41 protein-coding genes and 4 tRNA genes (1 of these 45 running past the window's edge) are annotated in these 47,023 nt (G+C 42.5%); 23 read left to right on the top strand and 22 right to left on the bottom strand.

The features are described 5' to 3' along the window. From ACSSVW_RS14635 to murB, 8 genes are all read right to left on the bottom strand, one after another. Nucleotides 1–95, bottom strand: a 95-nt coding sequence (locus ACSSVW_RS14635) for a GTP-binding protein (protein WP_021032652.1), incomplete at its 3' end; no start/stop codon positions are given. 136 nt (nucleotides 96–231) lie between these two features. Further along, nucleotides 232–307, bottom strand: a tRNA-Thr gene (locus tag ACSSVW_RS14630). 12 nt (nucleotides 308–319) lie between these two features. Continuing rightward, a tRNA-Gly gene (locus ACSSVW_RS14625) sits at nucleotides 320–394 on the bottom strand. A 44-nt stretch (nucleotides 395–438) separates the two neighbouring features. Continuing rightward, a tRNA-Tyr gene (locus ACSSVW_RS14620) sits at nucleotides 439–523 on the bottom strand. Nucleotides 524–563: 40 nt separating this feature from the next. Then, nucleotides 564–639 (bottom strand) — tRNA-Thr (locus ACSSVW_RS14615). Nucleotides 640–756: 117 nt separating this feature from the next. Beyond that, nucleotides 757–1,455: a type III pantothenate kinase gene (locus tag ACSSVW_RS14610; RefSeq protein WP_421419039.1), complete on the bottom strand. Its 699-nt coding sequence runs from the start codon at nucleotides 1,453–1,455 to the stop codon at nucleotides 757–759. Further along, nucleotides 1,452–2,444: a bifunctional biotin--[acetyl-CoA-carboxylase] ligase/biotin operon repressor BirA gene (birA, locus tag ACSSVW_RS14605; protein WP_036973486.1), complete on the bottom strand. Its 993-nt coding sequence runs from the start codon at nucleotides 2,442–2,444 to the stop codon at nucleotides 1,452–1,454. The genes ACSSVW_RS14610 and birA overlap by 4 nt, the downstream gene beginning before the upstream one ends. After that, nucleotides 2,441–3,451, bottom strand: coding sequence for a UDP-N-acetylmuramate dehydrogenase (gene murB, locus ACSSVW_RS14600; RefSeq protein WP_421419040.1), 1,011 nt, complete (start codon nucleotides 3,449–3,451; stop codon nucleotides 2,441–2,443). Before murB ends, birA begins: the two co-directional genes overlap by 4 nt. A 146-nt stretch (nucleotides 3,452–3,597) precedes the next feature. Between murB and ACSSVW_RS14595 the strand changes: the two genes are divergently transcribed. Then, entirely contained in the window at nucleotides 3,598–5,442 is a 1,845-nt protein-coding gene (locus ACSSVW_RS14595; RefSeq protein ID WP_421419041.1) for a M1 family metallopeptidase, read from the top strand. A gap of 56 nt (nucleotides 5,443–5,498) precedes the next feature. On the opposite strand, the gene ACSSVW_RS14590 is transcribed toward ACSSVW_RS14595, so the two are convergent. Next, complete coding sequence (locus ACSSVW_RS14590) at nucleotides 5,499–6,122, bottom strand: DUF2057 domain-containing protein (protein WP_421419042.1); 624 nt, start codon at nucleotides 6,120–6,122, stop codon at nucleotides 5,499–5,501. Nucleotides 6,123–6,225: 103 nt separating this feature from the next. On the opposite strand from ACSSVW_RS14590, the gene ACSSVW_RS14585 reads away from it, so the two are divergent. The 3 genes from ACSSVW_RS14585 to ACSSVW_RS14575 all read left to right on the top strand — a co-directional run bounded on the left by ACSSVW_RS14585 (nucleotide 6,226) and on the right by ACSSVW_RS14575 (nucleotide 9,750). Continuing rightward, nucleotides 6,226–6,597 (top strand): histidine triad nucleotide-binding protein, encoded by a 372-nt coding sequence (locus tag ACSSVW_RS14585; RefSeq protein ID WP_065979446.1) that lies wholly within the window; start codon nucleotides 6,226–6,228, stop codon nucleotides 6,595–6,597. 230 nt (nucleotides 6,598–6,827) lie between these two features. Next, the gene (locus ACSSVW_RS14580; RefSeq protein WP_036973496.1) at nucleotides 6,828–7,484 is read left to right on the top strand and encodes a helix-turn-helix transcriptional regulator; all 657 of its coding nucleotides are present in this window, start codon (nucleotides 6,828–6,830) and stop codon (nucleotides 7,482–7,484) included. A 109-nt stretch (nucleotides 7,485–7,593) separates the two neighbouring features. Beyond that, on the top strand, nucleotides 7,594–9,750 hold the full coding sequence (locus ACSSVW_RS14575; RefSeq protein ID WP_075594203.1) for an ATP-binding protein: 2,157 nt from the start codon (nucleotides 7,594–7,596) through the stop codon (nucleotides 9,748–9,750). 120 nt (nucleotides 9,751–9,870) lie between these two features. Here ACSSVW_RS14575 and ACSSVW_RS14570 read toward each other — a convergent pair whose 3' ends face one another. Genes ACSSVW_RS14570 through ACSSVW_RS14560 form a run of 3 tightly spaced genes read right to left on the bottom strand, consistent with a single transcriptional unit; the run spans nucleotide 9,871 to nucleotide 13,246 of the window. Beyond that, nucleotides 9,871–11,286 (bottom strand): mannose-1-phosphate guanylyltransferase/mannose-6-phosphate isomerase, encoded by a 1,416-nt coding sequence (locus ACSSVW_RS14570; RefSeq protein ID WP_454179564.1) that lies wholly within the window; start codon nucleotides 11,284–11,286, stop codon nucleotides 9,871–9,873. Nucleotides 11,287–11,342: 56 nt separating this feature from the next. Continuing rightward, the gene (locus ACSSVW_RS14565; RefSeq protein WP_454179563.1) at nucleotides 11,343–12,116 is read right to left on the bottom strand and encodes an amidohydrolase; all 774 of its coding nucleotides are present in this window, start codon (nucleotides 12,114–12,116) and stop codon (nucleotides 11,343–11,345) included. After that, the gene (locus ACSSVW_RS14560; RefSeq protein ID WP_454179562.1) at nucleotides 12,104–13,246 is read right to left on the bottom strand and encodes a methionine aminotransferase; all 1,143 of its coding nucleotides are present in this window, start codon (nucleotides 13,244–13,246) and stop codon (nucleotides 12,104–12,106) included. The genes ACSSVW_RS14565 and ACSSVW_RS14560 overlap by 13 nt, the downstream gene beginning before the upstream one ends. Before the next feature lie 99 nt (nucleotides 13,247–13,345). Between ACSSVW_RS14560 and ACSSVW_RS14555 the strand changes: the two genes are divergently transcribed. From ACSSVW_RS14555 to ACSSVW_RS14535, 5 genes are all read left to right on the top strand, one after another. After that, on the top strand, nucleotides 13,346–13,963 hold the full coding sequence (locus tag ACSSVW_RS14555) for a methylthioribulose 1-phosphate dehydratase (protein ID WP_036973502.1): 618 nt from the start codon (nucleotides 13,346–13,348) through the stop codon (nucleotides 13,961–13,963). Beyond that, on the top strand, nucleotides 13,960–14,646 hold the full coding sequence (mtnC, locus tag ACSSVW_RS14550) for an acireductone synthase (RefSeq protein WP_036973505.1): 687 nt from the start codon (nucleotides 13,960–13,962) through the stop codon (nucleotides 14,644–14,646). The genes ACSSVW_RS14555 and mtnC overlap by 4 nt, the downstream gene beginning before the upstream one ends. Continuing rightward, on the top strand, nucleotides 14,643–15,185 hold the full coding sequence (locus ACSSVW_RS14545; RefSeq protein ID WP_036973507.1) for a 1,2-dihydroxy-3-keto-5-methylthiopentene dioxygenase: 543 nt from the start codon (nucleotides 14,643–14,645) through the stop codon (nucleotides 15,183–15,185). The genes mtnC and ACSSVW_RS14545 overlap by 4 nt, the downstream gene beginning before the upstream one ends. A gap of 1 nt (nucleotide 15,186) precedes the next feature. Beyond that, entirely contained in the window at nucleotides 15,187–15,528 is a 342-nt protein-coding gene (locus ACSSVW_RS14540; protein ID WP_036973510.1) for a gamma-glutamylcyclotransferase family protein, read from the top strand. Nucleotides 15,529–15,626: 98 nt separating this feature from the next. After that, nucleotides 15,627–17,792, top strand: a complete 2,166-nt coding sequence (locus tag ACSSVW_RS14535) for a winged helix-turn-helix domain-containing protein (protein WP_454179561.1) — start codon at nucleotides 15,627–15,629, stop codon at nucleotides 17,790–17,792. On the opposite strand, the gene mtnA is transcribed toward ACSSVW_RS14535, so the two are convergent. Beyond that, complete coding sequence (gene mtnA / locus ACSSVW_RS14530) at nucleotides 17,793–18,818, bottom strand: S-methyl-5-thioribose-1-phosphate isomerase (protein WP_180311231.1); 1,026 nt, start codon at nucleotides 18,816–18,818, stop codon at nucleotides 17,793–17,795. Nucleotides 18,819–18,951: 133 nt separating this feature from the next. On the opposite strand from mtnA, the gene mtnK reads away from it, so the two are divergent. After that, nucleotides 18,952–20,169: an S-methyl-5-thioribose kinase gene (mtnK, locus tag ACSSVW_RS14525; RefSeq protein WP_454179560.1), complete on the top strand. Its 1,218-nt coding sequence runs from the start codon at nucleotides 18,952–18,954 to the stop codon at nucleotides 20,167–20,169. 54 nt (nucleotides 20,170–20,223) lie between these two features. On the opposite strand, the gene ACSSVW_RS14520 is transcribed toward mtnK, so the two are convergent. Together ACSSVW_RS14520 and ACSSVW_RS14515 are read right to left on the bottom strand one after the other, a co-directional pair. After that, nucleotides 20,224–21,708: an FMN-binding glutamate synthase family protein gene (locus ACSSVW_RS14520; RefSeq protein ID WP_036973527.1), complete on the bottom strand. Its 1,485-nt coding sequence runs from the start codon at nucleotides 21,706–21,708 to the stop codon at nucleotides 20,224–20,226. 114 nt (nucleotides 21,709–21,822) lie between these two features. Beyond that, nucleotides 21,823–23,598 (bottom strand): DUF885 domain-containing protein, encoded by a 1,776-nt coding sequence (locus ACSSVW_RS14515; RefSeq protein ID WP_421419053.1) that lies wholly within the window; start codon nucleotides 23,596–23,598, stop codon nucleotides 21,823–21,825. 518 nt (nucleotides 23,599–24,116) lie between these two features. On the opposite strand from ACSSVW_RS14515, the gene ACSSVW_RS14510 reads away from it, so the two are divergent. From ACSSVW_RS14510 to ACSSVW_RS14455, 12 genes are all read left to right on the top strand, one after another. After that, on the top strand, nucleotides 24,117–25,103 hold the full coding sequence (locus ACSSVW_RS14510) for a GGDEF domain-containing protein (RefSeq protein ID WP_036973756.1): 987 nt from the start codon (nucleotides 24,117–24,119) through the stop codon (nucleotides 25,101–25,103). A gap of 114 nt (nucleotides 25,104–25,217) precedes the next feature. Then, a complete protein-coding gene (gene ubiE / locus ACSSVW_RS14505) occupies nucleotides 25,218–25,973 on the top strand; it encodes a bifunctional demethylmenaquinone methyltransferase/2-methoxy-6-polyprenyl-1,4-benzoquinol methylase UbiE (protein ID WP_036973531.1) in 756 nt (251 codons plus the stop codon). Nucleotides 25,974–26,000: 27 nt separating this feature from the next. Beyond that, nucleotides 26,001–26,606, top strand: a complete 606-nt coding sequence (locus ACSSVW_RS14500; protein ID WP_454179559.1) for a ubiquinone biosynthesis accessory factor UbiJ — start codon at nucleotides 26,001–26,003, stop codon at nucleotides 26,604–26,606. A gap of 17 nt (nucleotides 26,607–26,623) precedes the next feature. After that, nucleotides 26,624–28,225 carry a ubiquinone biosynthesis regulatory protein kinase UbiB gene (ubiB, locus tag ACSSVW_RS14495; protein ID WP_421419055.1) on the top strand — a complete coding sequence of 534 codons (1,602 nt, stop codon included), beginning with the start codon at nucleotides 26,624–26,626 and terminating at the stop codon, nucleotides 28,223–28,225. A 78-nt stretch (nucleotides 28,226–28,303) separates the two neighbouring features. Beyond that, the gene (gene tatA, locus ACSSVW_RS14490) at nucleotides 28,304–28,540 is read left to right on the top strand and encodes a twin-arginine translocase TatA/TatE family subunit (protein WP_454179558.1); all 237 of its coding nucleotides are present in this window, start codon (nucleotides 28,304–28,306) and stop codon (nucleotides 28,538–28,540) included. A 5-nt stretch (nucleotides 28,541–28,545) separates the two neighbouring features. Further along, on the top strand, nucleotides 28,546–28,875 hold the full coding sequence (tatB, locus tag ACSSVW_RS14485) for a Sec-independent protein translocase protein TatB (RefSeq protein WP_036973537.1): 330 nt from the start codon (nucleotides 28,546–28,548) through the stop codon (nucleotides 28,873–28,875). 48 nt (nucleotides 28,876–28,923) lie between these two features. Beyond that, nucleotides 28,924–29,664 (top strand): twin-arginine translocase subunit TatC, encoded by a 741-nt coding sequence (gene tatC, locus ACSSVW_RS14480; protein ID WP_036973540.1) that lies wholly within the window; start codon nucleotides 28,924–28,926, stop codon nucleotides 29,662–29,664. Continuing rightward, nucleotides 29,665–30,192 carry a hypothetical protein gene (locus ACSSVW_RS14475; protein ID WP_421419056.1) on the top strand — a complete coding sequence of 176 codons (528 nt, stop codon included), beginning with the start codon at nucleotides 29,665–29,667 and terminating at the stop codon, nucleotides 30,190–30,192. Beyond that, nucleotides 30,192–30,974 carry a TatD family hydrolase gene (locus ACSSVW_RS14470; protein ID WP_421419058.1) on the top strand — a complete coding sequence of 261 codons (783 nt, stop codon included), beginning with the start codon at nucleotides 30,192–30,194 and terminating at the stop codon, nucleotides 30,972–30,974. The genes ACSSVW_RS14475 and ACSSVW_RS14470 overlap by 1 nt, the downstream gene beginning before the upstream one ends. A 1-nt stretch (nucleotide 30,975) precedes the next feature. Then, on the top strand, nucleotides 30,976–32,832 hold the full coding sequence (locus ACSSVW_RS14465; RefSeq protein WP_421419059.1) for a sensor domain-containing diguanylate cyclase: 1,857 nt from the start codon (nucleotides 30,976–30,978) through the stop codon (nucleotides 32,830–32,832). 12 nt (nucleotides 32,833–32,844) lie between these two features. Further along, complete coding sequence (gene hemB, locus ACSSVW_RS14460; protein WP_421419060.1) at nucleotides 32,845–33,855, top strand: porphobilinogen synthase; 1,011 nt, start codon at nucleotides 32,845–32,847, stop codon at nucleotides 33,853–33,855. 133 nt (nucleotides 33,856–33,988) lie between these two features. After that, on the top strand, nucleotides 33,989–36,745 hold the full coding sequence (locus tag ACSSVW_RS14455) for an ExeM/NucH family extracellular endonuclease (protein WP_454179557.1): 2,757 nt from the start codon (nucleotides 33,989–33,991) through the stop codon (nucleotides 36,743–36,745). 43 nt (nucleotides 36,746–36,788) lie between these two features. On the opposite strand, the gene ACSSVW_RS14450 is transcribed toward ACSSVW_RS14455, so the two are convergent. The 7 genes from ACSSVW_RS14450 to ACSSVW_RS14420 form a co-directional block, all read right to left on the bottom strand. Beyond that, nucleotides 36,789–37,208 carry a hypothetical protein gene (locus ACSSVW_RS14450; protein WP_036973553.1) on the bottom strand — a complete coding sequence of 140 codons (420 nt, stop codon included), beginning with the start codon at nucleotides 37,206–37,208 and terminating at the stop codon, nucleotides 36,789–36,791. Nucleotides 37,209–37,609: 401 nt separating this feature from the next. After that, a complete protein-coding gene (gene fusA, locus ACSSVW_RS14445; RefSeq protein ID WP_454179556.1) occupies nucleotides 37,610–39,697 on the bottom strand; it encodes an elongation factor G in 2,088 nt (695 codons plus the stop codon). Between the two features lie 226 nt (nucleotides 39,698–39,923). Beyond that, the gene (locus ACSSVW_RS14440; RefSeq protein WP_454179555.1) at nucleotides 39,924–40,583 is read right to left on the bottom strand and encodes a 3-oxoacid CoA-transferase subunit B; all 660 of its coding nucleotides are present in this window, start codon (nucleotides 40,581–40,583) and stop codon (nucleotides 39,924–39,926) included. An 11-nt stretch (nucleotides 40,584–40,594) separates the two neighbouring features. Next, complete coding sequence (locus tag ACSSVW_RS14435) at nucleotides 40,595–41,302, bottom strand: CoA transferase subunit A (RefSeq protein WP_075594213.1); 708 nt, start codon at nucleotides 41,300–41,302, stop codon at nucleotides 40,595–40,597. Between the two features lie 9 nt (nucleotides 41,303–41,311). After that, a complete protein-coding gene (locus tag ACSSVW_RS14430) occupies nucleotides 41,312–42,073 on the bottom strand; it encodes a 3-hydroxybutyrate dehydrogenase (RefSeq protein WP_036973558.1) in 762 nt (253 codons plus the stop codon). A gap of 4 nt (nucleotides 42,074–42,077) precedes the next feature. After that, nucleotides 42,078–43,268, bottom strand: coding sequence for an E22 family MetX-like putative esterase (locus ACSSVW_RS14425; protein ID WP_454179554.1), 1,191 nt, complete (start codon nucleotides 43,266–43,268; stop codon nucleotides 42,078–42,080). 9 nt (nucleotides 43,269–43,277) lie between these two features. Further along, nucleotides 43,278–44,579: a GntP family permease gene (locus ACSSVW_RS14420; RefSeq protein ID WP_036973562.1), complete on the bottom strand. Its 1,302-nt coding sequence runs from the start codon at nucleotides 44,577–44,579 to the stop codon at nucleotides 43,278–43,280. A 294-nt stretch (nucleotides 44,580–44,873) separates the two neighbouring features. Between ACSSVW_RS14420 and ACSSVW_RS14415 the strand changes: the two genes are divergently transcribed. Continuing rightward, on the top strand, nucleotides 44,874–47,023 hold the 5' portion of the coding sequence (locus ACSSVW_RS14415; RefSeq protein ID WP_036973565.1) for a TonB-dependent receptor. 142 nt of this gene lie beyond the right edge of the window; only the first 2,150 of its 2,292 coding nucleotides appear in the window; it begins with the start codon at nucleotides 44,874–44,876; the stop codon falls past the right edge of the window.

The following is a 47,023-nucleotide window of genomic DNA, read 5'->3' as shown; positions in this document are numbered from 1 at the left end:
ATTGCTGCAGTTAGGGTAGTTTTACCGTGGTCAACGTGGCCGATTGTACCAACGTTTACGTGCGGTTTTACGCGTTCAAACTTTTCTTTTGCCATGACGGAACCTATCAGTTTTGTGTATCTAGATTACATATGAAAATAATCCACCGAGGGTAGATTAATTTAATTTTTTCAAATTTCAAATAGTTTTTTCTGACAGATAAAGGGAGATAATAAGATAAGTTCTCGATACTGGTGCTGATAGGCAGATTTGAACTGCCGACCTCACCCTTACCAAGGGTGCGCTCTACCAACTGAGCTATATCAGCAACACCAGAGTCTGGAGCGGGCAGCGGGAATCGAACCCGCATCATCAGCTTGGAAGGCTGAGGTAATAGCCATTATACGATGCCCGCATAGGAAACTGTTCTTAAACTACCTCTAACCGTCAAGAATAAAGTGGTGGAGGGAGCTGGATTCGAACCAGCGAAGGCTGAGCCGTCAGATTTACAGTCTGATCCCTTTGGCCGCTCGGGAACCCCTCCACGAAAATTCTTTACTAAGTCACTTCCGGTAAAAGGAAAGTGGTGCCGACTATCCGAGTTGAACGGATGACCTACTGATTACAAGTCAGTTGCTCTACCAACTGAGCTAAGTCGGCACTGCTTTAGTACGGGGCGAGATTCTAAGATAAGGTTTATTGGGATGCAACAATAAAATTAAAAAAAGTGTGAATTTATGTGTTAAACGCTCACAATTCAGGCAAATCCACGGTTTTTTACTGTTTTATTGTTAATTCACGCCAATAATTTAGTCCTTTAAAAACCAAGACACTATCAAATTGACTGCCAGAAAATAGATCAGCAAGTAATTTTCCATAGCCACCAGCAAATAATAAACAACAATTTTGCTGATCAACATGCTGAATAGCTTGCTCTATTGCCCCCATTGTCGCAACGAGCGCGCCATTTTTTAAACCATTAGGTGTATTACACCCTAAATCGGTGGCAAAAGGGGTGTGCTCATCGTCAAAAACGCGCTGAGTATTTTGCGTCAATGAACGGGTCATTAAATCGAGTCCTGGCACAATCCAACCACCTAAGTGCTGACCCTCTTTATTCAATACATCAATTGTGGTCGCTGTCCCCGCATCAACAATAACACAATCTTTCTCTGGGTATTCAGTGTATGCAGCGATGACAGTAAGCCAGCGATCGATCCCCAAATTCTGATACTGCTTATAAGCACAGGTTAATGTTGCAAGCTCAGCGGTTACTTTAGCTTCGAAATAAGGAATTGCATGTTGTTGTGCCTGCGCAAATAGTGGCATAAGTCGCTCTGTGCTCCCCACACACGCATAAACCATGTCTGTAACATGCGACCATGGAATGGCATTGAGCTCACATGCTTGATAACACTCATTATCAAAAAGTACGGCCTTAATTGCCGTATTACCCACATCGACCAATAATCTCATAGTTCAGCCTTACGCAGTGATATTTCACCACCGTAATAACTTTTAACCTCACCATCTTGGCGAATGCGAACGCCGCCTTGGTGATCAATCCCCTCACATATACCGCGCCAACTTCGATGGCCTGTATTGAGCTCCACACATTGACCTGCAAATGCGTTTAACTGATTCCATTGTTTATACATGTCATTTAAACCTGTTTGACGGTATTGCGCCAAACGTTGCTCAAGGTAAAAGCACAGATACGCCACGAGTTTATTTTTCTCAAGGCCTTCTACATGTTGGCTCAAGTCTGTCCATGCTTGATCAATATGCTGGCTGACACTGTCTGGCATATGCACGTTTATACCTATGCCGATAACCAACTGACATGGTCCTTGAGGTTGACCATCAAGCTCAACCAACACACCCGCTAGTTTTTTTCCGTCTAAATAAATGTCGTTTGGCCACTTTAACTCCACATCCAGTTGATAAAGTGCCTTTAAGGTATCGTATACCGCAAGTCCAACAGCAATCGACACACCCATTGCAGCTTGTAAGCCATCGTCTAGACGCCAAAAGTAGCTAAAATATAAGTTTGCACCAAATGGCGATTGCCAAACCCGACCTCGTCTGCCTCGTCCTGCTTGCTGCATTTCTGCAACGAGTACAGTGCCAGAGTCTAATGGGGTGTCACTCTGAATACGGCGCATTAACTCGCTATTGGTCGAATCAATAATTGACTGCACTTCAACGCATGCGGTGTTTCCACCGAGCTCAGCATAATAGTCATTAATTTTACTTCTATGCAAAAGCCCCGCGCTATTATTCAGGCGGTAGCCTTTCCCTGTCACTTTAAAAATATCCAATCCCATTTCTTGTAACGAGTGAATATGTTTTCCAACTGCGGCCCTGCTAATTCCTAGCTGCTCACCTAATTGCTGACCCGAAATAAAACCACCTGAATTGAGCGCATTTAAAATTGCGAGTTTATTTCCATCTGGCGCCTTCATATTTGTGACTCCAAGTGAATATGACATTCGTGATCGGCATTCATTAAGCGCACTTCATGTTGCAAAGCAATGTGGTATTTTTGCCACACGTGTTGTTGCACATAATTCACCATGGCAATCAGGTCATCGCCGGTGCTGTTGCCATGATTAACTAACACCAAAGCTTGCTGCTGATGTACTTCAACGCCCGCAATACGGTGACCTTTTAAGCCAGCCTGTTCAATTAACCAACCTGCAGCTACTTTGTGGTGTTGTGCGTCGACAAAATAATGGGGCATATCTGGGTAGTTTTTTAATAAGTCAGCGAGTTGCTCATTGCTAATCACAGGGTTTTTAAAAAAGCTACCTGCATTAGCAAGTTCACTTGGGTTAGGTAACTTACTATTTCGAGTCGCAATAATCTGCTCAAACACCTGTTGCGCAGTCGGGTTATGTAGCTGTTGCAGTGGCCCATAATGTAATACTGGCTGCCATTGTTTGGGTAAGGTTAGCCCGACTTTCGTGATCACTGCTTTATTTTTAAGTGCATGTTTGAATATCGAATCACGGTAGCCAAACAGGCACTGTTCTTTGCTTAAACGGTTAATACTCGCAGAAGCAATATCGAAGTACTCTACATAGCTAATAAACTTTTCAAGCTCGACACCATAAGCACCAATATTTTGCACCGGGGCTGCACCTACCGTACCGGGGATCAGCGCTAAGTTTTCAAGCCCAGGCATATCGTTGGCAATCGTCATGCTCACTAATTGATGCCAATTTTCACCTGCAGCAACATGTAAAAGGAAATGATCGTTTCGCTCTTCAATTTCAATCCCTTTAGTGGCCATATAGATTACCGTCCCTTGGTAGTCGGTTAAAAATACCGTATTACTACCCTCGCCTAAAATACAAAACGGTGCAGAGAAATCGGTATTTACGAGTTGCTCTACGTCATCTATTTGATGGAAATACTGACAATGGCTTGGCAATGAAAAGGTATGAAAAGGTTGCAGGGACTGAGCCACAAAACGCCTCAAAGGTTACCGGTAACTAATCGCATTAGTGTAACCTATCATCGCAAAATACGCATCAGATTGTAAAAATCACTCAACCCACTGTATTAATCATGTTATAAAACGGGTTCTTTTTTCATTTGTGTTCCAAGGTTATTATGAAGTTTAAACCATTATTTTTAAGTCTTGCTATGGCAGGCGCATGCTCTCAAGCAACTGCTGACGCAATTAGCCAGCACACCTATGCAAACTTAGATGACGTAACAACCACTCACCTATTACTAGATTTAGATGTTGATTTTGATGACAAGCAACTAGAAGGGTTTGTTGAGCATACGCTAGATTGGCACAATGCTAGCAGCAAAACTCTGGTACTTGATACTCGCGATTTAGATATCGACAAAGTTATGTATCAAGATAAAAAAGGCGGCTGGCACAAAGCCGACTTCACGCTTGCGGCACGCGATGACGTAAAGGGCTCAAAATTAACAATTAAATTTAAAAGCCAAGCGGTTAAAGCACGTATTTACTACAATAGCCGCCCAGAAGCCTCAGGATTACAATGGTTAACGCCAGAGCAAACAGCCAGTAAATCACACCCATTCATGTACAGCCAATCACAAGCTATTCATGCGCGTAGTTGGATCCCTGTGCAAGACACACCAGCAATGCGTGTTACGTATTCTGCGCGTATTCATACACCTAAAGATATTCGCGCAGTCATGAGTGCAGACAATAAAGATGCGTTATACAAAGATGGTGATTACTTATTCGATATGCCACAACCTATTTCGCCATATTTAATCGCGATAGGGGCTGGTAACTTAGAATTTAAAGCCATGTCTAAGCAGACAGGTATTTTTGCTGAGCCAACAATTTTAGATGCGTCGGTTGCTGAGTTCAACGACACACAAGCAATGATCGACAAAACTAACGCCATGTACGGTGAATATGCTTGGGGGCGTTATGACTTATTAATGCTTCCACCTAGCTTCCCATTTGGCGGTATGGAGAACCCACGTTTATCGTTTATCACCCCCACCGTTGTTGCAGGCGATAAGAGCTTAGTTAACCTAATCGCTCACGAACTCGCACATTCATGGTCGGGTAACTTAGTGACGAACGCAACATGGGAAGATTTATGGTTAAACGAAGGCTTTACCTCTTATGTTGAAAACCGCATCATGGAAGAAGTTTTTGGTCGTGACCGCGCAATCATGGAGCAAGCTTTAGATGCAGCAGGTCTGCGTGCTTTACTTAAAACACTTCCTGCTCCAGACACGCGCCTAAATTTAAAGCTTAATGGTCGTGATCCTGACGATGCATTCAGCTCAGTGCCTTATACTAAAGGGCAGCTGTTTCTTATTTACCTAGAGAATAAATTTGGTCGCGATAAATTTGACCCATTTGTAAAAGGTTATTTCGACGAGTTCGCATTTAAGTCACTCACGACAGCCCAATTTGTTACTTACATAAAAGCAAACCTCATCGACAAGTATCCAGGCGTAGTGAGCATGGATAAAGTAAACGAGTGGATTTTTGAGCCAGGGTTACCAACTGATGCTCCTAACCCAACATCTGATGCATTTGATAAAGTCGATACAGTGACAAAAACATGGTTAAACAATGAGATCGATGCGGCAGAATTGCCGACTGCTGAATGGACAGTGCATGAGTGGTTACATTTCCTCAATAACCTCCCTCGCGATTTAAGCATTGAGAAAATGACTGAGCTTGATAAACAATTCAACTTAACTCAATCAACCAATGCTGAGCGTGCATTTGCATGGTTTATGCTGGCTGTAGGCAATGGCTATCAGCCTATTTACCCTGCTTTGGACAAGCACTTGTCTGGTATTGGCCGCCGTAAATTAATAGTGCCACTTTATAAAGCACTGATTAAAAACGGCAAAAAAGACTGGGCGCACGATGTGTACTTAAAAGCACGTCCGGGTTATCACCCGCTAGCACAAGGTACCGTTGACGACTTATTTTCAAAATAAGACGCTTCTAAATGTAAAAAGGCGCTGAATATCAGCGCCTTTTTTAATTCTCAATACTATTGACTTACTTTTTGTAAAAACGCTCGACGCTCTTCTGGGCTAGCTTGTTGCCACCAAAATTCCAACATGGCAGCTGCATTTGGCATTTTTTTCAATCCATCCTTACCACCAGACACGTTTGCAGGCAGGGTGACTGGTGCCGCGGTCGCCGGTTTGTTCTTTGCAGCAACAACGGGAGCCGTCGCAACCGCCTGCACAGGAGCCGAAACCGCTCGGTAATTCACAATCGATAAAGGCATAGCCAATTCACTGCCTTTGGCTTTTAGGCTCACTTGCGGTGACTCAGCAAACACTTCAGCAGCAACGGCATTACTCGCACGATTAAACACTAAATCATAGTTTTTACCTTGTTCAACCGTCACTTCAACCCAAAATGGTTCAGATTCAACGACTTGATGATCATCGTAGCCTTGTTCGTAAAGATCTGTGTACTTCAGTTTTAACTGATATGTTCCAGGAGCAAGCTCAACATCGTCAACACGACTAAAAAATGATTGTTCAATAAGACGGTCACCTACTTGCAAAGGGACAAATTCCTCAGGAAAGTGGATTGTCTCAGCTAAACTACTGATACTATTGAATAGCATTAACGCACTGCTTAGTAATACTAACTTACGCATGATCACTCCTTGGTTGTTCATTTGCGACAGTTTCAGTTTGACACTGCAAATAAAGTTTGTCATTAGTGAGCGGGTAATTAAGCCAATTTTAAAAGAGGTAAATATGAGCCAAGAGACTATTTTTACAAAAATTATTAATCGTGAGATCCCTGCGGATATCATCTATGAAGATGAGCAGTCACTTGCCTTTAAAGACATTAACCCACAAGCCCCCTTTCATGTTTTGATCATTCCTAAAACACCCATTGCGACCATAAATGATATCAGTGAAGAACATGCTCCTTTGGTAGGTCATCTTTATGTCGTAGCCGCAAAACTTGCAAAGCAGTTTGGTTTTAGTGACGACGGCTTTCGTGTGGTTATGAACTGTAATGATCATGGCGGTCAAACCGTGTACCATATACATCTACATATGTTAGCTGGTAAAGAAATGGGTTGGCCTCCTTATCAGGACAAGAAAAAACAAAATATCTAGCACTTTGCTATGTAAAAAATTGTAAAAAGTCGAACTAATATACTATTATTGATTATTATGAATATATATCAGTTAGTTAACATATTTAGTTACGTTAACTAACTGTATTTTTTGAAACAAAATAGACACAAACTGTACTTTTCCTGCATAAGACTCAGAAATTTCTAATACGAAAGGGGTGGATTGCATGGTAGGATGAATCAGTCAACTTTATTCAAGAGTGTATAAATATGAGTAGTTCAGCTTTTTTATTATTAGATCCAGAACCAATTAACACGATTGGTGTTAACGTATTGGAGCCGTTGTTAAAAACACAAGGTCTAACTGTTACATCTGGGACTGATATATCTGAAGTGCCAGAAGGTACACGCTTATTATTCATCGAAACATCGAGCACAGATGCCTGGGGTAAATTAAAAGAACAACTAGTTAACCTACGCATTAAGTGCGATATTGTACTATTCAATCTTGACGAAAACCCAGAGATTGCTAACCGCGCACTATTAAGTGGTATTCGTGGTGTTTTTTACACGACTGATAACGCTGATGTATTGATGAAAGGCATTCGTTTATTGCTTGAAGATCAATTGTGGTACCGCCGCGAAATAATGTGCAATGCTTTAAACCGCATGCTGCAATTTAATAAAGATGCCCTGCACAAACTAACTGACGGTAATATCGAGCCTGTTAAGCTAACTAAACGCGAAAAAGCCATCATCTCATTGATGAGCAAAGGTTCGAAAAATAAAGAGATTGCTGAAGATTTAAGTATCAGCCCACACACTGTTAAAACGCACCTTTATAGTGCATTCAGAAAAACGAAATGCCGAAATCGCATCGAGCTTTTATCGTGGGCACAACAAAATATCCCAGACGAAATACGCTAAACTCTCTTCTTTAAAAAAACAGACGCACAATGCGTCTGTTTTTGTTTCTAGTTGCTAAACACCCAAATAGACTTTATGCTCGAAGATGTTCGTAATCCTCGGAAAAGCCATGCTCGATTCAGTCACCTTATACTACACAAGTGCAGCCATGATGGCGGTAATGACACTCCTTAACTATTTGACATGGCGAGCAAATAAAAGCATTCCGGGCACCTTGCTCTATATTTTCTATCCTTTAGTGATGTTCACTTCAGTGCTGAGTTTTGCACTTCTCGGTCATATCAATGATATTGCAAGTATCACCATTGCAAACGCCTTATTATTCAGTGCTTCTATTATTCATGTACTCGCTATTTGTCAGTTCTTAAATGCCAAGTGTATAGGGTTTAGAGCATTTATAGGGATAACCGGGGTATTAGCACTGAGCATGATCTATTTAGCGACAGACAATGCTGAGCTTAGAAACCGGATTTTAGTATCTGATTTACAACACATTATTGAGGCCTTGTTTCTACTTGCCTTATTCATTCGCAATGGCCGCAAAAGTTACCCGAATGGCAGCATTGTTTATATCTTAATATTAACCATTATTCTTGCCATATTTACAGGCAGAACACTGATGATGGGCGATGTCAGCACCGCTAATTTACTTTCCGAAAATTGGTTTAGTATCACCCTATTCATTAATGGGGTGATTGCACCGATGTTTTATGCCACAGGCATGGCAATTTTGTGTAATGAACGCCGCGAGCAACACCTTAACCAGCTTACTGAAAAAGCACATAAAGATCTCGAAATTCGCGGCTTATTCTTATCAACCATTAGTCATGAAATTCGCACTCCCCTCAATGGCATACTGGGAAGCGCTCAACTGATCATGAATCAGTCGAGCGACCCGCGAGATAAACCATACTGTGAAGCCATTATTAATTCAGCAGAGTCACTGAACTTACTGGTCGACAAAGTGCTCGACTATGCAAGCCTAGATCAACGCGATGAAGCCCTCTACGAAGAAGATGTCGAATTTAAAACATGGTTAAACAACTTATGCTTATTACTCAGTCCGCTTGCAGAACAAAAGCACCTGAAATTTGAGCTGATTTACGATTTACCCGAACAGGCTTGTTACTATTGTGACCAGCAAAAGCTTAGACAAGTAATTATTAACCTTGTTGGCAATGCAATTAAATTCACTGATAAAGGCTCTGTAAAAATCCACGTCAAACTGCTCAATGAAGGGCAGCTAGACCATGTCGTTCGGATCAGTGTGATTGATTCAGGCCCAGGTATCGAAGATGAAGAAATCATTTACCTAACCGAACCTTATGTTCAAAGCAGTGCAGGAAAAGAAAAAGGTGGCACAGGCCTTGGCCTTGCTATTACAAGTCGCCTTCTCGAAAAGCTCGGCAGTAAGCTCAACATAAGTAGTGAGCTTAACAAAGGCAGTGTTTTTAGTTTTGATATCACACTCACAATTGGTGAGCTTAGTCTTGTTGAGCAACGTCATCAATCGAAAGATTATGTGACCGGTTTAGATGTTTTGTTAGTAGAAGATCTCGACTTAAATCAAAAAATTGCCATTGAATTTATGGCCGATGACGAGCATAAAATAAAACTCGCAAAAGACGGTAACAGCGCAATTGAGCTGATGCAAAAACATCATTTTGATGTGGTACTACTGGATATGAATTTACCCGACCTGACAGGTCAAGAAGTATTAAAAAAACTAAAAAATATCGACCATTTAAATCAACGCACGCCAGTACTTGCTTTCACTGCGAGTCTAAGCCCCGATGAAATAAAAGAATACTTAGCGTTGGGGATTAAAGATATTGTCGGTAAGCCAATTAAACAACAAAAACTGCGCCAAGCATTGAGCGACTCGCAAACAAATCAAGCTGCCAGCATTGCCGTCGAGCTGCGTGACACCTTATATGACGAAACAGCAGCTGCTGCACTCATTAGCTCATTTAATGAAGATGAAGTGTCTTCTATTTATAATGAGTTTGTTCTCTCGGCGCGGAATAAACTGATACGAAGCCAACAACTTGTTGAAGATGATAAAGATCAATGTATTAAACTACTGCATCGCCAAGCAAGTACCGCCTTACAGCTCGGCTTTAATCGTTACGGCTTAGAGCTGAAAAAGATCGAGCGTAAGTTACTCGATAATAAGCCCTTAAAAGAATCACTCACCGATGCCCTAGTACTTTGGCAAGAAAGCCTACAAGCGTACTTAAACCATGTAAGAAGTGAGCTAGGTTAGTGAGTTTAGATTAACAAAGTAAATCTGCCCTTACGGATGGCAATACTCTTTTTGTTTCATTACGCCGAGAATTAAATCATCCGCTCATTCGACTAACGACTGACCTCTGAGGCTTAACAATTACTCTCTCCCATATTCATCTTCAAACCGTTCGATATCACTTTCATCAAGTATCGCCCCGGTTTGTACTTCAATGACAATGAGGGGCTCATCATGACAATTGGCCAGGCTATGAATTTGCTGGGCGGCAATATAACAAGACTGATCGGCACCGAGTTCAAACTTATCATCTCCCACATGTACGCTGGCAATGCCCGAAACCACAACCCAATGCTCGGCACGGTGATGATGACGCTGAGTTGAGAGTTTCGCACCACAATTAACAATAATTTTCTTAACCTTAAACCCAACACTCTCAACCAAAGTACGGTAATTGCCCCAAGGTCTGAATACGGCTTGATGGTGCGTCAATTTATCGTTGTCTCGTTGCGCGAGTTGTTTAAGTAATTCAGGCAACTTATCAAGGGCTTTTTTATCTGCGACGAGGGTGGCATCGTGGGTATGTATAATCGCCTTATTGCTAATTCCCAAAGCTGCAATCGTGTGATCAGCTTCACTAATCAGCAAATTATTTTCACTATCAATACTCACTCCCTGCGAGCCCAAATAATTACCAAATTGATCTTTGTTAGCAATTTTTGAAAGGGCTGAGAAGCTGCCCACATCACTCCACGTTAAATCAACAGGAAGCATAGCGACATTTTCACTTCGCTCAAGAATAGCGTAATCAATTGAGTCACTTGGGCATGTTTTCAGTATGTCTGCGTTGGGTCTCAAAAAACCGAGATCTTCAGTAAAAGAGGCTGCTTGTGCGATACTACTCGCTATTTTTGGCGCAAACCGTTTTAACTCAGATAAGTACACATCAGCGAAAAATAAAAACATACCGCTATTCCAGCTAAACTCACCTCTGGCAATGTATTGCTCAGCAAGTTTAAGCACTGGCTTTTCCTTAAATTCAGCGACTTTGTAACAGCCATCACGGTGCAGTGGTAGGCCTTGGCGAATATAACCATACCCTGTATGCGGCTCCGTTGGGGTAATTGCAAACGTAACGAGTTGCTGAGCCTCTGCCAAGGCTACGGCATCATCTAATCGCGCGAGTAGCTTTTCAAAGTCACAGATATAATGATCTGCAGGCATTACCAATAACGGGCCTAGTAAACCATTTTTCTGCGCATATTCAGCCGCTAACGCAATAGCTGGCGCGGTATTTTTGCCCTCAGGTTCAAGTAAAAGAGTCACATTTTTAGATACGTCTAATGCCTGTGATTTGGCAATAAATCGATGCGCTTCATTACACACTAATATCGGTGCATTAAATTGCGAACCAGTTACCCGCTTTAAGGTGCTTTGCAGTAGCGATTCATCGCTTAGCAAAGGTAAAAATTGCTTAGGCATGGCCTTGCGTGATAACGGCCATAGGCGTGAACCTATGCCACCAGCAAGAATAACAGGGGTAATTTTGCGACTCATGATTGCTTGTAGTTAATAAACCAACCATGAGTTTAACAAATTTTTAGCGATGCGGCTTAGATCAACTGAAATTGATCCGCGTCTAAATGCGCAGGAAAAGCACGCCGAAAATCCTCTAATGCGGATATATCAAGGCGCTGAATTATGATACCCGATTGGTTATCATCGAGCGCTGCTAATGTATCCCCTTTAAAATCGTATACTGCAGTGCCGCCATTATGATCAACCTCATTGCCATCTGGCCCTATACGGTTGACACCGACCACATAACAGACATTTTCCATTGCGCGCGCTTTTAATAAGGTATCCCAAACATGGCGACGTGCCGCAGGCCAGTTTGCAACATTCACCATGAGGTCATAGTCATTGCAGTTACGTTGAAAAACAGGGAAGCGCAGGTCGTAACACACCTGCGGTAAAATGCGAAAGCCTTTGATATTGAAAATTTCACGCTGCTTACCCGCCTCAACATAGCGGCCTTCGTTCCCTAAACAGAATAAGTGACGCTTGTCGTAAAACTTTACCTCACCATTTGGCCACACCCAGTAAAAACGATTTGCTTTCTTATCACCGTGAGACACTAATACCGACCCAGCGATGACTGCATTTTTTTGTTTTGCAGTGGCTTTTAACCAGTTAAAAACGTCACCTTGCTCAGGCTCACTACAGTCAAGATTGATGGCAAACCCTGTCGCAAATGTTTCGGGTAACACGATTAAATCAGCCGGCTCAGTTAAACACTCAAGCAACTCAGAAAAATGCGCAAGATTTGCCTGTTTATCTAGCCAATAAAGTGAGGATTGTACAAGGGCAAGCGTTAAAGCTGACATAAAATCTCCGCGGCACGCAACAGCGTGTCATCATTTTTTGCAAAACATACTCGTATGACTTTATCATTACTTGGGCTGTTGTAAAATACACTAAGCGGTACTGCTGCAACGCCTGCTTGCTCTACCAACCAATGACAAAACTCCACATCATTTAGGTCTGACACATCACTGTAATCAAGCAATAAAAAATATGTGCCTTCACTGGGCAAAAGGGTAAAACGGCTATCTTGTAACGCGTTACTGAGTAAATCACGCTTATGTTGATAAAAATCCGCTAGCCCATCAACATGTTCAGGCTCCAGTTCTAACATATCTGCTAAAGCATGTTGTGCTGGGGTAAAACTTGAAAATGTCACGTATTGATGAATCTTACGAAACTCTATCATCAGCTCCGCGGGAGCAACACAGTAGCCCATTTTCCAGCCTGTGCTGTGGAACGTTTTCCCAAAGCTTGAAATAACAAAGCTGCGTTCAAATAATTCTGTATCCGTGAGTGCACTAACATGTGCAACACCATCAAAGGTGATGTGTTCATACACTTCATCGCTTATCACGTATAAGTCGTGTGCTTTAACTAAGGCTTTCAGTGCTGCAATGTCGTCAGCTTTAAGTATTTTGCCACTCGGGTTGTGTGGCGTATTGATAATAATAGCGCGCGTTTTTTCGCTCATGACCTCTGCAACCGCGTGCCAATCAATCCGATAATCAGGCGCATGTAAGGCAACATGTACACTGCGTCCCCCTGCTAATTCAATCGCGGGCTGGTACGAATCATAGGCAGGGTCGAACACCACCACTTCATCACCGTCTCTTACCAGCGCTTGAATTGCCACAAATAATGCTTCGGTTGCACCCGATGTCACCGTGACTTGCTGCTCATAATCTATATTGTTATGGTATTTTCTCGCAATCAGTGCTGCTATTTGCTGCTGTAAACGCACAATACCACTTGACGGAGCATATTGATTAACCCCTTCAAGTACATAATGATTTAACTGTTTTTTTAGTAAATCAGGGGCGTCAAATTCAGGAAAGCCCTGAGATAAATTAAGTGCTTGATGCTGATTCGCTAAAGCAGTCATTTGGCTAAAAATACTGGTGCCTAAATTCGGCAATTTACTTTCAAACACAGAGGTTCCTTAAAGATGGTTTTGCGCTCGAAGCGATGCTATCATTGCTTAAAACAGATGTATAGCCGTCTAAATAACTTTTAGAAAGTCGAGGAATGTATGCATAACAATACCGCTATTTCAGAACTAATAGAAGCAGGTAAATGGGTAAGCCAACGAGGTTGGGTCCCAGCAACCGGTGGTAATTTTTCAGCCCGCACAGAAACGGGTTATGTCGTCACCGCCAGTGGTTTCGATAAAGGCCAGCTCGGTACACATGCATTTATTGAGTTGGACCACGCAGGCAACCGCACTAAAGGGTCGGGAAAACCCTCGGCAGAAACAGAACTACACTTGAACATGTATAAGCTGATCCCTTCTGCAAAGTTTGTTTTACATACCCACTCGGTTGCTGCCACCGTTTTATCTCGCGTCATAAAAGGACATGCCATTAATTTACATGGCTACGAGATGCAAAAGTCACTCAGTGGTGTTACCTCACATTTAGATACGCTAAGCATTCCTATTTTCGACAACGATCAAGACATTGATCGCCTAAGTCTATTAGTAAGCGACCATCACCTGCATACGCCAATAGAGCACGCGGTGCTTATTCGCGGCCACGGCCTCTATGTTGTCGGCAGAGATATCAAAGAAGTATTGCGCCATTTAGAAGGGCTGGAGTTTTTATTTAGTTGCGAGCTTGAGCGCCTAAAACTGGAAGGTATCCACGCATGATCAAAGCCATTTTAACTGACATTGAAGGCACTATCACACGCATTTCATTTGTAAAAGATGTGCTATTCCCTTATGCCGCTGAAAAGCTTCCTGCGTTTATTAAAGCACACCAAGACGATCACGATGTCGCAGAACATATTGCGAGTGTAAAAGCACACATTGAACAGCCAGAAGCTGATCTAGAAACGGTGATTAGTACTTTACTTCATTGGATTGAAACGGATCAAAAAGTAACGCCATTAAAACAGTTACAAGGTTTAATTTGGCAAACAGGTTATGAAAATGGTGATTTTACCGGTCACCTTTATCCTGACGCATACGCTTTTTTAAACGCACAAAAACAAGCAGGAAGAAGCCTGTATGTTTACTCATCAGGCTCAGTAAAAGCACAGCACCTTATTTTTCAATATTCTGACTATGGTGATGTGAGACCTCTTTTTAGTGATTACTTCGATACCAAAGTGGGCGCAAAACAAGAGCAAAGCGCTTACAACACAATTATCGCTGCACTGCCATTTGACGCCTCTGAGGTGCTATTTTTAAGCGACGTTGCTGCTGAATTAGAGGCAGCTAAAGCGGCAGGTTTACGCACTTTGCACCTTATTCGCGATGGCCAAGACAGTACCAGCGAGCATCCTTATATTAATGATTTTAGTGAATTTAGTGCGGAGTATTTAGCATGAGCCAGTTAACAGTTTTTAATGATAACAATGCCGATGACATCCTTTTTCACAGCGACGACTCAAACGCCATAGCAACGAAACTAAATGCAGTGGGTGTACGCTTTGAACAGTGGCAGGCGAATGCACATATTGATGAAACAACCAGCCATGATGCTATTTTAAGTGCGTACGCTCACGACATTGAGCGCTTAAAGCGTGAAGGAGGTTATCAAACTGTTGATGTTATCTCGCTCGCAAAAGGCAACCCGAATGCCGCTGAGTTACGTGGTAAGTTTTTATTTGAACATACCCACAGCGAAGATGAAGTACGCTTTTTTGTAAAAGGCCAAGGGCTTTTTTGTCTGCATGTCGATAATAAAGTATACCAAGTGCTGTGCCAGCAAGGTGACTTAATTTCGGTGCCAGAATTAACCCCTCATTGGTTTGACATGGGCAGCAACCCTGAATTTACTGCTATTCGCTTATTTAATAATACCGAAGGCTGGGTGGCTAAAAGCACAGATTCAGCTATCGCGAATGACTTTCCATTGCTTGATTAATATGGAAAAGCTTTTCTCATACGGCACTTTGCAATATAAACAGGTGCAACTCGATACCTTCGGGCGTTTGCTCGAAGGTCAGCCTGCGACTTTAACAGGGTACATTGTCGGTGAAATTGAAATTACTGATCCTGCGGTGTTAAAAAGCAGTGGCCAGCGTTTTCATCCTGCGTTAATTAAAACAGGTGAAGACTGCGACATTGTGAATGGCACAATTTATTTAATCACCGAACAAGAGTTGGCCCAAGCCGATGACTATGAGGTAGATGACTATCAACGCATTGCAGAAAAATTCCAATGTAATACTTCTGCTTGGTTATATGTTGCAAAAAACGGCCTTTAATTTACAAATATAAAACAAAAAAACCCAATTCAAAAACAACTTCTGGTATCATCACCTCATCAATGCTCAGTACTTAATTATTAGCTAAAGGACTACACATGGGGTCGGTAATTTCACCCTTACGCGATAATATTATTTATGTTGGCGAATGGCAGCTAAACATATCATTGCAAACAATTAATGACGGCGTGCATGCTCGCGAACTAGAACCGCTGTTATTTAAGTTACTGTGCTATTTTATTGAACATAATGAACGTATTATTTCTCGCCAAGAGCTGGCGGACAACATTTGGCAGCAAAGCTACGTTGATGATAATGCCATCAATCGAGCGATATCGGAGCTTAGAAAAGCACTCAAATCAGAAAAGCAGCCTGGCCAAAGTATCAAAACACATTACCGTAAAGGGTATAGTTTATTTATTCCTGTCAGCTCAAATAAAACCGAGACAGTCACTACAGAACAGCAAAATCAACATGAATCTTCGAGTGAAGTCGCTGCCGCTGAATCATCTTCACACAGTCATCCCAAAAGAAATGTAAATTGGTCGTGGTCAATTCCCGCCATATTAATAGCAACGCTAATTTGTTTTTTCTGGTTTTTTTCAGATAAACCTGCGGCAAGTAGTGAAACCAGACAAACCATGCCTTTTCTAGCATTAGATGCTGACACTATTTCTTGGCATAAAGGCAGTTACTCTCACTTACTACTGCCCCCCGATAAAAGTAAGCTTGCTTATTTGCTCACACCTCCCAAGCAAAATGACATAATGAATATCTATGTAATGGACCTAAAAACCAAAAAAGAGTTTTTAGTTGACTCAGGTGACGCTTATATTCAGGGCTGGTCTGATGATGGTCTGCGCTTATTTTATGTCAAATGTAAACCCGGTGACTATAGTCAGTGCCAACAATGGCAGGCCAGTGACTTTTTTTCTGAAACAATCAAAAAATCCCCCCTGTCGTATCCTTATTCTTCAGGTGATAAGTTAACGCAATACACAGAAGTCGGGGATACCGCTATTTTTCGACGTAATCATTATCGTGGCTTAAGCCAATTATTTGCGCTTTACGCTTATGATAAAAAAACAGCAGAAGAAATCCGCATTACATCACCCAATATTACTGGCACAGGTGATTTTTTATTAACGACATTATCAAATCCTGAACGGATTATTTTTGAACGCCACAACACTGGCCAAGCAGAAATTTATATGGCAAACCTAGACGGTAGCTCCATGAAGCTGCTCACGACAAATAACTATAGATCATGGGCTGCCACGTATGATGAACCCAGTAATTCGCTCATTTGGTATAACCGTGCCAATTCGACTATTGAATCATTTTCGTTCGACTCAATGACCCGAGCCCACGCTATTAAAGCCCCCGTTAAAGACGCTAACTACGCTTACCCACTCAACAAAGAGTCTTTGTTAATAAGTACCGATCTGCATGATCTAGATGCCAGTGTTTTTGATTTAAAGACGCAAGAAATGAGCTACATAGCCACCGCTAATAAGCATGAAAATTCTGCTGTAGCGCTTGCAAATGGTGATATTTATTTTGCCGATACCTATTACGATAAGCGTGAACATTGGCTTAAAACCAATAACCAATATATCCCTATTTCTGATAGGGTTGGCACTGACAATATCATTGTTTCTGCCAATGAAAACAGCACGCGTTTATTGAGTTTCAATAAACACACGCATCAACTCTCACTATTAGATGCCACAGACTTTAAGACAATTAAGCAATGGCAAATACCAGGCCGAATTGTGCTCGCTAAAATACGTAAAAACCGCATTGCGATAATCTACGCCGATGCAACCACCTTACAAAATCAGTTAATGCTATTGAATACTGACAATACAGAAACAGTCATCAGCACGATTGATACGTCCCTTGCTATCGCTTGGCGTAATGATCATCAATTGATTGTGCATGCCAAACACACACAGTTTTTAGAACTTGATAGCCAAACTAATCGCTACCATGAATTACCTATGCCAGATAAGTTGACTGCAATAAAACCGTCAATAGTAACGATGGCGAGTAATGAGCAAACACTGTTTATCGCCACCTCTGCTGACATTTACAGTGCCGCTTTAGAGGAACTAACGGAAGTGAATACACTGATTAAAATGAAACCGTCTAACTATATTTTGCACCTCAACGCACAAAATGAAAAATTAGCGATTTCATTCGTAACCGCTAATAATCAAAACAGTATTGAGCTTTACACTGAGAAAAGACCCAGCAACTAGTTATTTTAATTGCGTTAATACACCTTGCTCGATATCAGCATACTCGTAAACACCGGTATCTAATACCCAGCCTGTAACCAACTTTGCAGGCGTGACATCAAAAGCAGGGTTATACACTGATGCATTCGTCGGTGCCCACTGTGCTTCACCAAAACTACCGCTCACACCACGTACTTCAGCGGGGCTTCGCTGTTCAATCTCAATATCATCACCACAGGCTGTTTGCGTATCAAGTGTTGTTAGCGGCGCAACCACGTAAAACGGAATATTATGAAAGTGAGCCAATACTGCCAAATTATACGTACCCACTTTATTAGCAAAGTCGCCGTTTGCAGCAATACGATCGGCACCTACAAAAATTTTATCGACCTTACCCGCAGCCATTAAGCTTGCTGCCATATTGTCGCAAATTAACGTGTAAGGTATTTGCCAGCGCTCAAGCTCAAATGCAGTTAATCGGCCCCCTTGCAATAATGGGCGTGTTTCATCAACCCAGACATGCAGATCTCCATGGCGCTGGTGAGCTTTATAAATCACACCTAACGCTGTGCCGACTCCCGCCGTAGCTAATGCTCCAGTATTACAATGAGTAAGAATATTATCGCCTTTAGCAACAAGCTCAGCACCACGCTGTGCCATGCTGTCACACAGCGCAATGTCTTCAAAAAATAACTGCTCAGCCGTGTCTACAACAGCCTCAACATATGCAGGTTGCATTAATGCCTCACGAAGCTGTGCCATACAGTGCATTAAATTCACAGCAGTCGGACGCGTTGCTTCTAATTCATCAATCGCTGAAGCAAGCTCTGCTTTACTCATACCTTGCTCTGCTAAATGAGCAACGAGTACGCTGGCACCTAAGCCAATTAAAGGGGCACCACGAATTTTTAAAGTCAAAATCAGTTCTTTCATCGTTTCAACATCATTGCATACATGCCAATGCTGTTGATGAGGCAATAAGTACTGATCAAGCACAGTTAAGGTATTTTGCTGATATTTAATACTACTCGCGATGAGATCTTGCATAGTGCATCCAGATTACTAATTTGATGAAAGGGTATTTTACATCAGTTTACACAACTAACAAGCTGGATGTATGGACATCTAAACGCTTACAGGTATAGAATGCCCAAAGTTAATAATATTTTGAGATAGAGCCATGGCTAATTACACTGCCTTCACTGCAGAGCATGCTGTTGATTACATTAAAAAACTTACCGAAAGTGAACTCAGTTCAGTGTTTACTCCTAACGCTGAGCTGTCAGCGTACGAGTTCGGCGACGGAAATCTAAACTTAGTTTTCCGGGTCACTGATCAACACAACAACAGTGTAATTTTAAAGCAAGCTTTACCCTATGCTCGCTGCGTGGGTGAGTCATGGCCGTTATCGTTAGACCGTGCGCGTATCGAGGCTGACGTCTTGATAAATCATGGTTCATTGTGCCCAGAGCACACCGTAGCCATTTTGCACCACAATGCTGAGCTTGCATTAACCGTGCTGGAAGACTTAGGTCACTTACAAATTTTACGTGGTGCACAAATAAATGCCGAGCAGTTCCCTAAATTAGCCAGTCATGTTGCCCAATATCTCAGTCGCACCGGTTTTTATAACTCCGACTTTTATCTTTCTGCCGACGATAAAAAAGCCAAAGTGAGCCAATTTATCAACCCAGATTTATGTAAGATCACTGAGGACCTCTTTTTCACTGACCCTTATATCGAGCACGAGCGCAATCACTTCCCGGCTGAACTCAATTCGTCAGTGCAACACATTCGTAATAACAACGCGCTAAAACTTGCCGCAGCGAAATTAAAAGCTAGGTTCTTATCGTGTCCGCAAACCTTGTTACACGGCGATATGCACAGCGGCAGTATTTTTGTTGATAACAACACAACCAAGATGATCGACCCAGAGTTTGGCTTTTTTGGCCCAGTTGGTTTCGATATCGGTTCATTTATGGGTAATTTATTACTTAATTACTGCGCGCAAAATGGCCGTATAGCTGAATTAGCAAAGCGTCGCCACTATCAAACGCATTTATTAACATGCTTACAAGACTGTTATAGCCAGTTTGAAGAGCAGTGGTTGAACTTAGCAAGTAATGAGACAACCGATGTAAGCTTTGCTAACCGCGCCTTTACAGAAGATTACTTAAAAAGCGTGTTGCATGATGCCATTGGTTATTGCGGTGCAGAACTTATTCGCCGTACGATTGGCCTTGCCCACGTTGCTGACATTGACGGCATTGAAAACGAGCAAGCACGCTTAGCTGTGCAGCAACAAACCTTAGTGTTAGGCGAACAATTGATGCTTAACGCAACAAGTTGCGAAAATAGAGATGAATTTTTTACCTTATTGATCAGCTTATTAAACTAGTTATTCAGCTACCCAATGAATAAGGCGCTTATCGCGCCTTATTGAATCTCATCATTATTTATTGTAATGCTCATACATTTTATCAAGCGGTTCTGACAACCCATTTTCTTGTACAACACGCACATGGTGGCGCGCAAGTTCTCGGGCGCTCGACACGCCACATGAATGAGCAATTAAGCCTGCACCGTAGTGAATAAACTTATTGTAATTTGCAACTCGCTGCGCTTTGTCTGTCACATCTAAGCCGCGTTGTAATCGCTCATTGTGCGTTGTAATACCGGTCGGGCAAGTATCTTTATTGCATTGTAATGCTTGAATACAGCCTAATGAAAACATATGCCCGCGCGCTGACACAATAAAATCAGCCCCCAAAGCCAATGCCCAAGCCACTTTCGACGGGACGATTAATTTACCCGATGCAATCACTTTTACCCGCTCTCTTAAACCATGTTTTTTCAACAAATCAACGACCAAAGGTAAGCTTTCTTTTAGAGGTAAACCAACAGAATCCATCAATGGCTGCGGGGCAGCCCCAGTGCCACCATCAGCACTATCAATGGTAATAAAGTCTGGTGCTGACTCAATACCGCGATTGTTAATTTCACTGAATAAGGTTTCAAGCCACGTATACTCACCGATTACTGCTTTAAATCCTGTGGGTTTTCCTGTCGTAGCTCTAACAGTTTCAATCATATCGAGTAAATCAGCAGGTTTTTTTATTTCTGGGTGCCCATTAGGGCTAATCGAATCATGTCCTTCTGGTATGCCACGGATTTTAGCGATTTCTGCGGTGACTTTTCGGCCCGGCAACATGCCACCTTTGCCCGGTTTTGCGCCTTGGCTCATTTTAATTTCGAACATTTTTACTTGCTCATGACCAGCAATCGCTTTGAGTTTTTCGAGGCTCAGTTTGCCCTGCTCATCTCTGACACCATATTTTGCCGTACCAATCTGAAATACAATATCGGCTCCTCCTTCCAGATGATAAGGACTCAACCCCCCTTCACCTGTATTCATCCAGCATCCCGCTAGTTTTGCGCCTCGAGATAAAGCGCGAACAGCCGGTTTTGAAAGTGCTCCAAAGCTCATGCCCGAAATATTAAATAATGCATTGGTAGAATAAGGTTTTTCACAATAGGGTCCCAAGGTGACATGACTAGGTTCGAGTGCCTCTTCATCGAGCGTCGGAAATGCACAGTTCATGAACATCACAGTGCCTGTGGCTTCTAAGCTTTGAGTGGAACCAAATGCCGTGGTACGGTCAACATTTTTTGCTGCTCGGTAGACCCAACTTCGATCGGCACGGTTAAACGGAAGCTCCTCTCTGTCCATCGCAAAAAAATACTGGCGAAAAAACTCACCTTGGCGTTCAAAAAAGTAACGAAAACGCCCTATCACAGGGTAATTACGACGAATAGCCTGTTTCGACTGCGTCACATCACTAATGTAAAAACAGATGATTACCAACAGCCCTATCCCTAACGCAAAGATAAACAAGCTGGCAAATACATCGATACTAAAAATTATAAAATCACTCATTCAAGACTCCTGTGTGATGATGACGTCCTTGCAAATCATATAAGCAGTTTAAAATACGCGCAACAAACAAAAAAGGCGTGTTTTAAACACGCCTTTTTTAATCAGCTCAATTGCTTAGGCTCGCTTTGCTAATTCAGCCTTAATATAAAGTTGAATTTGCTCTTCAAGCACCGACATCGGCACAGAACCATGACGTAATATTTGGTGATGGAATTCACGCACATCAAAATCTTGACCCAGTGCTTGTTCAGCTTCATGGCGCAAGCGTTTTATCGTTAATTCACCGATTTTGTAAGACAGCGCTTGTGCTGGCCATGAGATGTAGCGGTCGGTTTCTGTTTTTACATTATGCAGTGAAAGCGCCGTGTTTTCGCTCATGAACGTCATCGCACGCTCACGACTCCAACCATACATATGCATCCCCGTATCAACGACTAAACGTGCAGCTCGCCACATTTCGTAAGTTAATCGACCAAAATCACTGTATGGGTCTTGGTAAAAACCGGCTTCAATACCTAAAAATTCAGAATATAGCCCCCAACCTTCACCAAATGCCGACAAATACGCATTACGACGATAGCTTGGTAGCGATTCCAGCTCTGAATTTAATGAAATTTGTAAGTGATGTCCTGGCACAGCTTCGTGCAGAGTTAACGCTTCAAGTACATACAAAGGACGTTTATCAAGCGCATAAGTATTGACCCAGTAATAGCCCGCTTGGTCGTCACGACGTGATCCCGAATAACGCCCCGTGGTGTATTTAGGCGCAATGCTGGCTGGCACTGGTGCAACACCGTAAGGCATTCTTGGTAACGTATGGAATAGTTTAGGAAGCTGTGCGTCCATTTTTTTAGCAATGTAAGACGCTTCTTTTAATAATTCTTCGGGCGTTTTGGCATAAAACTGCGGATCTGTACGCAAAAAATGCACAAAGTCGGCAAAGCTGCCTTCAAAACCAACCTCTTTAATGATTTTATCCATTTCTGCACGGATACGCGCGACCTCTTGCAAACCCAATTCATGGATTTCTTTTGGCGTCATATCTGTTGTTGTGTAGTACTTCGCTCGGTTTTCATAAAATGCTTTGCCGTTAGGCGTACTCGAAATACCAATCTCTTTACGAGCACCCGGTTGGTATTCGTTATTAAAGAAAGTCAGGTAGCCTTGGTATGCAGGAATCACCTGTTCTTTTATAATCTTTTGTGCCTGTTGTTGACGCTGTAAAAATTCGCTCTCACTGAGCCCTGAAGTATTTTTTAAAAAGGGTTTATAAAACTCAGATTGTGTCGCATCATCAACTATATATGCTGTAATCGAATCTTGATAACCCTCTAAAACGGCTTGCGGTTGCGTTAATCCAACTTCAAGGCCCTTACGCATCCAGCCAATGTTTTGCTGAAAAAAGCGGGGAATTTGCTGCAGTTTGGCAAGATAAACGTCGTAATCTTTCGCTTTCGTGTAATCGGAGCTTGAGATCATAAATGAGAGGCTCGAATGAAAGCCATATTCAGACGTTAACGGCATGTAGTGGGTATTAAACACATATTCATCAACACTATTTTGTACTTGGCCACGTAAAATCGTTAAATTTATACGATTTTCTTCCGACAATTTATCGCGGTCGATGGCATCTAGCTCTGCAAGGAGTTCGGTATTTTTTTGGTATTTTTGTTCTAAAAACTCAGCAGATAAATTTGCTAATAAATAACCATTAACGCCGTTTTCTTTACCATAAGGGCTAATACTTTCACGGTAATTGACCACATTTTCTGCAACCTGATTAAACTGCTGATCTGCATCAACAGTGGTTACCTGGCACGCACTTAAAGTACACGCTAAAGCAATGGCTATTAAAGAACGGTTTAACGTTCGCGATAATGTTTGTTTCATAGGATTCTTATTCGTTTTAAACAATAGAGATAAAGTAGCGTAGCTCACACTAAAACCCAAGCAAATGCGACCAAGCAGCGGTTTAATACGCTCAAATTAACATCACTATAAATGCATGAATGAGCAGGCTTTAAGCAATTTTTAATTACACTTGTTAAAGTTGCTGAGAAAATCAGCTATTAGACCCAAACGAAACAAATTTAAGTTCCAAAATTAGCGATTTTGCTTTTAAATAGACAGATTACAGATTACTGTAATACCCATTCGCTTAATTAAGTGATCCATTTTGAGGTACGGCAAACGTTTCGTTAATGAGTTCAACTCAGCAACTTTTCTGCTTTGATACAGCCGTAAAACAGACGTTTTTAACACAATTAGCGTCAAGTTTTATCTCTCGTGATTACGTGTTATGCGGATTTATATAAGGTGCTTGGATGCAATTAAACCTTACGGAAGAGATGATTAATTGGTTGTTATGCGTATTTAGTGGTATTGAAAAAATGATGTTCCATGATTCCATGGCTATTGCTCAAGAAAAAATGACAAAGGTATGTATCTTTTTAGAACATCATGCATTACCGCCGTCACCACTTAATTACCAGGTTGTATATACATATGTCAGCCAGTCTAATCTAAAACTTAATGCCGCACTGGATCGCGCCATCGCGCAAAAAAAGCCGATCGACAGTATCTTTATAGAGCAACTGTATTTTGATTTTATGGAGCAAGGCCATAAAATGAAAACAGCGATTGTACGTAATGTTGATTCTGTTCTGGGCACACTAACGCGCAATGCAAACAATAATGAACAAAATATTGTTCGCTTTACTGAACAAATTAGTGATTGTGTACACGCCATTGACGAAAACAACTTAGAACAAACACGTCATGCGCTAAAAATGCTCAGTAAACAATCAGAACATTTACTGGCTCAACATCGCCAATTTAAACAAGAAATCGCAAAAGCCAAAGCACTACAAGACAAGACCCAAAAACAACTCACCCAACTTCGTAAACAGCACATCACCGATCAGCAAACTGGTTTGTATAAACGTCATTATTTAAATCAACAAACACAATTGTGGCTTGGTCAAAGAAAAGCGGTGTGCGCCATTGCGATTCAAATAGAAAACCTTGAGCACTTCATCAATAATTACGGTGATGTCATTGGCGAGGTGATCTTGAATAAGGTCGCCAAACAAGTGCAAAAATATGTCCTTGAAAGTGGTTTACCAGGGCGTACTGGCAAAGATGAATTTACTATTTTACTGGCTGATATTGAGCCTGAGACGGCTAATTTAATTGCTGAAAAAGTGCGTAATGGTGTTGAAAAGCTGCGCTTTATTAGTTCAAAGAATGGCACAAAACTACCCGCTATTCATCTTGCTTTAGGGATTGCTAAACATCAAGATGAAGACGACTTCAACAGCTTAGTCCGCAAAGCTTCGCTTGCTGCTGCGAAAGCAAAGTCACTAGGCCAAAGCAGTTTTATTGCCGGCCAATAAACCTGCGCTAAATCATAAAAGCCAATGCTAATCTGATGATTTAGTTATAATCAAATTGCACCCCACAGCTACAATCAAGTACACTAGTCTTTATTGCCACGATAGAGACAAATCATGAACGAGAATCAACAAAAGACCACGCATTTTGGCTATAAAACTGTTGCTGAAAACGACAAAGCATCTATGGTTGCAGATGTATTCCACTCAGTCGCTGCAAAATATGACGTTATGAATGATCTTATGTCGTTCGGTATTCATCGTTTATGGAAGCGTCAAACAATTGCCAGCTCTGGTGTTCGCAAAGGCCACTACGTATTAGACCTTGCAGGCGGTACTGGCGATTTAACGTCGAAGTTTAGCCAACTCGTCGGTGAAACAGGTCAAGTAATCTTGGGTGATATCAACTCTTCAATGCTAAAAGTCGGCCGTGAAAAGTTACGTAACCTAGGCCGAGTAGGCAATATTGAATACGTACAAATGAATGCTGAAGCGCTGCCGTTCCCTGATAACAGCTTTGATTTAATCACCATCGCATTTGGTCTTCGTAACGTAACTGACAAAGACAAAGCGCTGCGCTCAATGTACCGTATCCTTAAACCAGGTGGTCGTTTACTCGTTCTTGAATTTTCTAAACCAGAACATGAAGCGCTCAGCAAAGCGTACGATTTTTATTCATTCAATATTTTGCCAAAAATGGGGCAACTAGTTGCAAATGATAGCGAATCTTACCAGTACCTAGCCGAATCGATTCGTATGCACCCAGACCAAGAAACGCTGAAAAGCATGATGGAAGATGCTGGCTTCGAACACACTAGCTATCAAAACCTCACCGGCGGTATTGTCGCCTTACACCGTGGTTTTAAATACTAAAATTAAACAGATTAAGTAGGTAACGCGATGTTAGCAAATGCTCTGTTATCACTGGTAGAACGAATCATTAATCATGTTTTGCAGCTAGACTCGTCTCTAAAGGACAACCTAGCGGCTATTTCAGACAAGCAATTACTGATTGAGATCCGTGATTGGCAACAGCGCATTTTATGCGTTTACAGTGATGAGCAAATACACTTATATAGCACTGAAGAACATCACTTCGACTGCATGATCAGTGCTGATATTGACACTCTGCTCACGCTGAAAAATCCAGCAATGCTAACCCAGTTAATCCGCCAAGATAAATTAGATTTACAAGGCGATTTACACATAGCTCAAGGCTTTAGTAATGCCTTTGCTGCACTTAATATTGATTGGCCAGAGCATTTTTCACGTTATATTGGCGACGCACCAACACAGCAGCTATGGCTGTCTTTGCAAGCAATGAAACGTCACGGTGTGAACGTAAAAAATAAACTCGAAAATACACTGACCACCTTATGTCAAGACGAGCTTGCAGTGACAATTCACCCACTTGAACTGGCTGAGTTTAAGCAACAGAACCGCCAATTAAAGAACCAAGTGTCTCAACTCGAGATGCGAATAAACGCCTTATTAAAGTCATGCTAGTGCGCTAAGGATATTGTGTGTCAACTGCTCGTCTGTATTACATCACAAAAACATTACTGAGCTTCGGCTTAGACGAACTGATCCCACGTAAAAAAATACCTTGGTTTGCCACATTAGCGCGAGGCAGTTTATTTTGGTTACGCAATCAACATAAAGATAAACCTGCGGGGATGCGTTTACGCTTAGCCTTACAAGAGTTAGGGCCTGTGTGGATTAAGTTTGGGCAAATGCTCTCTACACGCCGCGATTTATTACCGCATGATATCGCGCTTGAACTGGCTTTGTTACAAGACCAAGTTGAGCCCTTCGAAGGAGAGCTTGCTCAGCAACTGATTGAAAAAGCGCTTGGTATAAATGACATTAGTGAGCTTTTTAATGACTTTTCGCAAACCCCTCTCGCGTCAGCATCCATTGCACAAGTGCATACGGCAACCTTGCTAGATGAGCATGGTGAAGAGCAAAATGTCGTTATTAAAGTTATTCGCCCTAATATTAAAGAGCAGATAGACGCCGACTTAATGCTGATGCAAAAGGTCGCTAAGCTCGTTGCAAAACTTTTAAAAGAAGCCAAACGTTTGCGCCCTATTGAGGTGGTAAATGAGTACAAGAAAACCTTACTAGATGAGCTCGACTTAATGCGCGAAGGCGCGAATGCCATTCAATTACGTCGCAACTTCGAGGGCTCAGATTCTCTCTATATTCCCTTTGTTTACAGCGATTATAGCCGCAGTAATGTCTTAGTTATGGAGCGTATTTATGGTATCCCTGTCTCTGATACCGAAGCGCTCCTTGCACAAAACACCAATATGCAATTACTCGCTGAACGCGGTGTCGAGGTCTTCTTTACACAAGTCTTCCGCGACAGCTTTTTCCATGCAGATATGCATCCGGGCAATATTTTTGTTTCTCGCGAGACGCCCCATAACCCTCAATATATTGGCATTGATTGCGGCATTGTCGGCACCTTAAATAGAGAAGATAAACGTTACCTTGCAGAAAACTTTATTGCCTTTTTTAATCGTGATTACCGCCAAGTAGCGCAGCTGCATGTTGATTCGGGGTGGGTCCCCGCAGATACCAGTATTGAAGAATTCGAGTTTGCGATTCGCACAGTATGTGAGCCCATTTTCAATAAACCACTGGCTGAGATTTCATTTGGTCACGTACTGGTTAATTTATTTAATACCGCACGTCGCTTTAATATGCAGGTTCAACCGCAATTGGTGTTATTACAGAAGACACTGTTATATGTTGAAGGCCTTGGCAGGCAACTTTATCCGCAGCTTGATCTGTGGAAAACCGCTAAGCCATTTTTAGAAGAGTGGGTTAAAGAACAAGTGGGTCCGCTTGCAGTAATGAAAAAAATGTACGCGAACTTACCATTCTGGGCTGAAAAAATGCCTGAATTACCCGATTTAATCTATCAAAACTTAAAGCGTCATCAACAATCTGTACAATTGCCGCAGCAGCCGTCGTCAAAACCTCTGCTCCTGAGCATTTTTGCGGGCAGTTGCTTTATTGTGTCGGGACTGTGTTATTTACAGGATGACCTAATTGCAGCAGGCATCACAACAGGACTTGCTGTGGTTGGTTTTATTGCAGCTTGGCGCAGCGCATAAACTAAGTGCTATTTATGTTTTGGTGAGTATAATCAAAACAAGTACATTCAATCAATTTGATAAAATATGGAGTAACCCATGCTTAGTGGTATCAGTATTTGGCAATTAGTCATTATCTTAGCAATTATTGTATTGTTATTTGGCACTAAAAAATTACGTGGCATTGGTGGCGACTTGGGCAGTGCAGTAAAAGGCTTTAAAAAAGCCGTGTCTGAAGACGATAAAACCAGCAGCAACAACGAGCAGATCGAGCAAGCGTCTAATACGCAAAGCAAAGAGACCGCAGAAAAAAGCAAAGACGACCATAAGGCTTAATCAATATGGGGATGTGGGAACTTGTTGTCGTACTGATTGTAGGCCTAATTGTCTTAGGGCCTGAGCGCTTGCCTGTCGCAATACGCACCGTTAGTCGCTGGATGAAAACGCTTAAGTCAGTTGCCAACTCAGTGAAAGCTGAAGTAAACGAAGAACTCCGTATCCATGAGCTTCATGAAAACTTAAAAAAAGCAGAGCAGCAAAACTTAAAAGAGTTATCACCTGAACTGCAAGACTCTGTGAACGAACTGCAAAAAGCAGCACAGTCTGTCACCCACAGCTACAAAAAAGACAACCAAGAAGAAACGAAAGTTGAAAACAGTGAAAAAAAATGAAATTAATTTTTCTTTTAGTTGTCCATTTTAGAGAGTATTTATAACACTATGACTGAGCAAGCTCATTCAGGCTTTGTGGGCCATTTAATTGAGTTACGAAATCGACTCATGAAAGCGCTCCTAAGCACTTTGCTGGTATTTATCGTCTTGATATTTTTTATGTACGATATTTATGATTTTATATCTGCACCCTTAGTATCAAACTTACCCAGTAACACAAGCATGATTGCTACAGATGTTACTTCTGTTGTTATAGTTCCGATTAAACTTACTCTGTTTTTAGCTTTTTTAATTGCCATACCCATGATATTGCACCAAGTTTGGGGGTTTATCGCACCCGGCTTGTATCAAAATGAGAAAAAAATGTTAGTACCCATTTTGATTTCAAGTGTGTTTTTATTTTATGGTGGGGTCAGCTTTTGTTATTTCGTCGTGCTGCCAATGATACTGGCTTTTTTCACTGCAGCAGGTCCCGAGATGATGACCTTAGCCCCTGACATAGGCAGCTATCTAAGCTTTGTTATTAAGCTTTTCTATGCATTTGGCATTGCTTTTGAAATACCGGTTGCCATTATGCTGTTATGCTGGAGCGGTGCGACAACCACTAAAAGCTTAAAAGAGAAACGCCCATATATCGTGGTCGGTGTGTTCGTGGTAGCCATGTTCTTAACCCCCCCCGATGTATTGTCACAAACATTATTAGCATTACCCATGCTGTTGTTATTTGAGTTAGGCTTAATTTTGGCTGCATTTTATACCGCCAAACCCCAACAGGAATCAGAGGAATAAATGAAAAAACAACTAATTCCCTTTATTGCACTACTTACAGTTGCAGGCACAACGCACGCTAACGAAATTAATATTCAAGCATTGCAAGCCTGTACTTTTGTTGAAAACGACTTTAATCGCTTGCTTTGTTACGACAACATTATGGCAGGTAAATCACTGACTAAACCTGCAGCAAACAAACAAATTGAAAAGCCTGTAACAAACGCCGCCGCAGTTGCGGCACCTGCTGTAGTTGCTTCATCAAACCAAGTTGTTAAGACAAAAAATGAAGATTTTGGTCTAGAGCACAAAGAAGCAGCAAAAGACAATGATGATGAGATTAGTGCCGTCGTTAAAAGCGTTGAAAAAGCCGCGTATGGCGAGCTCATCATCGAACTGAAAAATGGTCAACAATGGCGTCAAATTGGCTCAGATAGTTTACGTCTAAAAGCCAATGACACAGTCGTGATTGAGCGCGGTATTTTTAATTCATTTTTATTGAAAGTTGAAGGTCAAAACCGCTCAATTCGTGTTAAGCGCACAAACTAATGAGCACACGGCTTGTTGATGCTGGCGTCAACTTAAGCAATCATCAATTTGATGATCGTCACGCCGCTGTCATACAGCGAGCTGAGGCTGCGGGTGTAACGCAAATGCTATTGATTGGCTGTGATTTACAAAGCAGCCATGACTCATTACAGCTTGCAAAGCAATTTAATCTGCTGTGTACCGCCGGAGTTCATCCCCACGATGCGAAAACAGCCACTGAGGCACTTGAGAGTGAGCTAAGCGCACTTGTTAACCATGCACAGGTGGTTGCTATTGGTGAATGTGGGCTCGATTACAATCGCGATTTTTCTCCACGTGATGTACAACGAAGCGTTTTAAGAAGACAGCTGGCACTTGCTGAAACACTTAACATACCTGTTTATCTTCATGAGCGAGATGCCAGCGAAGATATGTTACAGATTCTAGCCGATTACAACGTACGTGGTGTATTACATTGCTTTACAGGTGATGCATCAGCATTACAAAATTACCTGGCGCTTGGGCTTTATATTGGCGTTACGGGCTGGGTGTGTGATGAACGCCGTGGTGAGCAACTACAGGCGCTTGTGCCCGACATTCCATTAGAACGTTTGCTTATTGAAACAGATGCCCCTTTTTTATTGCCAAGAACCATTAAGCCTAAACCTAAGTCTCGCCGGAACGAGCCACAGTATCTTACCTATGTATGCCAGCAAATTGCTGACTTAAAAGGCTGTGAATTTACTGAAGTGGCAAAACAAACTACACTAAACTTTCAGACATTATTTACCACAAAGGGTTAAAATGAAGCGCCTATGGTCACTATGTGGCGTACTCTTCGTTGTTTTATTCAGTCCTTATTTAAAGGCTAACCCTATCGCCGTTAGCTCGCACTTTAAGTCTCAACAAATCATAAATGTTGAGTACACGCTCGAGCCTATCACTCAGCAACAAGCATTTATCAGTAAAGATATCGACTGGCAAAAAAATCAAGCTGACACTCTTAACTTGGGCTTAAACCTGACACCTTTATGGCTAAAGGTATCGATAAAAAATACCTCCTTGAATGATCTCACCCTGATTCTCTCGGTCGATAACCCGCTTCTTGATGAAGTCAGTGTTTTTCATGTGCAAGGTAGGCACATTCTGTCAAAGACCAAAATTGGCGACGCACTGCCGCTTGCAAATCGGCAAATAAAGAATGAGTCCTTACTTGTTCCACTCATTTTGCCTAAAGCAAGTCATACGGAAGTATTTTTAAGAGTTGAGAATGAGGGCGGATTACGTGTCCCACTTAGTCTATGGGAGCCGTCTGAATACCTTAAATATAAAAGTAAATTTAACTTACTCTATGGATTATTAGTTGGTTTTATTCTTTCTTTGGCGATCACTAACCTCGTCCTGTACGGTTTTTCAAGACGCCGTTACTTTGCCTACACAGGTATTTTACTAACCTCATTATGGTTAACACTTGCTTATATATATGGTTTTGGGTATCGCTACTTACAACCGAGTGGTTTGACATTCCAGCAGTTGGCAATCCCGAGTCTATTTTTTATAAGTGGTGCGCTATTTGTTCCTATACAACGGTGTATTTTTAGCACTGATAATAAAACCCTGAGTCGCACCCAATATTGGTTAGCCTGGGCCATGATACTGATGACAGTATTAATGTGGTTTCTCCCTAAACATTTTGCACTCTCACTGTGTTTAATCAGCTTGCCTGTATTACTACTGGTGTTTTTCATCATTGCCATGAAGCAATTTAACCAGGCGTACAAGCAACCAAGCATTGCTTTCCTTATTGGCTTATCTGCATTTTTCTCTGCGATTATTTACAGTGGTTTAGGTGTCTTTAACCCATTTAATTTAAATATTGGTATGCTTTCTCTTACGTTTGTTTGCTTCTTAATTTGTAGTCTGAGCTTATGTTATGCCGTTATTAAATTATTCTTGATGCAACGTGATGCCGAAGTCGTGTCACAACAAAACGCATTAGCAGAGAGTAAAGCGCAAGACACCTTAATGCAGGAGCGCTTAGCCCTTCAAGAACAAGCTCGGCAAGATTTAGAGGCTAACATTGAAGAGCGAACATTTGAGCTGCAAGTTACCCTACGTGAGCTTGAAGACAAAAATCGTGAGCTTGAGCAGCTCAATATGGAAGATGCATTAACGAAAACGAAAAATCGCCGTTATTTCGATAAAAAATTAATAATGGATATTCGCCGCTCTCGCCGGGAACAAACCCCGCTTAGCGTCATTATGCTCGATATCGACCATTTTAAAGCGATTAATGACAATTTTGGCCACTTAACCGGTGACCAAACCATTCAAACGACTGCAAATATTATTAAAGAACACTTAAAGCGCCCTCTCGATGAAGTCGCCCGGTATGGTGGGGAAGAGTTTGTTGTACTCTTGCCTAACACCCCCCTTGAAGGTGCCCTAATAATTGCTGAACAAATACGCAAAGCCGCTGCTAACACTGATATAATAGTTGCCGGAACAACGATTAAATTTACACTCAGTGCCGGTGTTTTCAGCGCCGTTGCAGAAGACGTTAATAAACCAAGTTTATTCACAGACTATGCCGACAAAGCCCTTTATCACGCAAAGCAAACAGGCCGTAATCGCGTAGTAAGTTATCCTCTACCAGACTAGGAGTATAAAAGCATGGCCCAATCAGGACTCGATCTTTTCCCATATACACGTATGCGCCGTATGCGCCGTGATAGTTTCTCTCGACGCCTTATGGCTGAAAACCAACTAACCGTGAATGATCTTATTTTCCCTGTTTTTGTGTTAGAAGGTAAAAACCGCCGTGAAGCCATTGAATCAATGCCGGGGATTGAGCGCCTTTCTATCGATTTATTGCTAGAAGAAGCCAAAGAGCTTGTTGAATTAGGTGTACCCGCTGTCGCGATTTTTCCTGTTACACCGAGTGATAAAAAATCACTGCTCGCTGAAGAAGCTTACAACCCTGATGCACTTGCACAACGCACTGTGCGTGCACTAAAAGAAGCATTTCCAGAGCTGGGTGTAATCACTGATGTTGCACTCGATCCATTCACTGTGCATGGCCAAGACGGCATTATTGATGACGAAGGCTATGTGATTAACGATGTGACAACTGAAATACTCGTAAAACAAGCACTTTCACATGCCGAAGCCGGTGCTGATGTCGTCGCCCCATCTGACATGATGGATGGACGTATTGGCGCAATTCGAGAAGCATTAGAAGCGCAAGGCCATATCCATACTCGCATCATGGCGTATTCTGCTAAATACGCTTCAAGCTATTATGGACCATTCCGTGATGCGGTAGGCTCAGCAGGTAATTTAAAAGGTGCCGACAAAAAAACCTATCAAATGGATCCAGCAAATTCAGATGAAGCCTTGCGTGAAGTAGCGTTAGACCTACAAGAAGGTGCAGATATGGTGATGGTTAAACCTGGCATGCCATATTTAGATGTTGTACGTCGCGTGAAAGACGAGTTTGGCGTACCAACATTTGCGTATCAAGTGAGCGGTGAATATGCCATGCATAAAGCAGCCATTGATAATGGTTGGCTTGCAGAAGAGGCAATAATCATGGAATCTTTACTGGCCTTTAAACGTGCAGGTGCCGATGGCATCCTCACTTATTTTGCTAAACAAGCAGCAACGTGGTTAAAAAATAACTAACCTAAAGTAAATAGTCTAAAAAACAGTGATTATTTCACTTTTATTAACATTTTGTATTCAATTTGTCATAGATTTTCCTTAAAGTATTGTGTCCCAATTTGGGACTCTAATCATAAATACACGGGAAAATATAATGATAAATACTAAATTAACGCCGCTCGCGCTTGTCATTGCAAGCCTGAGCGCGCCTGCCTCAGCCAACTTAATCATCTCAGAATACGTTGAAGGAAGCGCCAACAACAAAGCTGTTGAGCTTTACAACACGTCAAGCACTGAGTTATCACTCGATGGTTACACTATCTCATTGTATTCAAATGGAAATGGTGACTTAGCCTCTCCTAATAACAGCCTCACCTTAAGCGGTACCCTTGCTGCAAATGGCACATATGTGATTGCTAATGCAGGCGCTAGTGCAGAATTAATAGCAAAAGCAGATACAGATTCAACCATTACCTACTTTAATGGTGATGATGCGTTGGTATTAAGCAAAGACGGAGCAATTGTTGATAGCTTTGGTCAACTCGGTGTTGATCCAGGTTCAGCGTGGTCTGAGGGGGGAGTAACAACAGTCAATAAAACACTCCGTCGTAAAACGACTGTAACCACTGGCCGTACCGATGCAACGGCAGTCTTTAACCCAAGCGAAGAGTGGGAACAATTCGATCAAGACGATTTCAGCAACTTAGGCCTATATGGTGACAGCAGTGAACCAACACCTGAGCCAGAACCAGTAACACCACTTGTGTGTGGCGCAGAAAAAACCTTAATCAGCGCCATTCAAGGTGAAGGGGGTGATAGCCCACTTATTAACACTGAAGTAGAAGTTGAAGGCGTAGTCACTGCTGACTTCCAAGGTGATGATCAACTTAAAGGTTTCTTCATCAGCTCACTTGCGGCTGATATCGATGCAAACCCACTTACCTCTGAAGGCGTATTCGTTTATTTCGCTGATACTGATGTGACTGTTGGTGACCACGTACGTGTTAAAGGCAGCGTGGCTGAATACTACAGCGCAACACAACTGGGTGATGTTAGCCAAGTAGAAATTTGTGCGACAGGTTTAACTACCGACGCTACGGCTATCACCTTGCCAGTTGCTGACGTTGCAGACCTTGAAGCTTACGAAGGTATGCTCGTTACCCTCTCTCAACCACTTGTCGTTAATAACAACTATGGCCTTGGCCGCTACGGCGAAGTTGACTTAGGTACTGAGCGTTTATACCAAGGCACGCAAGTTGCGCTCCCAGGTGATGCTGCGAATGCAATTGAAGCTGAAAACCTGAAGAAGCAAATCTTAATTGATGATGGTTCAACCAAACAAAACCGTGATCCAATTGCTTATCCTGGCACGGGCCTCGATGCTTATAATACTCTGCGTTTAGGCGATACAGTAAATTCTATCACCGGTGTAATGGGTTACAGCTTTGACCGTTACCGTATTCACCCGACTGTGCAACCTAGTTTTACAGCAACAAATCCACGTGCAGACGCTCCTGAGCTGGCCGAAGGCGCAGATTTACGTGTTGCTAGTTTCAATGTACTGAACTACTTCAATGGTGATGGCCAAGGTGCAGGTTTCCCTACTAGCCGCGGTGCAGACAGTGAAGAAGAGTTTATTCGTCAACAAGCGAAAATCGTCAGTGCAATCACTGCAATTCAGGCAGATGTGATTGGCTTAATGGAAATCGAAAACGATGGCTTTGGTGAAAATAGCGCTATCGCCAGCCTAGTCGCAGCACTCAATGATGAAGACATAAACAACAGTTATGCTTTTGTTGACTTTAACGTCCCACAAGTAGGCACTGACGCGATTACAACGGCAATTATCTATCGTGCAAATAAAGTAACCGAGGTTGGCACAGCCGCGCATACTACGGTTGCACCATTTGATTACAGTAATCGTCCGCCAATTGCACAAAGTTTTAAATCGCTAGAAACAGAAGAGGTTTTCACTGTTGCTGTTGCGCATTTAAAATCAAAAGGTGGCTGTGGCAGTGCCGAAGGCAATAATGCAGATTTAGGCGATGGCCAAGCATGTTGGAATGAAATTCGAGTTGCGGGTGCCAATGCCTATGCAGATTGGTTAGCCACTCATCCTACGGGTGTCGCAGATGACGATGTCATTTTGGTTGGCGATATGAACGCTTATGCCATGGAAGACCCTATCCGTGCATTTGCAGACAAAGGCCTTAAGAGTGCTGTTGCAGAGTTAGATGGTAACACATTAGGTTATTCTTATAGCTTCTCTGGTCGTATTGGTAGCCTTGATCATGCATTAGTATCTGAATCACTGCTTGGTAAAGTAGTTGCAGCGACAGATTGGCATATCAATGCCGATGAGCCAATTAGCTTAGACTATAATCTTGAATACAAGTCATCAACTCAACAAGCAAGCCTCTATGCAGACAATGCTTATCGAGCATCGGATCATGACCCAGTCATCATTGATATTAAATCAGAGCCAGCACCAGAGCCTATTCCTGAGCCACAAGCCCCAGTAATAAGCCCAGAGCAAGCTTTTGAAGTACTTGAAAATAGCGCGATTGGTACTGTCATTGGCCAACTTGAATTCAGCGATGCTGATGCTGAGTATACGCCTGTTGTAAAATTCATTGTTTCTGGTGAAAACGCAGATGCGATATCAATCGACGCACTCGGTCAAATCAGCCTTACGAAAGAACTTGATTATGAGTTCGAAAATAAACTAACACTTATGATCCGCGCTGAAGATAGCGCAGGTAACTTATCGGAAGCGCAACTACTTTACATCAATGTGAAAAATGATGAAGCTGACGATGAAGATGAAGATAAAGACGATTCTGGCTCATTTGGCTGGCTGAGTTTACTTGCTTTACCTTTCGTGGCTGTACGCCGCCGCTTTAAAGCATAAACATTAAAAAGGCCGCAATTGCGGCCTTTATTCATCCTGCGATTTAAGCCTTACACTCTACATGTGCCTTAAATGTACTAGAGCCTTTGTTTACTTTATACAACTTCGTAATTGCTAATTGCTGCTCTTCATTAATTTGCCAATTACTAAAATGGTATTTTTCACCATTCTCAAGGCTAATCTTAAACACCGTAAGAAAGGCCACTTTCTTAAACTCAATGGCTTTAATCTCTTCAGCATTTATATAACGCTTACCAAAACCACGAGAATAGCAAATGCCTGCTTTGTAGCAGTGTAAAAAACGGATCTGCAAAAAGTTTAATACCGTGATAAACAGTAAAACTGGCAAAATAAACATCAGTAATGACGTACCAATAATGTTAACACTAAATGCAACAAGACTAGCCAGCACTAACTTGCTTCCCTGTACGGTCCAATTTGGACTTAACTTAATCGTTTTCATGAGAATATATCTTTAATTTTTAATAAAAATAAGCAGGACTTTTAATACAAAATGATTAACTAATCATTCGCAAGGCAATTCTACACCGTTCAAAAAAGGTACACAAGGTACAAAATAAGACTTTTAGACTAGAACAAAATGATTAATTCACAACTTACTAAAAAGCATAGCTTTTTAGATTAAAAATAAATTTGTACAAAAATCATGCACATCAAACCACTTAGTACTTATTTGGTAATTATGAAAATAAAACCAATACTAAAAACCGTGATCATATTGGGAACATTAATAAAGAAGTACTGAATAGAAGATTAATTTAGATGTGTTATTTGTAATCGAGCTTGGCGGGCAATAAAAAACCCGCAACAAGTGCGGGTTTTTTTAAGAAGTTAAAAGGCTAATTACTTAGCAGCTTTTTTCTCTTTTTCTGCAGCGATTACAGTTTCAGCTACGTTTTGTGGACATGGTGCGTAGTGTGAGAACTCCATAGAGAACTGACCACGACCAGACGTAATAGTACGTAAGTGACCGATGTAACCGAACATTTCAGAAAGTGGTACTTCACCCTTGATGCGAACGCCCATTGCGCCTGCTTCTTGGTCTTTGATCATACCACGACGACGGTTAAGGTCACCGATTACGTCACCTACGTTGTCTTCTGGTGTGAACACGTCAACTTTCATGATTGGCTCAAGAAGTTGTGCACCCGCTTTAGGGATAGACTGACGGAAAGCGCCTTTAGCAGCGATTTCGAACGCGATTGCTGATGAGTCAACTGCGTGGAAAGCACCGTCGAAAAGTTCTACTTCAACGTCTAATACTGGGAAGCCAGCTAGAACACCTTCATCCATCATAGACTTAAAGCCTTTCTCAACTGCAGGCCAGAATTCCTTAGGAACGTTACCACCAACAACTGAAGACGTGAATGTGAAACCTGAGTTAGCTTCACCTGGCTTGATGCGGTAATCAATTTTACCGAATTGACCAGAACCACCAGATTGTTTCTTGTGCGTGTAGCTATCTTCGATTTCTTTCGTGATAGTTTCACGGTAAGCAACCTGAGGTTGACCAACAACTAGGTCTACGCCGTAAGTACGCTTAAGGATATCTACTTTGATATCTAAGTGAAGCTCACCCATACCTTTAAGGATTGTTTCGCCTGAATCTTCGTCAGTTTCAACTTGGAATGAAGGATCTTCTGCAACCATCTTACCGATCGCGATACCCATCTTCTCGTTACCGCCTTTGTCTTTAGGCGCAACAGCGATTGAGATAACTGGATCAGGGAAGATCATCGCTTCAAGTGTACATTCGTGCTTAGGATCACAAAGCGTGTGACCAGTTTGAACGTTCTTCATACCAACAACAGCGATGATGTCACCCGCTTGCGCTTCAGAGATCTCGTTACGGTCGTTAGCTTGCATCTCAACCATACGGCCGATACGCTCAGTTTTACCTGTTGCTGAGTTAAGTACTGTGTCACCTTTTTTCATACGACCTGAGTAGATACGGATGAATGTAAGTGCACCGAAACGGTCGTCCATGATTTTGAACGCTAGCGCTTTAAGTGGCTCATCAGCAGAAACTGTTGCTACTTCACCTGTCGCTTCACCTGTTTCTGGATCAGTTAGAGGCTGTGGATCAACTTCTGTAGGCGCAGGTAGGTAATCTACAACCGCGTCTAGTACTAATTGCATACCTTTGTTTTTGAATGCAGAACCACAGAACGTTGGGAAGAACGCAAGATCACGAGTACCTTTACGGATACAACGCTTGATTTCTTCTAATGAAGGCATTTCACCTTCCATGTACGCTTCCATTAGCTCATCGTCTTGCTCAACAGCAGACTCGATTAGCATCTCATGGTATTCATCAACTTTGTCTACCATGTCAGCTGGAACGTCTTGTACTTCGTAGTTTTCAGGAAGACCTGTCTCGTCCCAAACGTATGCTTTTTTCTCAAGTACGTCTACAACACCACAGAATTGGTCTTCGATACCGATTGGTAAAGTCATAACTAGTGGGTTAGCACCAAGTACTTTTTCTACTTGACCAACTACGCGGTAGAAGTCAGCACCCATACGGTCTAGTTTGTTTACGAAGATTACACGTGCAACTTCTGATTCGTTCGCATAACGCCAGTTAGTTTCTGACTGTGGCTCAACACCACCAGAACCACAGAATACACCGATACCACCGTCTAGTACTTTAAGTGAACGGTATACTTCTACTGTGAAGTCAACGTGTCCCGGAGTATCGATAACGTTTAAGCGGTGGCCTTTCCACTCACAAGTTACAGCTGCTGATTGGATTGTAATACCGCGCTCAGCTTCTTGTTCCATGAAGTCAGTAGTAGACTCACCGTCGTGTACCTCACCAGTCTTATGAATTTTACCCGTAAGCTTAAGGATACGCTCAGTGGTGGTAGTTTTACCCGCGTCAACGTGGGCGAAAATACCAATATTTCTGTACTTCGATAAATCTGCCATTATTTTACTCTTAATAAAGTCGAAAAATTATTCGGCGGGAGTATAGCATTACTTAAAGCGAACATCACCATAGAAGTCGCTTAAAATGCAATCAATTTTATAAAATTTTTATATGCAAAGGATAAGCGGCACTTTTTAAAGTGCCGTTAAAGTGATGTTAAGGTGCCAAGGAGTCATTTTATGTCTCCAAAAATAAAAAGAGATTCGAAATAATGCGAAAAAACGCCTAATCAAATGCCATCTCAGGAATGTCACCCGAGACAATAAGTTTGCCTTGTGTCTTTGCAATAATCTCATCAACCGAAACACCTGGGGCACGCTCTAATAAATGAAATGCACCGTCTTTAATTTCTAATAACGCTAAATCGGTGATCACTTTATTAATACAACCAACACCAGTGAGCGGTAAACTACACTCTGTTAGTAGCTTTGATTCACCGTGTTTATTGGCGTGCGTCATGGTGCAAATAATGTTTTTCGCTCCTGCCACTAAATCCATTGCGCCTCCCATGCCTTTAACTAACTTTTTCGGGATCATCCAACTGGCAATGTTACCGTTTTGGTCAACTTCAAAGGCACCCAGTACCGTTAAATCGACATGTCCACCGCGGATCATGGCAAAGCTTTCTGCAGAGTTAAAAATAGCCGCCCCCGTTGCTGCGGTGACCGTTTCTTTACCGGCGTTGATCATATCGGCATCGACTTGATCTGCACTTGGGTAGGGCCCCATGCCGAGTAAGCCATTTTCTGATTGCAGCATCACTTCGATGCCATCAGGGACATAATTCGCGACTAAGGTTGGAATTCCAATGCCTAAATTAACGTAGTAACCGTCTTGTAATTCCATCGCCACGCGTTTAGCGATTTGTTCTCGTGATAATGCCATCTGCGTGCTCCTTATTGACTCTCTTGCTTAGTGGTAACTTTCTCGATGCGTTTTTCAAATTCACCTTTAATCACGCGGTCAATATAGATACCCGGTGTGTGAATTTGACTTGGCTCAAGCTCCCCTGGCTCAACGATTTCTTCAACTTCAAGAACCGTAATTTTGCCCGCGGTTGCCGCCATCGGGTTAAAATTCATTGCCGTATGTCGATAAATACAATTGCCGTAACGGTCTGCTTTCCACGCTTTTACTATCGCAAAGTCACCCGTAATACTTGGCTCTAATAAATAATCGCGACCATTAATATTGCGGGTTTCTTTACCCTCAGCGACCGGTGTACCCACACCCGTCGCGGTATAAAATGCAGGAATACCCGCACCACCAGCACGCATTTTTTCAGCTAAGGTGCCTTGCGGTGTGAGCTCAACCTCAAGCTCACCGTTTAATAATTGCTGCTCAAATAACGCGTTTTCGCCGACATACGACGCCACCATTTTGCGGATCTGCTTGTCTTCGAGCAACACACCTAAGCCAAAACCATCTACGCCGCAGTTATTCGACACGACGGTTAAATCACGCGTGCCTTGACGTTTAATTTCAGCAATTAGACCTTCGGGAATGCCACATAAGCCAAAGCCGCCAGCGATGACAGTCATGCCATCTTCAAGGCCTGCCATTGCATCACTATACGTTGTTACTACTTTATCAAAACCAGCCATGGGCTCCTCCTATTGTGCTGTCCAACCGCCATCAATGGCGATTGCTTGCGCAGTAATATTTCTTGCTGCATCCGCCATTAAAAAGCTCACGGTATGCAGTATTTCATCTAAGCCGATAAATGCCTTTTTCGGCATAGGTGCAAGCATAATGGTGTCGATCACTTGCTGCTCAGAAATGCCATGTTCTTTCGCTTGAGACGCTATTTGCTGCTCCACCAGCGGGGTTTTCACATACGCCGGACACACCGTATTAATCGTGATGTTGGCATCACCCGTTTCGAGTGCCATGGTTTTTGCAAAGCCAATTAAGCCATGTTTTGCTGCGATATAAGCCGACTTATACTTAGAGGCGACCATGGCATGAATTGAGCCAATGTTAATGATGCGACCAAAATCTTGCTTACGCATACGCGGCAATACCGCTTTGGTCATCATTGCCGGACCAACAAGCATTACCTGTTGTAAAAACTGCCATTTATCTGCCGGAAAGTCTTCAAGCTTGGCAACATGCTGAATACCCGCATTATTAATAAGAACATCAATCGGCTGATTTAGCTCAGTAAAAAATTGCTCTATCGCAGTGCTATCTGCCACATTCAGTGCATAGCCTTCAGCGCTGCCGCCTTGCTCTACAATTCCTGCTGCTGCTTGCTGCGCCGCATGTTGATTTAAATCAGTGACAATAATGGTATGCCCTTGCATCGCAAGTTGCTGGGCAATATACAGGCCAATACCACTGGCAGCACCGGTAATTAAAACTGTTTTGCTCATCGGGTTACTCCTCTAAAAACTCACTGATAAGCTGCGCCTTAGGCGCAATTGAGAACAGGCCATCAAGGTGCCCCCAACCGCCTTCGATTTCAGAAAGCGTGACATCTTTACCTTGCGCTTTCATGGTTTCATACACAGCGCGCATGTTTTCAGGGCGTAGCAATAAGTCGTTACTTGCAGGAAGCAGTAAGGTTTTTGCAGATACGTTTTTAAGTGCACTGGTTAAATCACTTTGCATACCCGCCGTAAATAATTGTGATGCCCGGACCAAATACAATACATGGTTCGCATCTTGAGTTTGCGCACGCGCCATTGCACGCTGTGCAAGCACTTGGTTTAATTTAGGCAAAGTGCGAATGTCTTTTAACGCCCCGTCATCTAGAACGTTAAAATCTGGGAAACTGGCATTGTAAATAATCGGGTGCATTGCATCTTGAGTGATATTGAGCATGGTTGCAGCAAGCCCCTCTAACGGGCGCTCTTTGCCATAGTAATTACCTTGTTGCCAATTTTTATCAAGGCGAATTGGTAAAGCCCATTTTTCAAGTGCTGCGACAGTCCATGCGTCCATCGTTGCCGCACCAATGACATGAATTAAACGCTCTACTTTATCAGGGTAACGTGTTGCCCATTCAAGCGCTTGAAACGAGCCCATAGATGCGCCCATTATTGCATGTAATTTATTAATGCCTAGGCTGTCTAATAAACGCTTTTGCACATTAACAAAGTCAGTGATCGTCACAACAGGAAAATCCAAACCATAGGGTTTACCCGTTTTTGGGTTAATCGATGCAGGACCTGTGGTGATCACATTAGAATCGTGCCAATTCGCATTCACTAAGGTGTCTGAACTGATCACAAAATATTTATTAGTATCAATCGCCTTACCTGGGCCGATGATCGCATCCCAATACCCTGGTAATGCATCATCTGCTTTATATTTACCCGCAGCATGTGAGGTACCCGAAAAATAATGGGTAATTAAAATCACATTATCTTTGTTGGCATTTAATTTACCGTAACTTTCCCAACCAATATCGACTTTAGGTAAAGTCACGCCAGAGACAGTGGTAAAGTCCTTTGTCGTAAAATGCTGTTTTTCTACCAGCATTGTCTGAGGTGGTGTGTTATCAGCAGCAAACGCTGTGCAACTAAATACAACCAACCATAGCAACATTATTAATTTAGTTTTCATTGCTGTTCCTTAAAATAAAATAAAGAGTCCAAGTGCCAATGCCACACCTATGAGCGGAATAACCGCTGTTAGCGCTGCCATTGACCAATAAGCGCGTTGATGCGTTTCTTTACAGATAGCGCGTATTGTCGTTACCACATAGCCATTATGCGGCAAGGTGTCGAGTGCGCCCGAGCTAATTGCCACCACACGGTGTAGTTGCTCTGGGTTCACACCCATATCTAAATACCCAGGTGCGACAAGGGGTAATGCAATGGCTTGCCCGCCAGAAGCCGAACCAGTTAAACCCGCAATGACACTCACGGCAACCGCAGCCCCTACAAGTTCATTGCCAGGCATATGCGTCATTACATCCACAGCAGCAGTAAACGCAGGTGACACCTTAGCCACCGCACCAAAACCAACAACTGCTGCGGTATTACCAATAGCGACCAATGCCCCGGTTGTGCCCACATTAATGGCATTCCCCATATCGTGAAAATGCTTAAAGTTAATAATCACAATACTTAACACCCCTCCCAGCAACGCAACGATCAGTGCTGTTTGCTGTAACACATCGTGTAAAGTAAATGATAAAAGCAGTACCACAATCAAAGGGATCACCCCCGTAATTGGGTGCGGGCGACGACGTTCAATTATTACCGGGTCGTCATCACGCGCTTCAAAAGTTTCGCCATTAGCCACCGCTTTTTTGATCATTTTGTTTAACCAAAAATAGCCTGCTATAGCCATGAAAATAGCCACCACTAAACTCACTTCCCATGCAGCATAAGGCGAGGTACCTAAGTGCTTCACGGGGATCCAGTTTTGGATTTCAGGTGAACCAGCCGAGGTCATGGTAAAGGTCACTGAGCCAAATGCGAGGGTCGCTGGAATAAAACGGCGCGGTAAATTGGCATCTTTAAACAAACTAAGTGCCATTGGGTAGACTGAAAACGCTACGATAAACACGCTAACGCCACCATACGTTAATACAGCACACGCAATCACCACAGCAAGCACCGCGTGCTTCATGCCTAGTTTACCCACAATATAACTTGCCACACTGTCTGCCGCACCCGTGTCTTCCATAAACTTGCCGAATAAAGATCCCAGCAAGAACATAAAGAACCACGCACTTAAGAAACCAGCAAAGCCGTCCATGTAGGCATTAATAAAGTTTGAGTCAGCCGACACAGGAAAAATAGCCATGCCACTACTGAGTGCGACAAGTAGCGCACAGATTGGCGCGGCAATAAATAAATTTACCCCACGCAACGTTAAAATGATCAGCAGTATTAAACCGCCTAACAGTCCTATCATGCTCAGCATAGACATTCCTATAATTATTGTTATTAAACAGATGAGGTGACATCGGAATAATGCATTCAGTCTTACCTTAAGCGCCAAAAAAAGACATAACACTAAGGTACTATCTGCTTTAAAAATAGCTTAAAAGCTTGATAAATAAAGGCCTATAGCGGGTATAGCACTATGGTACTAATTCATTTTTCGCAACTATCTTCTACATTAACTGACAGGTGACACGGGCAAATATTATGAGTCTTAGGCAACATCATCGTGAGTGGCCACAAGACAAATGACAACAATAACAAGGAATACAACATGATAAAGCTTAACCCAAAAGTCGCGCCACTTACTCTGGCAGTCTCCCTTGCTTTAGCAGGTGTGAATGCGCAAGCAGCTGATCAAGCAGAACCTGCAGCCAAGAAAGGTGAACTTGAACGCATTCAGGTAACAGCGCGTAAAACCGTTGAAAACCTACAAGAAGTACCTGTTGCAGTGACATCAATTGGTGCTGAAGAGCTGGCTGAAAATGGCATATCAGTGATGACCGAAGTTCAGCAGTTTTCACCTAACACCACACTACAAGCAAGCCGTGGTACTAACTCAACCATTACTGCATTTATTCGTGGCGTAGGTCAGCAAGATCCACTGTGGGGCTATGAGCCTGGTGTCGGTATCTATATTGACGACGTCTATTTAGCGCGTCCACAAGGTGCGGTACTCGACCTACTAGACGTACAACAAATCGAAGTACTTCGTGGTCCACAAGGGACGCTGTATGGTAAAAATACCATTGGTGGCGCAATTAAGTATGTCACCAAAGAAATGAGCGGCGATGCCATGTTAAATGTGCAGGGCACAGTGGGTAGCTACAACCAAAAGGACCTTAAAATCACAGGTCAACTGCCTATTGTTGACGAAAAACTGTATGTGGGCTTTGGGTTTGCTACATTAAACCGTGATGGCTTTGGTGAGTTTTTAACCTCAGCACTTGATAACCAAGACCGCGAAAACTACAACAAAGATGTCACTGCAGCTCGTGTTACATTAGAATACACACCAACAGATGACTTATTCTTCCGCTTAGCGTGGGATAAAACAGAAGATAAATCGAACGCCAAAGGCGGCTACCGTTTACTACCAAGCTTACTCACGGATGCGCCAGTCCCCGACAGCGTATACGACTCATACACCAGCTTACCAACATGGAATAAAGTAGAGCTTGAGGGTTACAGCTTAACTGCACGTTGGGATATGAGCGACCGCACCAGTGTTAAATACATCGGTTCGAGCCGTGAAAGTTATTCACCAACCAATATTGACTTTGATAACACCTCACTGCCTATTTTTGACGTACCGGCTATTTACGATGACGAACAAACGACACACGAAATTCAACTAAACCATCAAGGCGATAACTACAAGTTGGTGTCAGGCCTTTACTATTACGATGGTGAGTCATGTGGTCAATTTGAGGCTATTTTAGGTGTGTTAGGTCAAAGCTTAGGCGCTGCGGGATTAACGCGTGAAGTAAGCGGCTGTAGTAATTCAAATAGTAAAGCAGCCTATATACAAGGCTCGATTGATTTGAGTGAAAAATGGTCAATGACATTAGGTGCGCGCTACACCAAAGACAGCAAAGAGGCCATTGTTAACAACGGCCTTGTATTTGACATTGTTTATCCTGAATCAGACTGGATCCCAGGTTATGTGCGCCCAGAAGGCCAGCTAGTCCCTACCGTACTTGATGATGAAGAAGAGTGGTCACGCTTTACACCTCGTGCAGGTGTTGAGTACCAATACTCAAACGACATTATGTTCTTCGCAAGTTATGCGCAAGGCTTTAAATCAGGCACATTCAACCCGCGTGCAACAACCGCAGAGCCAGCTGCACGACCAGAAATTGTTGATTCTTTCGAAATGGGTATGAAGAGCGAATGGAACAATAATTTACGTGCAAACGTCACCGTATTTACCCTTGATCATAAAGACCGCCAATATATTTCTGTACTACCGGGCGACAGTGCAGCTGATTTAAACCAACGTTTAGGTAACATTGGTGAATCTAAATCAGACGGTATTGAGCTTGAACTTAATTACGTAGCCACAGAATCACTCAGCTTTGATGCCTCAGTCGGTTATATCGACAGTAGCTTCGACAATGTTATTGATTACAATCCTGAAACAGGTGAAGCATTTGACAAGTCAGACCGCTTTAGCGTTTCAAATACGCCTGACTTAACCTTTAATTTAGGTGCAACATACCGTATGTACACTGAAATGGGTGACTTTGTCGTCAATGGTAATTACTACTACCGTGGTGATTATGCACTGTTCGAAGAAGACAGCCTATTAACGCAAGATGCTTACGGTATCTTCAACATGGGTGTGACATGGTACAGCACTGATGGTCATTGGACGGCGGGTCTTTACGGTAAAAACTTAACCGACGAAGAGTACATGATTGG

The sequence above is a fragment of the Pseudoalteromonas sp. MBR-15 genome (assembly GCF_053628915.1).
The sequence above is the reverse complement of the archived record's forward strand: the minus strand, read 5'-3'. Positions and strand labels throughout refer to the sequence as shown.

What these genes read in the sequence shown, in the direction of transcription:
- hemB (WP_421419060.1), top strand. Translation starts at nt 32,845, where the DNA reads ATGGCCCAATCAGGACTCGATCTTTTCCCATATACACGTATGCGCCGT.
- ACSSVW_RS14545 (WP_036973507.1), top strand. Translation starts at nt 14,643, where the DNA reads ATGAGCCAGTTAACAGTTTTTAATGATAACAATGCCGATGACATCCTT.
- ACSSVW_RS14475 (WP_421419056.1), top strand. Translation starts at nt 29,665, where the DNA reads ATGAAAAAACAACTAATTCCCTTTATTGCACTACTTACAGTTGCAGGC.
- ACSSVW_RS14440 (WP_454179555.1), bottom strand. Translation starts at nt 40,583, where the DNA reads ATGGCATTATCACGAGAACAAATCGCTAAACGCGTGGCGATGGAATTA.
- ubiE (WP_036973531.1), top strand. Translation starts at nt 25,218, where the DNA reads ATGAACGAGAATCAACAAAAGACCACGCATTTTGGCTATAAAACTGTT.
- tatB (WP_036973537.1), top strand. Translation starts at nt 28,546, where the DNA reads ATGGGGATGTGGGAACTTGTTGTCGTACTGATTGTAGGCCTAATTGTC.
- ACSSVW_RS14595 (WP_421419041.1), top strand. Translation starts at nt 3,598, where the DNA reads ATGAAGTTTAAACCATTATTTTTAAGTCTTGCTATGGCAGGCGCATGC.
- ACSSVW_RS14575 (WP_075594203.1), top strand. Translation starts at nt 7,594, where the DNA reads ATGCTCGATTCAGTCACCTTATACTACACAAGTGCAGCCATGATGGCG.
- ACSSVW_RS14470 (WP_421419058.1), top strand. Translation starts at nt 30,192, where the DNA reads ATGAGCACACGGCTTGTTGATGCTGGCGTCAACTTAAGCAATCATCAA.
- ACSSVW_RS14465 (WP_421419059.1), top strand. Translation starts at nt 30,976, where the DNA reads ATGAAGCGCCTATGGTCACTATGTGGCGTACTCTTCGTTGTTTTATTC.
- tatA (WP_454179558.1), top strand. Translation starts at nt 28,304, where the DNA reads ATGCTTAGTGGTATCAGTATTTGGCAATTAGTCATTATCTTAGCAATT.
- ACSSVW_RS14420 (WP_036973562.1), bottom strand. Translation starts at nt 44,579, where the DNA reads ATGCTGAGCATGATAGGACTGTTAGGCGGTTTAATACTGCTGATCATT.
- mtnK (WP_454179560.1), top strand. Translation starts at nt 18,952, where the DNA reads ATGGCTAATTACACTGCCTTCACTGCAGAGCATGCTGTTGATTACATT.
- ACSSVW_RS14555 (WP_036973502.1), top strand. Translation starts at nt 13,346, where the DNA reads ATGCATAACAATACCGCTATTTCAGAACTAATAGAAGCAGGTAAATGG.
- ACSSVW_RS14540 (WP_036973510.1), top strand. Translation starts at nt 15,187, where the DNA reads ATGGAAAAGCTTTTCTCATACGGCACTTTGCAATATAAACAGGTGCAA.
- mtnC (WP_036973505.1), top strand. Translation starts at nt 13,960, where the DNA reads ATGATCAAAGCCATTTTAACTGACATTGAAGGCACTATCACACGCATT.
- ACSSVW_RS14520 (WP_036973527.1), bottom strand. Translation starts at nt 21,708, where the DNA reads ATGAGTGATTTTATAATTTTTAGTATCGATGTATTTGCCAGCTTGTTT.
- ACSSVW_RS14565 (WP_454179563.1), bottom strand. Translation starts at nt 12,116, where the DNA reads ATGTCAGCTTTAACGCTTGCCCTTGTACAATCCTCACTTTATTGGCTA.
- ACSSVW_RS14435 (WP_075594213.1), bottom strand. Translation starts at nt 41,302, where the DNA reads ATGGCTGGTTTTGATAAAGTAGTAACAACGTATAGTGATGCAATGGCA.
- ACSSVW_RS14535 (WP_454179561.1), top strand. Translation starts at nt 15,627, where the DNA reads ATGGGGTCGGTAATTTCACCCTTACGCGATAATATTATTTATGTTGGC.
- ACSSVW_RS14500 (WP_454179559.1), top strand. Translation starts at nt 26,001, where the DNA reads ATGTTAGCAAATGCTCTGTTATCACTGGTAGAACGAATCATTAATCAT.
- ACSSVW_RS14610 (WP_421419039.1), bottom strand. Translation starts at nt 1,455, where the DNA reads ATGAGATTATTGGTCGATGTGGGTAATACGGCAATTAAGGCCGTACTT.
- ACSSVW_RS14570 (WP_454179564.1), bottom strand. Translation starts at nt 11,286, where the DNA reads ATGAGTCGCAAAATTACCCCTGTTATTCTTGCTGGTGGCATAGGTTCA.
- birA (WP_036973486.1), bottom strand. Translation starts at nt 2,444, where the DNA reads ATGAAGGCGCCAGATGGAAATAAACTCGCAATTTTAAATGCGCTCAAT.
- ACSSVW_RS14455 (WP_454179557.1), top strand. Translation starts at nt 33,989, where the DNA reads ATGATAAATACTAAATTAACGCCGCTCGCGCTTGTCATTGCAAGCCTG.
- fusA (WP_454179556.1), bottom strand. Translation starts at nt 39,697, where the DNA reads ATGGCAGATTTATCGAAGTACAGAAATATTGGTATTTTCGCCCACGTT.
- ACSSVW_RS14515 (WP_421419053.1), bottom strand. Translation starts at nt 23,598, where the DNA reads ATGAAACAAACATTATCGCGAACGTTAAACCGTTCTTTAATAGCCATT.
- ACSSVW_RS14590 (WP_421419042.1), bottom strand. Translation starts at nt 6,122, where the DNA reads ATGCGTAAGTTAGTATTACTAAGCAGTGCGTTAATGCTATTCAATAGT.
- ACSSVW_RS14510 (WP_036973756.1), top strand. Translation starts at nt 24,117, where the DNA reads ATGGCTATTGCTCAAGAAAAAATGACAAAGGTATGTATCTTTTTAGAA.
- ACSSVW_RS14450 (WP_036973553.1), bottom strand. Translation starts at nt 37,208, where the DNA reads ATGAAAACGATTAAGTTAAGTCCAAATTGGACCGTACAGGGAAGCAAG.
- ACSSVW_RS14580 (WP_036973496.1), top strand. Translation starts at nt 6,828, where the DNA reads ATGAGTAGTTCAGCTTTTTTATTATTAGATCCAGAACCAATTAACACG.
- mtnA (WP_180311231.1), bottom strand. Translation starts at nt 18,818, where the DNA reads ATGCAAGATCTCATCGCGAGTAGTATTAAATATCAGCAAAATACCTTA.
- ACSSVW_RS14430 (WP_036973558.1), bottom strand. Translation starts at nt 42,073, where the DNA reads ATGAGCAAAACAGTTTTAATTACCGGTGCTGCCAGTGGTATTGGCCTG.
- ACSSVW_RS14425 (WP_454179554.1), bottom strand. Translation starts at nt 43,268, where the DNA reads ATGAAAACTAAATTAATAATGTTGCTATGGTTGGTTGTATTTAGTTGC.
- ACSSVW_RS14585 (WP_065979446.1), top strand. Translation starts at nt 6,226, where the DNA reads ATGAGCCAAGAGACTATTTTTACAAAAATTATTAATCGTGAGATCCCT.
- tatC (WP_036973540.1), top strand. Translation starts at nt 28,924, where the DNA reads ATGACTGAGCAAGCTCATTCAGGCTTTGTGGGCCATTTAATTGAGTTA.